Origin of the sequence: Streptomyces sp. NRRL S-340 (genome assembly GCF_000720185.1) — a bacterium.
Classification (GTDB): Bacteria; Actinomycetota; Actinomycetes; order Streptomycetales; family Streptomycetaceae; genus Streptomyces.
In genome coordinates this window covers 1-55,875 of sequence record NZ_JOIY01000040.1, presented here as the reverse complement: position 1 = coordinate 55,875, position 55,875 = coordinate 1, and the positions used below count along the sequence as shown (strand labels likewise).

54 protein-coding genes and 1 pseudogene (1 of these 55 only partly in view) are annotated in these 55,875 nt (G+C 73.1%); 33 read left to right on the top strand and 22 right to left on the bottom strand.

What is annotated here, in order from left to right; genetic code table 11:
• The 3 genes from IG64_RS28510 to hutH all read left to right on the top strand — a co-directional run.
• On the top strand, positions 1-359 hold the end of the coding sequence (locus IG64_RS28510; RefSeq protein WP_037861377.1) for an enoyl-CoA hydratase/isomerase family protein. 436 nt of this gene lie to the left of the window's left edge; the window shows 359 of its 795 coding nt (coding positions 437-795); its start codon lies beyond the left edge, outside the window; its stop codon occupies positions 357-359.
• A 205-nt stretch (positions 360-564) separates the two neighbouring features.
• Complete coding sequence (locus tag IG64_RS28505; RefSeq protein ID WP_037861374.1) at positions 565-1,716, top strand: GGDEF domain-containing protein; 1,152 nt, start codon at positions 565-567, stop codon at positions 1,714-1,716.
• A gap of 99 nt (positions 1,717-1,815) precedes the next feature.
• Positions 1,816-3,354 carry a histidine ammonia-lyase gene (gene hutH, locus IG64_RS28500; RefSeq protein ID WP_037861373.1) on the top strand — a complete coding sequence of 513 codons (1,539 nt, stop codon included), beginning with the start codon at positions 1,816-1,818 and terminating at the stop codon, positions 3,352-3,354.
• A 51-nt stretch (positions 3,355-3,405) separates the two neighbouring features.
• Here the strand turns inward: hutH and IG64_RS28495 are convergent, their stop codons facing one another.
• Positions 3,406-3,816, bottom strand: a complete 411-nt coding sequence (locus tag IG64_RS28495) for an LAETG motif-containing sortase-dependent surface protein (protein WP_037861371.1) — start codon at positions 3,814-3,816, stop codon at positions 3,406-3,408.
• 520 nt (positions 3,817-4,336) lie between these two features.
• On the opposite strand from IG64_RS28495, the gene IG64_RS28490 reads away from it, so the two are divergent.
• Positions 4,337-5,599 carry a L,D-transpeptidase gene (locus IG64_RS28490; RefSeq protein ID WP_199811668.1) on the top strand — a complete coding sequence of 421 codons (1,263 nt, stop codon included), beginning with the start codon at positions 4,337-4,339 and terminating at the stop codon, positions 5,597-5,599.
• Between the two features lie 153 nt (positions 5,600-5,752).
• Here IG64_RS28490 and IG64_RS28485 read toward each other — a convergent pair whose 3' ends face one another.
• Positions 5,753-6,760, bottom strand: coding sequence for a helix-turn-helix domain-containing protein (locus tag IG64_RS28485; protein ID WP_037861370.1), 1,008 nt, complete (start codon positions 6,758-6,760; stop codon positions 5,753-5,755).
• A 169-nt stretch (positions 6,761-6,929) separates the two neighbouring features.
• On the opposite strand from IG64_RS28485, the gene IG64_RS28480 reads away from it, so the two are divergent.
• Positions 6,930-7,970, top strand: a complete 1,041-nt coding sequence (locus IG64_RS28480; protein ID WP_037861369.1) for an NAD(P)-dependent alcohol dehydrogenase — start codon at positions 6,930-6,932, stop codon at positions 7,968-7,970.
• A 53-nt stretch (positions 7,971-8,023) separates the two neighbouring features.
• Here the strand turns inward: IG64_RS28480 and IG64_RS28475 are convergent, their stop codons facing one another.
• On the bottom strand, positions 8,024-9,142 hold the full coding sequence (locus IG64_RS28475; RefSeq protein WP_037861368.1) for a hypothetical protein: 1,119 nt from the start codon (positions 9,140-9,142) through the stop codon (positions 8,024-8,026).
• 124 nt (positions 9,143-9,266) lie between these two features.
• Here IG64_RS28475 and IG64_RS28470 point away from each other — a divergent pair, with 124 nt between their 5' ends.
• On the top strand, positions 9,267-10,421 hold the full coding sequence (locus tag IG64_RS28470; RefSeq protein ID WP_037861366.1) for a cystathionine gamma-synthase: 1,155 nt from the start codon (positions 9,267-9,269) through the stop codon (positions 10,419-10,421).
• A gap of 106 nt (positions 10,422-10,527) precedes the next feature.
• Here IG64_RS28470 and IG64_RS28465 read toward each other — a convergent pair whose 3' ends face one another.
• The 3 genes from IG64_RS28465 to IG64_RS28455 form a co-directional block, all read right to left on the bottom strand.
• Positions 10,528-10,776: a hypothetical protein gene (locus IG64_RS28465; RefSeq protein WP_037861406.1), complete on the bottom strand. Its 249-nt coding sequence runs from the start codon at positions 10,774-10,776 to the stop codon at positions 10,528-10,530.
• Between the two features lie 111 nt (positions 10,777-10,887).
• The gene (locus IG64_RS28460) at positions 10,888-11,391 is read right to left on the bottom strand and encodes a sigma factor-like helix-turn-helix DNA-binding protein (protein ID WP_037861364.1); all 504 of its coding nucleotides are present in this window, start codon (positions 11,389-11,391) and stop codon (positions 10,888-10,890) included.
• Positions 11,392-11,588: 197 nt separating this feature from the next.
• Positions 11,589-12,089 carry a MarR family winged helix-turn-helix transcriptional regulator gene (locus IG64_RS28455; RefSeq protein WP_037861405.1) on the bottom strand — a complete coding sequence of 167 codons (501 nt, stop codon included), beginning with the start codon at positions 12,087-12,089 and terminating at the stop codon, positions 11,589-11,591.
• Positions 12,090-12,257: 168 nt separating this feature from the next.
• Between IG64_RS28455 and ilvA the strand changes: the two genes are divergently transcribed.
• Positions 12,258-13,505 (top strand): threonine ammonia-lyase, encoded by a 1,248-nt coding sequence (gene ilvA, locus IG64_RS28450; protein ID WP_037861362.1) that lies wholly within the window; start codon positions 12,258-12,260, stop codon positions 13,503-13,505.
• A 136-nt stretch (positions 13,506-13,641) separates the two neighbouring features.
• Here the strand turns inward: ilvA and greA are convergent, their stop codons facing one another.
• Positions 13,642-14,142: a transcription elongation factor GreA gene (greA, locus tag IG64_RS28445; protein WP_037861361.1), complete on the bottom strand. Its 501-nt coding sequence runs from the start codon at positions 14,140-14,142 to the stop codon at positions 13,642-13,644.
• A gap of 195 nt (positions 14,143-14,337) precedes the next feature.
• Positions 14,338-14,736 carry a DUF4307 domain-containing protein gene (locus tag IG64_RS28440; protein ID WP_037861360.1) on the bottom strand — a complete coding sequence of 133 codons (399 nt, stop codon included), beginning with the start codon at positions 14,734-14,736 and terminating at the stop codon, positions 14,338-14,340.
• A 223-nt stretch (positions 14,737-14,959) separates the two neighbouring features.
• Here IG64_RS28440 and mca point away from each other — a divergent pair, with 223 nt between their 5' ends.
• Entirely contained in the window at positions 14,960-15,817 is an 858-nt protein-coding gene (mca, locus tag IG64_RS28435) for a mycothiol conjugate amidase Mca (protein WP_037861359.1), read from the top strand.
• Positions 15,818-15,823: 6 nt separating this feature from the next.
• Positions 15,824-16,069 carry a hypothetical protein gene (locus tag IG64_RS28430; protein WP_037861358.1) on the top strand — a complete coding sequence of 82 codons (246 nt, stop codon included), beginning with the start codon at positions 15,824-15,826 and terminating at the stop codon, positions 16,067-16,069.
• A gap of 88 nt (positions 16,070-16,157) precedes the next feature.
• On the opposite strand, the gene IG64_RS28425 is transcribed toward IG64_RS28430, so the two are convergent.
• Complete coding sequence (locus tag IG64_RS28425) at positions 16,158-19,361, bottom strand: tetratricopeptide repeat protein (RefSeq protein ID WP_037861356.1); 3,204 nt, start codon at positions 19,359-19,361, stop codon at positions 16,158-16,160.
• Between the two features lie 196 nt (positions 19,362-19,557).
• Between IG64_RS28425 and IG64_RS28420 the strand changes: the two genes are divergently transcribed.
• Positions 19,558-21,591, top strand: a complete 2,034-nt coding sequence (locus tag IG64_RS28420) for a thioredoxin domain-containing protein (protein ID WP_037861354.1) — start codon at positions 19,558-19,560, stop codon at positions 21,589-21,591.
• 9 nt (positions 21,592-21,600) lie between these two features.
• On the opposite strand, the gene IG64_RS28415 is transcribed toward IG64_RS28420, so the two are convergent.
• The 4 genes from IG64_RS28415 to trhA form a co-directional block, all read right to left on the bottom strand.
• Positions 21,601-21,945 carry a hypothetical protein gene (locus IG64_RS28415; RefSeq protein WP_158771658.1) on the bottom strand — a complete coding sequence of 115 codons (345 nt, stop codon included), beginning with the start codon at positions 21,943-21,945 and terminating at the stop codon, positions 21,601-21,603.
• Between the two features lie 47 nt (positions 21,946-21,992).
• A complete protein-coding gene (locus IG64_RS28410; protein WP_037861350.1) occupies positions 21,993-22,724 on the bottom strand; it encodes a Mut7-C RNAse domain-containing protein in 732 nt (243 codons plus the stop codon).
• Positions 22,725-22,757: 33 nt separating this feature from the next.
• Entirely contained in the window at positions 22,758-23,411 is a 654-nt protein-coding gene (locus tag IG64_RS28405) for a TetR/AcrR family transcriptional regulator (RefSeq protein WP_037861348.1), read from the bottom strand.
• Positions 23,412-23,505: 94 nt separating this feature from the next.
• The gene (gene trhA, locus IG64_RS28400; RefSeq protein WP_037861403.1) at positions 23,506-24,219 is read right to left on the bottom strand and encodes a PAQR family membrane homeostasis protein TrhA; all 714 of its coding nucleotides are present in this window, start codon (positions 24,217-24,219) and stop codon (positions 23,506-23,508) included.
• A gap of 300 nt (positions 24,220-24,519) precedes the next feature.
• On the opposite strand from trhA, the gene IG64_RS28395 reads away from it, so the two are divergent.
• Positions 24,520-26,352: a phosphoenolpyruvate carboxykinase (GTP) gene (locus tag IG64_RS28395; protein ID WP_037861346.1), complete on the top strand. Its 1,833-nt coding sequence runs from the start codon at positions 24,520-24,522 to the stop codon at positions 26,350-26,352.
• Positions 26,353-26,573: 221 nt separating this feature from the next.
• Positions 26,574-26,750 carry a membrane protein gene (locus IG64_RS40705; RefSeq protein WP_037861344.1) on the top strand — a complete coding sequence of 59 codons (177 nt, stop codon included), beginning with the start codon at positions 26,574-26,576 and terminating at the stop codon, positions 26,748-26,750.
• 101 nt (positions 26,751-26,851) lie between these two features.
• Here the strand turns inward: IG64_RS40705 and IG64_RS28385 are convergent, their stop codons facing one another.
• The 3 genes from IG64_RS28385 to IG64_RS28375 form a co-directional block, all read right to left on the bottom strand.
• Positions 26,852-27,379 carry a GNAT family N-acetyltransferase gene (locus IG64_RS28385; RefSeq protein WP_078884272.1) on the bottom strand — a complete coding sequence of 176 codons (528 nt, stop codon included), beginning with the start codon at positions 27,377-27,379 and terminating at the stop codon, positions 26,852-26,854.
• Between the two features lie 147 nt (positions 27,380-27,526).
• Positions 27,527-27,988, bottom strand: coding sequence for a hypothetical protein (locus tag IG64_RS28380; protein ID WP_037861343.1), 462 nt, complete (start codon positions 27,986-27,988; stop codon positions 27,527-27,529).
• A gap of 102 nt (positions 27,989-28,090) precedes the next feature.
• Positions 28,091-29,302, bottom strand: a complete 1,212-nt coding sequence (locus IG64_RS28375; RefSeq protein WP_037861341.1) for a pyridoxal phosphate-dependent aminotransferase — start codon at positions 29,300-29,302, stop codon at positions 28,091-28,093.
• Positions 29,303-29,519: 217 nt separating this feature from the next.
• Here IG64_RS28375 and IG64_RS28370 point away from each other — a divergent pair, with 217 nt between their 5' ends.
• A complete protein-coding gene (locus tag IG64_RS28370) occupies positions 29,520-30,398 on the top strand; it encodes a S1 family peptidase (RefSeq protein ID WP_037861339.1) in 879 nt (292 codons plus the stop codon).
• A gap of 21 nt (positions 30,399-30,419) precedes the next feature.
• On the opposite strand, the gene IG64_RS28365 is transcribed toward IG64_RS28370, so the two are convergent.
• Positions 30,420-32,069 (bottom strand): N-acyl-D-amino-acid deacylase family protein, encoded by a 1,650-nt coding sequence (locus tag IG64_RS28365; RefSeq protein ID WP_037861338.1) that lies wholly within the window; start codon positions 32,067-32,069, stop codon positions 30,420-30,422.
• 107 nt (positions 32,070-32,176) lie between these two features.
• Positions 32,177-33,448: an amino acid deaminase gene (locus IG64_RS28360; RefSeq protein ID WP_037861336.1), complete on the bottom strand. Its 1,272-nt coding sequence runs from the start codon at positions 33,446-33,448 to the stop codon at positions 32,177-32,179.
• Between the two features lie 139 nt (positions 33,449-33,587).
• On the opposite strand from IG64_RS28360, the gene IG64_RS28355 reads away from it, so the two are divergent.
• The 5 genes from IG64_RS28355 to IG64_RS28335 all read left to right on the top strand — a co-directional run bounded on the left by IG64_RS28355 (position 33,588) and on the right by IG64_RS28335 (position 38,227).
• Positions 33,588-34,634 (top strand): sugar kinase, encoded by a 1,047-nt coding sequence (locus tag IG64_RS28355; protein ID WP_037861335.1) that lies wholly within the window; start codon positions 33,588-33,590, stop codon positions 34,632-34,634.
• Entirely contained in the window at positions 34,631-35,416 is a 786-nt protein-coding gene (locus tag IG64_RS28350; protein WP_037861334.1) for an IclR family transcriptional regulator, read from the top strand. The genes IG64_RS28355 and IG64_RS28350 overlap by 4 nt, the downstream gene beginning before the upstream one ends.
• Positions 35,413-35,823 (top strand): RidA family protein, encoded by a 411-nt coding sequence (locus tag IG64_RS28345; protein WP_037861333.1) that lies wholly within the window; start codon positions 35,413-35,415, stop codon positions 35,821-35,823. Before IG64_RS28350 ends, IG64_RS28345 begins: the two co-directional genes overlap by 4 nt.
• A gap of 117 nt (positions 35,824-35,940) precedes the next feature.
• Positions 35,941-37,416 carry a GntP family permease gene (locus IG64_RS28340; RefSeq protein ID WP_037861332.1) on the top strand — a complete coding sequence of 492 codons (1,476 nt, stop codon included), beginning with the start codon at positions 35,941-35,943 and terminating at the stop codon, positions 37,414-37,416.
• A gap of 205 nt (positions 37,417-37,621) precedes the next feature.
• Complete coding sequence (locus IG64_RS28335; RefSeq protein ID WP_037861331.1) at positions 37,622-38,227, top strand: hypothetical protein; 606 nt, start codon at positions 37,622-37,624, stop codon at positions 38,225-38,227.
• Between the two features lie 72 nt (positions 38,228-38,299).
• On the opposite strand, the gene IG64_RS28330 is transcribed toward IG64_RS28335, so the two are convergent.
• The 3 genes from IG64_RS28330 to IG64_RS28320 form a co-directional block, all read right to left on the bottom strand.
• Positions 38,300-39,556, bottom strand: coding sequence for a hypothetical protein (locus tag IG64_RS28330; protein WP_037861329.1), 1,257 nt, complete (start codon positions 39,554-39,556; stop codon positions 38,300-38,302).
• A gap of 164 nt (positions 39,557-39,720) precedes the next feature.
• Positions 39,721-40,251, bottom strand: coding sequence for a SigE family RNA polymerase sigma factor (locus IG64_RS28325; RefSeq protein ID WP_037861327.1), 531 nt, complete (start codon positions 40,249-40,251; stop codon positions 39,721-39,723).
• 180 nt (positions 40,252-40,431) lie between these two features.
• A complete protein-coding gene (locus tag IG64_RS28320; RefSeq protein WP_037861325.1) occupies positions 40,432-42,150 on the bottom strand; it encodes a chitinase in 1,719 nt (572 codons plus the stop codon).
• A gap of 481 nt (positions 42,151-42,631) precedes the next feature.
• Between IG64_RS28320 and IG64_RS28315 the strand changes: the two genes are divergently transcribed.
• The 14 genes from IG64_RS28315 to IG64_RS28250 all read left to right on the top strand — a co-directional run bounded on the left by IG64_RS28315 (position 42,632) and on the right by IG64_RS28250 (position 54,942).
• Positions 42,632-43,516, top strand: coding sequence for a hypothetical protein (locus IG64_RS28315; protein ID WP_234438633.1), 885 nt, complete (start codon positions 42,632-42,634; stop codon positions 43,514-43,516).
• 72 nt (positions 43,517-43,588) lie between these two features.
• Positions 43,589-44,296 (top strand): Flp pilus assembly protein CpaB, encoded by a 708-nt coding sequence (gene cpaB / locus IG64_RS28310; protein ID WP_037861322.1) that lies wholly within the window; start codon positions 43,589-43,591, stop codon positions 44,294-44,296.
• Positions 44,297-44,309: 13 nt separating this feature from the next.
• Positions 44,310-45,575, top strand: coding sequence for an AAA family ATPase (locus IG64_RS28305; RefSeq protein WP_037861320.1), 1,266 nt, complete (start codon positions 44,310-44,312; stop codon positions 45,573-45,575).
• A gap of 148 nt (positions 45,576-45,723) precedes the next feature.
• Positions 45,724-46,053 carry a hypothetical protein gene (locus tag IG64_RS28300; protein WP_051813412.1) on the top strand — a complete coding sequence of 110 codons (330 nt, stop codon included), beginning with the start codon at positions 45,724-45,726 and terminating at the stop codon, positions 46,051-46,053.
• Between the two features lie 133 nt (positions 46,054-46,186).
• Positions 46,187-46,594: a TadE family protein gene (locus IG64_RS28295; RefSeq protein WP_037861398.1), complete on the top strand. Its 408-nt coding sequence runs from the start codon at positions 46,187-46,189 to the stop codon at positions 46,592-46,594.
• Positions 46,591-47,928, top strand: a complete 1,338-nt coding sequence (locus IG64_RS28290) for a CpaF family protein (protein WP_037861318.1) — start codon at positions 46,591-46,593, stop codon at positions 47,926-47,928. Before IG64_RS28295 ends, IG64_RS28290 begins: the two co-directional genes overlap by 4 nt.
• 8 nt (positions 47,929-47,936) lie before the next feature.
• The gene (locus IG64_RS28285) at positions 47,937-48,878 is read left to right on the top strand and encodes a type II secretion system F family protein (RefSeq protein WP_037861317.1); all 942 of its coding nucleotides are present in this window, start codon (positions 47,937-47,939) and stop codon (positions 48,876-48,878) included.
• Positions 48,879-48,915: 37 nt separating this feature from the next.
• Positions 48,916-49,803: a DUF5936 domain-containing protein gene (locus IG64_RS28280; protein ID WP_037861315.1), complete on the top strand. Its 888-nt coding sequence runs from the start codon at positions 48,916-48,918 to the stop codon at positions 49,801-49,803.
• A 728-nt stretch (positions 49,804-50,531) separates the two neighbouring features.
• Positions 50,532-51,779, top strand: a complete 1,248-nt coding sequence (locus IG64_RS28275; protein WP_037861314.1) for a histidine kinase — start codon at positions 50,532-50,534, stop codon at positions 51,777-51,779.
• Positions 51,780-51,867: 88 nt separating this feature from the next.
• The gene (locus tag IG64_RS28270; protein WP_037861312.1) at positions 51,868-52,719 is read left to right on the top strand and encodes a response regulator transcription factor; all 852 of its coding nucleotides are present in this window, start codon (positions 51,868-51,870) and stop codon (positions 52,717-52,719) included.
• 124 nt (positions 52,720-52,843) lie between these two features.
• Positions 52,844-53,077, top strand: coding sequence for a hypothetical protein (locus IG64_RS28265; protein WP_037861311.1), 234 nt, complete (start codon positions 52,844-52,846; stop codon positions 53,075-53,077).
• A complete protein-coding gene (locus IG64_RS28260) occupies positions 53,074-53,676 on the top strand; it encodes a pilus assembly protein TadG-related protein (protein WP_037861308.1) in 603 nt (200 codons plus the stop codon). The genes IG64_RS28265 and IG64_RS28260 overlap by 4 nt, the downstream gene beginning before the upstream one ends.
• A 35-nt stretch (positions 53,677-53,711) precedes the next feature.
• Positions 53,712-54,296 carry a hypothetical protein gene (locus IG64_RS28255; RefSeq protein ID WP_037861307.1) on the top strand — a complete coding sequence of 195 codons (585 nt, stop codon included), beginning with the start codon at positions 53,712-53,714 and terminating at the stop codon, positions 54,294-54,296.
• Between the two features lie 10 nt (positions 54,297-54,306).
• Positions 54,307-54,942 carry an OmpA family protein gene (locus tag IG64_RS28250; protein WP_037861305.1) on the top strand — a complete coding sequence of 212 codons (636 nt, stop codon included), beginning with the start codon at positions 54,307-54,309 and terminating at the stop codon, positions 54,940-54,942.
• A gap of 73 nt (positions 54,943-55,015) precedes the next feature.
• Here IG64_RS28250 and IG64_RS28245 read toward each other — a convergent pair whose 3' ends face one another.
• Entirely contained in the window at positions 55,016-55,456 is a 441-nt protein-coding gene (locus IG64_RS28245) for a DUF192 domain-containing protein (RefSeq protein WP_037861303.1), read from the bottom strand.
• Positions 55,457-55,642: 186 nt separating this feature from the next.
• On the opposite strand from IG64_RS28245, the pseudogene IG64_RS28240 reads away from it, so the two are divergent.
• Positions 55,643-55,875, top strand: a pseudogene (locus IG64_RS28240) (prepilin peptidase); the annotation flags it as partial.

Genomic DNA, 55,875 nt, shown 5'->3' with positions numbered 1-55,875 from the left:
GCGGCGGCGGCACGCAGTTGCTGCCCCGGCGGGTCGGCGCGGCGCGTGCCGCGGAGCTGATCTTCACCGCGCGGCGGCTGGAGGCGGCCGAGGCGCGGGATCTGGGGCTGGTGGACCTGCTGGTGGAGGAGGGCCGGGACCGCGAGGAGGCGCTGGAGCTGGGCGCCCGGATGGCGGCGAACTCCCCCGTGGGACTGCGCGCGGCCAAGCGGGCGCTGCGGCTGGGGCAGGGGCTGGACCTGCGGGCCGGTCTGGAGGTCGAGGACGCGGCGTGGCGTTCGGCGGCCTTCTCGGCGGACCGTGCGGAGGGCGTCACGGCCTTCAACGAGAAGCGGGCCCCGCGCTGGCCGGGCGAGTGAGTCCTTCCCCGCGGGTTCTTCCTTCCGGGCCCGTCCCGTCCGGGCGGTCCCGGTGGGCCGGTCCCTTCCGCATCCGTCCGTGCCGGGCGGTTCCGCGGGTTCTTGCGCCGGGATCACCGCACCGGTTCCGTCCGTGGTCGTGATCACGGCCTCTGTCAGCCCCACCAATGTCCCGAATCAGGTGAAACCTCCCTAGCCTGGGGTGATGGGCGAGAACAGGCGACTGGCCGCCGTCGTGGCGTTGGCGCAGGGGATGGCCGCGGCGCACACGCCGCGGGAGTCGTGGCGGGCGGCGGCGCTCGGGGCGTGCCGGGCGCTGGAGGGCAGCTTCGCCGCGCTGTCGGTGTGGGAGCGCGAGCGCGGGCGGCTGCGGGTGCTGGTGAACGTGGGGGACCGGGCGCCCGAGGAGGAGGAGTTCCCGGAGGGGGAGGCGTACCCGGTGCACCAGTTCCCGGAGATCGCCGAGTTCCTGCACGAGCGGTGGGCCTCCGGCGGCGAGCCGGACGCGTGGGTGGAGACCGCCGAGGGCCCGGCGGCGGGGCAGCCCGGGTACTGCCACCAGCGCGTCGCGGCACTGCGCCGGCGCGGCCGCGGCTGCTGCGTGGTCGCGCCGATCGTGCAGCACGGCCGGGCCTGGGGTGAGCTGTATGTCGCCCGGCCGGCCGGCCGGTCCGTCTTCGACCGGTCCGACGCCGACTTCGCCACGGTCCTCGCCGCCGTGGTGGCGGCGGGCCTCGCGCAGACGGAACGGCTGGAGGAGGCCCGCAGGCTGGCGTTCACGGACCCGCTCACCGGGCTCGCCAACCGCCGCGCCGTGGACGTACGGCTGGAGGAGGCGATCGAGCGGCACCGTGAGGACGGGGTGGTCGTCAGCCTCGTCGTCTGTGACCTCAACGGGCTCAAGCGGGTCAACGACACCCTCGGGCACGCGGTCGGCGACCGGCTGCTGGAACGATTCGGCTCGGTGCTGTCGCTGTGCGGGGCGACGGTGCCCGGCGCCCTCGTGGCACGGCTCGGCGGCGACGAGTTCTGTCTGCTCGCGGTCGGCCCGGCCGCCGACGAGGTGGTCAAGGCGGCCGACGAGCTGTGCCGGCGGGCGGCCGAGCTGGAGCTGGGGGAGGGCGTCGCATGCGGAGTGGCGTCGACCGAGGACGCGATCGGCCCGGTGCCCTCGGCCCGCCGGCTGTTCCGGCTCGCCGACGCGGCGCAGTACCGGGCCAAGGCGCTGCGGGCGGACCGTCCGGTCGTCGCCGGCCGGGAAGGCCCCGCGGACCCGGTGGTCCGCCTGGCCGACGAGCCTCCGGCCGCCCCCGACGCACCGGCCGAGCGGCGCCGCTTCCGGGGGCGCCGGCCCTGACCTGCCCGGGTGGGGCGGACCGACGGTCGTGGTAAGGGTCACCCCCCGGTCCCACTAGTGACATCTCCGCATTCACTGCGTACGCTCCTGAATATGGATATGCACACTGTGGTGGTGGGGACGTCGGGGGTCACCGCGTCCGACGTCCTCGCCGTGGCGCGCGACGGCGCGCGCGTCGAACTGTCCGGGGAGGCGGTGGCGGCCCTGGCGGCGGCCCGCGAGATCGTGGACGCGCTGGCCGCCAAGCCCGACCCCGTCTACGGCGTCAGCACTGGCTTCGGCGCCCTCGCGACCCGGCACATCAGCCCCGAACTCCGCGCCCAGCTGCAGCGCAACATCGTCCGCTCGCACGCCGCCGGCATGGGCCCGCGGGTCGAGCGCGAGGTCGTACGCGCCCTGATGTTCCTGCGCCTGAAGACCGTCTGCTCCGGGCACACCGGCGTCCGCCCCGAGGTCGCGCAGACCATGGCCGACGTCCTCAACGCGGGCATCACCCCGGTCGTGCACGAGTACGGTTCCCTCGGCTGCTCCGGCGACCTCGCGCCCCTGTCGCACTGCGCCCTCACCCTCATGGGCGAAGGCGACGCGGAGGGCCCCGACGGCACCGTGCGCCCGGCCGGCGAACTGCTCGCCGAGCACGGCATCCGGCCCGTCGAACTGCGCGAGAAGGAGGGGCTCGCCCTCCTCAACGGCACCGACGGCATGCTCGGCATGCTGGTCATGGCCCTCGCCGACCTCGACACCCTCTACAAGTCCGCCGACATCACCGCGGCACTCTCGCTGGAGGCGCTGCTCGGCACGGACAAGGTCCTCGCCCCCGAACTGCACGCCATCCGCCCGCACCCGGGCCAGGGCGCCTCCGCCGCCAACATGCTCGCCGTGCTCACGGGCTCCCAGCTCACCGGACACCACCAGGACGACGCGCCCCGCGTGCAGGACGCGTACTCGGTGCGCTGCGCCCCGCAGGTCGCCGGCGCCGGGCGGGACACCCTCGCGCACGCCCGCCTGGTCGCCGAGCGGGAGCTGGCCTCCGCCGTCGACAACCCGGTCGTGCTGCCCGACGGGCGGGTGGAGTCCAACGGCAACTTCCACGGTGCCCCGGTCGCCTACGTGCTGGACTTCCTCGCCATCGCCGCCGCCGACCTCGGTTCCATCGCCGAGCGCCGCACCGACCGGCTGCTCGACAAGAACCGCAGCCACGGTCTGCCGCCCTTCCTCGCCGACGACGCGGGCGTCGACTCGGGTCTGATGATCGCCCAGTACACGCAGGCCGCGCTGGTCAGCGAGATGAAGCGGCTCGCCGTGCCCGCCTCCGCCGACTCGATCCCGTCCTCCGCCATGCAGGAGGACCACGTCTCCATGGGCTGGTCGGCGGCGCGCAAGCTGCGCACGGCCGTCGGCAACCTGACCCGGATCATCGCGATCGAGCTGTACGCCGCCGCGCGCGCCGTCGAGCTGCGCGAGGGGCTGGCCCCGGCCCCGGCCAGCCGCGCGGTCATCGACGCCGCGCGGGAGGCGGGCGTGGGCGGTCCCGGCCCCGACCGCTTCCTGGCGCCGGACCTGGCCGCCGCCGACGCCTTCGTGCGCGAGGGCCGCCTGGTCGCCGCGGCCGAGACGGTGACCGGCCCGCTGCGGTGAGCCCGGCCCGGCCCGCTCCGCCGGCCGGAGCGGGCCGGAGCCCCGGCAGGATCAGAAGCCGAGGCGTTCCCGGCGTACCGAATAGACGACGAAGCCGGCGCCCGCCGCGAGGAAGAGCGACCCCCCGACGACGTAGGGAGTGGTGTCGACGCTTCCGGTGTCGGCCAGTTCGGTGCCGCCGCTGCCGGCCGCCCCGCCGGCGCCGGCCGTGCCCTCGGCGGTGGCGGTGTCCCCGGAGCCGGAGCCGGAGCCCGTGGCCGTCGCCGTCGTCCCGTCCGCGGCCCGGTCCGCCGTCGTACCCGCCGCGCGTCCCCGCTCCGTGGCGTGGGCCGTCGGCACCGCGTCGGCCACCGCTCTCGCCGGTGTGTCCCCCGACGCGCTCGCGGAGGGGACGAACCACAGGGCGCCCAGCAGGGTGCCCGCGGCGGCGGCGGTCAGAAGCGTACGGCGAGCGGTTGACACGGAATATCGATCCCCTTGTGGCACTGGCGAATTGGCCGTGTGGGGCGATGTTAGTGAAAGCCACGGGTCACGGGAAAGTCACGGGAGGTTTGACATGGGACCGGCCCGAGCGCGCCACCCGATCAGTAGCGCTTTGCGCCGATTCGCGCGTGCCGTGTGGGTGCGGCGCCCACTTGTGACCGACGACACTGCCCCCGCACCGAGGGGCGCGCGGTCCGGCGCGTGCGGTCCGGCGGGGCGCCGGGCGGCAGCCGCCGGGGCCCGCGGCCGGCCCCGCGACCCCGCCGTGCGCGACCCCGCCCCCACCGGGCGTGACCCCGCCTTTCCGGGCCGGGGACCCGGCGAGGATGATGGCAGGCACCTCCCGCGAACCCGCCCGCGCGGCGCCCCCGCGCCCGCCCCGCGGCCCGGCCGACGTGGCGAGGCACACACCGGGGCGGCCTGGGGAACGGGACGAAACGGTCGTAGCGTTGATGATTCGCGACGGGGGATTCGAGGGGTCCCGGGGAATACGGCAACGATGGAGAAGCGTGTGATGACGAACAGCAAGCGGCGCAGGGCCATGATGGCCTCGTCCGCTCTGCTCGGCGGTGTTCTGGTGCTCTCGGCCTGCTCCGGCAGCAGCAACGCGGCCGGCGGGAACAGCGACGACAGCTCGCAGGCCACGGCGGACAAGGCCGCGGCCCAGCAGACGTCGGAGGCCCAGATCAAGATCACACCGGCGGACGGCTCCGACAACGCGTCCATCAACAACTCGGCCGCGGTCGCCGTGACCAAGGGCACGCTGACGGACGTCACCATGACGACCGCCGACGGCAAGGCCGTCGAGGGCCGGATATCGGCGGACAAGACCAGCTGGAAGCCGAGCGGCCCGCTCGCCCGCTCCACCACCTACAAGGTCGCCGCCACCGCCACGGACGCCAAGGGCCGCGCCGCCCACGAGAACGCCTCGTTCACCACCGTCGCCCCGGCGCACAGCTTCATCGGCACCTTCACGCCGGACAACGGCACCACCGTCGGCGTGGGCATGCCCGTCTCGATCAACTTCGACAAGTCCATCACCGACAAGGCGGCGGTGCAGAAGCACATCACCGTCTCCTCCTCCAGCGGCCAGGAGGTCGTCGGCCACTGGTTCGGCGCCAACCGCCTCGACTTCCGCCCCGAGCAGTACTGGAAGGAGGGCTCCACCGTCACGCTGAAGCTCGACCTCGACGGTGTGCAGGGCGCCCAGGGCGTCTACGGCGTCCAGCAGAAGACGGTCACCTTCCACATCGGCCGCAACCAGGTCTCCTACGTCGACGCGAAGACCAAGCAGATGAAGGTCAAGCAGGACGGCAAGACCGTCAAGACCATCCCGATCTCCGCCGGCTCCCCCGAGCACACCACCTACGAGGGCGCGATGGTGATCTCGGAGAAGTTCACCCAGACCCGGATGAACGGCGCGTCGGTCGGCTTCACGGACTCCGACGGCAAGGGCGAGTACGACATCAAGGACGTACCGCACGCCATGCGCCTGACCACCTCCGGCACCTTCATCCACGGCGCCTACTGGAACGCGCCGTCCGTCTTCGGCAACGCCAACACCAGCCACGGCTGTGTCGGCCTGCAGGACACGAAGGGCGCCAAGGACACGAAGACGCCGGCCGCGTGGTTCTACAACCACTCCCTGATCGGTGACGTCGTGGTGGTCCAGCACACCGGCGACAAGACGGTCGCCCCGGACAACGGCCTCAACGGCTGGAACATGAGCTGGTCCCAGTGGAAGGCCGGCTCGGCCGCCTGACCCACCCTCAGTTGCCCCACCGGTGCCGCCCCGCGAGGGCGGCACCGGTGTTTTCGCGGCCGGAGGAAGCCGGGGCGGGGCCGGGCCGGTCTCCGTCCCGGCCGTCCGCCCGATCCGCCCGTCCGCCGGCCCGCCCGGTCCATCCGCCCGGCGTCACGCCGAGGGCGCCGGGCTCCCGCTCCCCGACCGGGTCGCGTCCGCACCCCAACTGGCCAGCAGGCGCAGCGACTCCGCGGACGGGGAGCCGGGCTCGGCGTGGTAGGCCACCAGCGACTGCTCGGCGTCGTCGGCCAGTTTGAAGGTCTCGTAGCGCAGCGCCAGCTCACCGACCAGGGGGTGGCGCAGGCGCTTGACGCCGTGGCTCTTCTCCTTGACGTCGTGGGTGGCCCACAGACGGCGGAAGTCCTCGCTCTTGACGGACAGTTCACCGACGAGGGCCGACAGCCGCGGGTCGTCCGGATAGCAGCCGGCCTCCATGTGCAGCGCGCACACGATGTCGATCGCCTTCTGCTCCCAGTCGACGTAGAGGTCCCGGGTGTGCGGGTCCAGGAAGACCATGCGGGCCCAGTTCCGCTCGGTGGCGGGCAGCTGGGACCAGTCGCCGAAGACGGCCGCCGCCATCGGGTTCCAGGCCAGCAGCTCCGAGCGCCGCCCCACCACGTACGCCGGGACGGTGTCCATCGTGTCGAGCAGCTGCCGCAGCGAGGAGCGCACCTGCTGCGTCGGCGCCGTCTGCTTCTTCTTGTGCTTGGGCTTGGCCAGATGGGTCAGGTGGGCGTGCTCGGCATCGGTCAGGCGCAGCGCGCGGGCGATGGAGTCCAGCACCTCCGCGGAGACGTTGCGGCCGTTGCCCTGTTCCAGGCGGGTGTAGTACGCCACCGAGACGCCGGCCAGCTGGGCCAGCTCCTCGCGGCGCAGACCGGGCACCCGGCGGTGGCGCCCGTAGTGCGGCAGGCCCACGTCCTCCGGCTGGAGCCGGGCCCGGCGCGTGCGCAGGAACTCGCTCAGCTCGGCACGCCGCTCCAGCCCCGCACCGGCCCCGGCGTGCGCCCCGGTCTCCGCGCCGGCCCCGGCGTGCGCCCCGGTCTCCACGCCGGCTCCGGCGCGCGCGCCGGTCCGCGCACCGCCTTCCGTCGCGGCCGTTTCGGGCTTTTCGTCCATACGTCCAGTATCCCTGGTCCTACGCACCGCATCCTGCCCCCGCCAGTGGTAGGCACAGCGGACGTACGCAGAACCGTGGTCTGGGCGGACGGCCCGCCAGCAGGCACGCTGTACGACGTGCCCGGCCGGAAGGCAGCCGGGCACGCCAACCGCTAGGAGACCCCTCGGCATGACCACTGTCGCCGCATACGCCGCCCCCGCAGCGAAGGCGCCGCTGGAGCGCACCACCATCGAACGCCGGGCAGTCGGCGAGTTCGATGTGCTGATCGACATCAAGTTCGCCGGCATCTGCCACTCGGACATCCACCAGGCCCGCGAAGGCTGGGGCCAGGCGATCTTCCCGATGGTCCCCGGCCACGAGATCGCGGGCGTCGTCTCCGAGGTCGGTCCCGGCGTCACCCGGTACGCGGTCGGCGACCGCGTGGGCGTCGGCTGCATGGTCGACTCCTGCCGCGAGTGCGACAACTGCGCCGCAGGCCTGGAGCAGTACTGCGTCCGCCGCCCGACCTGGACGTACAACGCCGTGGGCAAGGACGGCGAGCCGACCTACGGCGGCTACTCCGAGAAGATCGTGGTCGACGAGAACTACGTCGTCCGCATCCCCGACGGCCTGGCCCTGGACGTGGCCGCGCCGCTGCTGTGCGCCGGCATCACCACGTACTCCCCGCTGAAGCACTGGAACACCGGCCCCGGCAAGAAGGTCGCCGTGGTGGGCTTCGGCGGTCTCGGTCACATGGGCGTCAAGATCGCCCACGCGCTCGGCGCGGAGGTGACCGTCCTTTCCCAGTCCCTGCGCAAGCAGGACGACGGCCTGCGCATGGGCGCCGACCACTACTACGCCACCAGTGACCCGGCGACGTTCGAGCAGCTCCAGGGCTCCTTCGACCTGATCCTGAACACGGTCTCGGCGCCGCTCGACTTCCCCGCCTTCCTGTCCCTGCTGCGCACGGACGGCGCGCTGGTGAACGTCGGCCTGCCCGAGGAGCCCGTGCAGATCCCGCTCTCCGCCGTCGCCGGCGGCCGGCGCAGCCTGAGCAGCTCCAGCATCGGCGGCATCGCCGAGACCCAGGAGATGCTGGACTTCTGCGCCGCGCACGGCCTGGGCGCCGAGATCGAACTGATCGGGGCGCAGGAGATCAACGAGGCGTACGAGCGGGTGCTGGCCAGCGACGTGCGCTACCGCTTCGTGATCGACACGGCGACGATCTGAGACACCCGGCGCCGCCCGGCCCCACGCGCACGCGGGGACCGGGCGGGCGCGCGTCAGTGCGGCAGGGTCGCCGGGTTGCCGCCGTTGGCCTCGTAGCCGGCCACCGCCAGGGCGCGGTAGACGGCGAACTCCGCCGCCGGGTCCTCGGACAGGGTCCAGGGCAGGGCGCCGACGTGGCCGTCGACGTGTACGAGCTGGTGCATGGCCTCCGCCCAGCGTTCGGAGCGGACCAGGAAGAAGATGAGCAGGTGGCGCACGTGCGCTGCCATCGGGTCGCCGGGGCGGGCCGAGTGGATGGCGTGCAGGGCGCCGTGGACCGCCTTGGTGACGACCTCGCTCTGGTAGAAGCCGCGGACCAGGTTCACCTCGGGGAGGTGCTCGAAGACCGCGAACAGCGGCATGGCGGCGAGCAGCGAGCCGCGCGGCGCGCGGGCCGCGGCGGCCTGGGCGAACTCCATCGCCAGCTGCCGCGAGCCGTGCCACTTCTCGCACCAGTAGTGCAGCGCGGCCAGGTGGGCGCCCATGTGGGCCGGGGCGCGGTCGAGGATCTTCAGCCAGAGCTGCTCGAACTCCGGCCGGGAGTAGGAGAGTCCGCGCGCCACCGACAGCTCGATGATGTAGGGGACCGGATCGCCCGGGGCCAGCAGCGCGGCCTCGCCGCACGAGACGCGGGCCTCCTCCATGATGATCCGGAACTCGTCCGTCCCCGGCGTCGACGTCCGCCACGCCTGCTGCACCAGGAACTCGGCGTGCACCGCCGCGCCGCCCGCGTCCTTGGGGGACTCCGCCCGCCACACCCGCAGCCACTGCCCGCCGGGCGTCTCGCTGACGCCGCCCGGGCGCTGCTGGAGTTCCAGCGCCGCGGCACCGGCGAAGGCCTGGACGCGCTGCCAGCGCAGCTCGCCCTCCGCCTCGGTGCCCGCCAGCAGCTGGGAGGCGGCGTGGTGGTCCTGGGTGCGCTGCACCAGGTCCAGCACGTCCAGCAGGTCCTGGTCGGGACCGGGCATGCGGACGTCCAGCTCCTCCTGCGGTGCGAACCCGTAGTCCGCCGGGTCCGCCGCGTCCGGGTGCCCCGGCGGGACCTGCTCGATGACGCCCCGCCTGCGCCGCAGGAACGGGAGCAGCACGAAGCTCAGCAGGACCAGCGCCGTCAGCACCCAGAGAATCTCCATGCCTCAAGCGAACCAGACCGCGCCGTCAATTGGCCAACCTGCGCCCCGGCCTGTGGAAAACCCCGCGGCGCCCGCCGTGCCCGGCGCCCCGCGCCGGGGCCCCGGGAGCACTACCCTCGGGCCCATGAGCGACGAGCACATCAGTCAGCACTTCGAGACCCTCGCGATCCACGCGGGCAACACCGCCGATCCCCTCACCGGCGCGGTCGTCCCGCCGATCTACCAGGTCTCGACCTACAAGCAGGACGGCGTGGGCGGTCTGCGCGGCGGTTACGAGTACAGCCGCAGCGCCAACCCGACCAGGACCGCCCTCGAGGAGAACCTCGCCGCCCTGGAGGGCGGCCGCCGGGGCCTCGCGTTCGCGTCCGGACTGGCGGCCGAGGACTGCCTGCTGCGGACGCTGCTCGCCCCCGGCGACCACGTGGTGATCCCGAACGACGCCTACGGCGGCACGTTCCGCCTGTTCGCCAAGGTCGTCTCCCGCTGGGGCGTGGAGTGGTCGGTGGCCGACACCAGCGACCCGGCCGCCGTACGGGCCGCGATCACCGAGCGGACCAAGGCGGTGTGGGTGGAGACCCCCTCCAACCCGCTGCTCGGCGTCACCGACATCGCCGCCCTCGCCCAGGTCGCCCGGGACGCCGGTGCGAAGCTCGTCGTGGACAACACCTTCGCGACGCCGTACCTGCAGCAGCCGCTCGCGCTGGGCGCCGACGTGGTCGTGCACTCGCTGACCAAGTACATGGGCGGCCACTCGGACGTCGTCGGCGGCGCGCTGATCGTGAGCGACGCCGGACTCGGTGACGAACTGGCGTACCACCAGAACGCCATGGGCGCCGTCGCCGGCCCCTTCGACTCCTGGCTGGTGCTGCGCGGCACCAAGACCCTCGCGGTGCGCATGGACCGGCACAGCGAGAACGCCACCAAGGTCGCCGACATGCTGTCCCGGCACCGGCGCGTGACGCGCGTCCTGTACCCGGGGCTGCCCGACCACCCCGGTCACGAGGTCGCCGCGAAGCAGATGAAGGCGTTCGGCGGCATGGTCTCCTTCCGGGTCGACGGCGGGGAGGAGGCGGCCGTGGAGGTCTGCAACCGGGCCAAGGTGTTCACCCTCGGTGAGTCCCTCGGCGGCGTCGAGTCCCTGATCGAGCACCCGGGGCGCATGACCCACGCGTCCGCCGCGGGCTCCGCCCTGGAGGTCCCCGCGGACCTGGTCCGCCTCTCCGTCGGCATCGAGAACGTCGACGACCTGCTGGAGGACCTGCAGCAGGCCCTCGGCTAGTACACCGGGCCGCTGTTCGCCGGCCACCGGCCACCGGCCGGGCGGCCGGCGCGAACAGGAGTCCCGGGGTCCGGTCGCCGGAAGCCCGGTGGCCCGGTGGCCCGTTTCACCAGTCCGTCACCGGCGGGGTCGTCTGCGAAGGCGGCTCCGCCCAGGGGCGTACCGTCAGCGCCCACACGGTGAAGGCGACGGCCGCGGCGCACAGCAGCAGCCACAGGGCGCGGCGGGCGAGCGTACGGCGGCGCAGCATGCGGGCGCCGCGGCGTACGGCGGCGTCGTACAGCCCGGCGGGCACCTGGGGCGGTGTCTGCTCCAGGATCCGCCGTACGGCCGCCTCACGCTCCACTCTGTTCACCACGCCCCCCGTCGTCCTCCGGTGCTGGTCACGGCTCGCCTGCGCTCGCGCACGTGTTCGCTCTCGGTGTCCCGTCCCGTGCGCCCGGCGGGGACGGGCGGACCGCCCCGGCTACGACGGGGCCACCTTCGGGCCGCGTACGGCGGGAGCGGCGCGCGCGGGCGCGTGCGTGAGCGCGGCGATCGCCCGGTCGCAGATCACGCGGACCCGTTCGGTGGGCAGGCCGAGCAGAGCGGCGGCCTGCTCCTCGGCGACGCCCTCGTACAGCCGCAGGACGATGACCAGGCGTTCCTGGGCGGAGAGGGCGGCCAGGGCGCCGGGCGGCGCGGAACGGCCGCGGCCCCGCACGCCGTGCCGGTGCCAGGCCTCCCGGGCGAACCGCGTCGCCAGCGACTGCCGGGCACGCTCGTAGGGGTCCTCGCCGCGCAGCCGGTCCCAGCACGCGTACGTGTGCGCGAGGGACAGGGTCAGCAGGCGCCGCGCGCGCGGGTTGTCCCGCGGTGCCTCCGCGGTGAGCAGGGTGGCGGCGTGCAGCAGCCGCCCGGCGGCGCCCGCGACGAACGCCTCGAACTCCCGGGCCCGGCGCGCGCCGGGGGACGCCTGCCGCTCTCGCACCGCGCCTCCTGCCGACGGCCGTCGTGGGAAGGGGGACCACGGCCGTGACGGGACGCGAGAAACCGGTGCGACCGAACCCCCCGGGTCTCATATCAGGCCAGGGGCGGCCCGTCGGTCAAGAGCCGTGCGGACGGCATGTGGCGCCGGGGCGGCCCCGCACGAGCGTGCCCGGGCCCCGGCGCGCACCCGGGCGGCGGTCAGGACGCCGGTCCCGCCTCCCGCGCCGCGCCGCCCTGCGGCGACTGGCGGCCGGAGAGCGCGTGGTTGAACCGCGTCAGCAGGGAGCAGAAGGCCGCGCGCTCCTCGGGCGTCCAGTCCTCGGTCAGCTCGGCCATCAGCCGGCGCCTGGAGGTGCGGACCTCCTCCAGCCGCGTCAGCCCGCGCGGGGAGAGCTGGAGCACCACCGCCCGCCCGTCCTCGGGGTGCGAGGTCCGCTTCACGAGCCCGGTGTCCACCAGCGGCGCCACCTGGCGGGTGACCGTGGAGGAGTCGATGCCCATGCTCGCGGCGAGCGCCTTGACGCCCATCGGGCCTTCCTTGTCGAGGCGGTTGAGCAGCAGGTAGGCGGCGCGGTCCATGGAGTTGCGGACCTGCCCCACCCCGCCGAGCCGGGTCTGTTCCGCACGGCGGGCGAACAGCGCCACCTCGTGCTGGAGGGTTTCGAGGAGACCGGTGTCACCGACGCTCGTCATGTCCATCGACATTTCAGGTGTTGTGGGCATGGCCGGAGGCTCACTTCTGACGGGCTGCTGGGTTGGGGGACAGGGTACGCGGCCGGACGGCGGGGCGTACCGGCGCTGCGCGAACCGGTCTCGCGGGTTGGTCACGGGCGACCCGCCGCGGCCGTGAACTGCGAGACTTCCATCATGAGCTACGGCACGGCTGAGTCCTTCCCGCCCGTCACGCTGGACGATGTGCGCGGCGCCCAGAAGATGCTCTCGGGCGTGGCGCGGGTGACCGCCATGGAGAGCAGCAGGCACCTGTCCGAACTCGCGGGCGCGCCGGTCCTCCTCAAGTGCGAGAACCTCCAGCGCACGGGCTCCTTCAAGCTGCGCGGCGCCTACGTGCGGATCGCCGGCCTGCTGCCGGAGGAGCGCGCCGCGGGAGTGGTGGCCGCGAGCGCGGGCAACCACGCGCAGGGCGTCGCCCTGGCCTCGCAGCTGCTCGGGGTGCACGCCACGGTGTTCATGCCCAAGGGCGCCCCGCTGCCGAAGATCAGCGCCACCCGGGGCTACGGCGCCGAGGTGCGCCTGCACGGCCAGGTGGTCGACGAGACGCTGGCCGCCGCGCAGGAGTACGCCGCCGAGACCGGCGCGGTCTTCATCCACCCCTTCGACCACCCGGACGTCATCGCGGGGCAGGGCACCGTCGGGCTGGAGATCCTGGAGCAGTGCCCGCAGGTGCGCACGATCGTCGTCGGTGTCGGCGGCGGCGGGCTCGCGGCCGGGATCGCGGTCGCGGTGAAGGCGCTGCGGCCGGACGTGCGGATCATCGGGGTGCAGGCGGCGGGCTCGGCGGCTTACCCGCCCTCGCTGGCGGCGGGACGGCCGGTGGCGATCGGCAGCCCGGCGACGATGGCCGACGGCATCAGGGTCGGGCGGCCGGGCGACGTGCCGTTCGGCATCGTCTCCGAACTGGTGGACGAGGTGCGCACGGTCGGCGAGGACCAGCTGTCCGCGGCCCTGCTGCTCCTGCTGGAGCGGGCCAAGCTGGTGGTGGAGCCGGCCGGGGCCAGCCCGGTGGCGGCGCTGCTCTGCGCCGAGGGGGGCGAGGGCGCCGAGGAGGCCTTCGAGGGGCCGGTCGTGGCGGTGCTCTCCGGCGGCAACGTCGATCCCGTGCTGCTCCAGCGGGTCCTGCGGCACGGGATGGCGGCGCAGGGCCGCTACCTGGCCGTCACGCTGCGGCTGACGGACCGGCCCGGCGCCCTGGCCACCCTGCTCGGGGTGCTGTCGGCGGTCGACGCCAACGTCCTGGACGTCAGTCACGTACGGACCGACCCGCGGCTCGGGCTCACGGAGGCCGAGGTGGAGCTGCACCTGGAGACCAAGGGCCAGGCGCACTGCGCCGAGGTCGGCCAGGCCCTGCGCGAGGCCGGCTACACGGTCATCGTCTGAACCGCGGCCCTCCCGCGGCCCGCGCCGGGTGCTGCGCCGCCCCGCGCCGGGTACGACGAAGCCCCCCGTGCCCGGCGGGGCGTACGGGGGGCCCGGTCTCCGGGACGGGTGCGCGTCTCCGGTACCGCGTGCGCGGTCAGCCGTTGTACGGCTCGGCCTTGAGGATCTTCACCGAGGCCTTCTTGCCGTTCGGCAGCTCGTACTCCGCGTCCTCGCCGACCTTGTGGCCCATCACGCCGGAGCCGAGCGGCGACTGGGGCGAGTAGGTCTCGATGTCGGCGCTCGCGTACTCGCGCGAGGCCAGCAGGAAGGTCAGCGTGTCGTCCTCGTCACCGTCGAAGGCGATCGTGACGACCATGCCGGGCGCGACCGCGCCGTCCGCGGAGGCCGGGGCCTCGCCCACCTGGGCGTTCTCGAGGAGCTGGGTCAGCTGGCGCACACGGAGCTCCTGCTTGCCCTGCTCCTCCTTGGCCGCGTGGTACCCACCGTTCTCGCGCAGGTCGCCCTCCTCGCGCGCGGCCGCGATCTTGGCTGCGATCTCGGTGCGCGCGGGACCAGTAAGGTACTCAAGCTCGTCCTTGAGCTTGTTGTACGCCTCCTGGGTCAGCCAGGTGACGTTCTCGCTGGTCTGGGTCACAGGTGCTCCTCGTCGGTACTGGGAATACAAAGCATCGCCCTACCCAGAAGAATGGTCCCTCATGGATGGGCGAAACCACGAGCCTAACAATTCAGTGGCGAAAGGGGGAGGACATAAGCCATCTAAATTGCGTCAACGCAGGTCAGCGACCGCGTATTCCGGAAGAAGCGCGGGTGTCGCCCCGCCCGGACCGCGTCAGTCGGCGTGGCAGCCCAGCAGCTCGCCGGTCGTCCCCCGGGCCGTGGTGCGCAGGGTGAGGACCTTGTCGACCTGCTTGGCGCGCTGGTCGAAGCGGAAATCGGCCCGGCCCACCTCGGTGCCGTCGGCCGCCTGCGAGCGCAGCGTGCAGTAACCGCGCGCTCCGGCGTCCTTGTGCACCTCCAGGTGGATCTGCACCGAGTCGTCCGACGCCTGGAACGAGACGACCTGGGCGCTGATCTTGTTCTGCCCCACGTAGTGGTAGGCGAAGTAGCCGATCAGGGCGAGCAGCAGGGCCCCGAGGACGGCACCGGCGATCTTGAGTTTGCGGTCGGCGCGTTCGTCCGGGGAGCGGCCGTAGCGGCCCTCGGGCAGCCGGGTGCTCGCCGTACTCATGATCGTCCTCTCGGCAGGGGCGGGACGGTCGTCCCGCGAGGGGCCCCGGAGCCCCGCTCCGGAATTATTCGCCCCCCGATTCGGTCACTATAGAAGCCCCGGACCGCCGCTCGACCGCCACCCCGCACCGGCGGGGCACCGACGCGGCGGCCGTGCAGCGCCCGACGACGCCGGGCACCGACTTGACCTTGAGGAATGAGCCTTGACTGACCAGCTGCGACTGATGGCCGTGCACGCGCATCCCGACGACGAGTCGAGCAAGGGCGCGGCCACCATGGCGAAGTACGTGTCCGAGGGGGTGGACGTGCTGGTGGTGACCTGCACGGGCGGAGAGCGCGGCTCCATCCTCAACCCCAAGCTCCAGGGCGACACGTACATCGAGGAGCACATCCACGAAGTGCGCAAGAAGGAGATGGACGAGGCGCGCGAGATCCTCGGCATCAGGCAGGAGTGGCTCGGCTTCGTCGACTCCGGCCTGCCCGAGGGCGACCCGCTGCCGCCGCTGCCCGAGGGCTGCTTCGCCCTGGAGGACGTCGACAAGGCCGCCGGCGAGCTGGTGCGCCAGATCCGCTCCTTCCGCCCGCAGGTGATCACCACCTACGACGAGAACGGCGGCTACCCGCACCCCGACCACATCATGACCCACAAGATCTCGATGGTGGCGTTCGAGGGCGCGGCGGACACCGCGAAGTACCCGGAGGACGAGTACGGCCCGGCCCACCAGCCGCTGAAGCTGTACTACAACCAGGGCTTCAACCGCGCGCGCACCGAGGCGCTGCACAAGGCCCTGCTCGACCGCGGCCTGGAGTCCCCCTACGGCGAGTGGCTGGAGCGCTGGGAGAAGTCCGGCCACAAGGACCGCACGCTGACCACGCACGTCCCCTGCGCGGACTTCTTCGAGATCCGCGACAAGGCGCTGATCGCCCACGCCACGCAGATCGACCCCGACGGCGGCTGGTTCCGGGTGCCGATGGACGTCCAGAAGGAGGTCTGGCCGACCGAGGAGTACGAGCTGGCGAAGTCGCTCGTGGACACCTCGCTGCCCGAGGACGACCTCTTTGCGGGCGTCCGGCAGCACTGAGGGAGAATGCCTGACATGAGCGCAAGCGCGAGCCTGGCAACGACGCATCTGGTCACCCTGGCCGAGTTCGACAAGAACAAGGTCACCCCCGGCGTCCTCGGTTTCATCGTCTTCGCGGTGATGGCCCTGGCGGTGTGGTTCCTGATGAAGTCCATGAACCGCCACATGGGCAAGGTGGACTTCAAGGAGGCCCAGGAGGCCGACCCCTCGGGCAAGGGCGGCCCCGGCCGCGCCCACCCCTCCAAGGGCTGACCTGCCGCCCAGCGGGTGATTCCGCCCACCGCACCCGGTGCGCGGAGTCACCCTCCGTCATGCCCGCACGCCCGCTCGCGCCGCTGCCTCACCCCCGCGCCGGTGCCGCCTGCACACCCATCACCTCACGGGCGTGCCGGTCCGGGACCATGCCCAGGCGCCAGGCCTGCCAGCCGCCCTCCAGGCTCACACCGCGCTCCAGGACGAGCTGGTACGCCTCGATGCAGCCCTCCAGCTTCCGGTCCCGCAGCGGGTGGCCGGCGCGGGCCAGCGCCGCCAGGTCCTCCTGGGCGACGGCCGTACCGACCTCCACGCCGCCGGGCGCCGCGAACGGCAGCAGCGTGCAGCGCACGAAGCGCGCCCAGTCCTCGCCGCGCCGGTCGCCGTAGGAGGCGAACAGCGCCAGCGCCTCGTCACACAGGGCGAGCGCCTGCGGGATGCGGGCGTTGCCCGCGTCGACCACGGCCAGCTCCAGGCACGTCCAGGCCTCGCCGTGCGCCACCCCGATGCGCTGGAAGTCGGCGCGCGCGTCCACCAGGAGCTGACGGGCGAAACCGGAGTTGCGCAGCGAGCCGGTCTGCGCCGCCCGCTGGTCGCGGGTGACCCGGGCCGAATGGTGACGGGCGCAGGCCAGACCGTAGACGTCCCGCATCCGGGAGAACATCGTGCGGGCCCGTTCCAGCTCGCGCACCGCCTGGTCCAGACCGCCGGTCTCCTCCAGCGCCTGGCCCAGGTAGTACAGCGTCCACGCCTCACCGCGGGCGTCCTCGTTGTCACGGTGCCGGGCGGCCGCCCCGCGCAGCGCCTCCACCGCCTCCGCGGTCTCCCCGGCCAGCAGCCGGGCGCGCGCCAGCTGCGTCAGCGCCCAGGCCTCGCCGCGGGCGTCGCGGGTGCGGCCGTAACGCTCCAGGGCCTCGCCCAGGTGCGCCTCCGCCTCCTCCACGTCGCCCTGGCGCAGCGCGAGCTGGCCCAGCTGGAAGTGCGCCCACGCCTCGCCGTGCACGGAGCCGCCCTCGCGGTGCAGCACCAGGGAACGCGTCAGCAGGTCCAGCGCCTCGGCCAGGTTGCCCCGGTCACGCTCCACGGCCGCCAGCGCGTGCATCGTCCACGCCCGGTCGGTGGCCAGCTCCGGCACGTCCTGCAACGCCATGGCCTCGCGCAGCCGGGCCGCGGCCTCGGTCAGGCTGCCCTGGTGGTGCAGGGTGATGCCGAGCGAGTTCAGCGCGCGGGCCGCGCCCGCCTCGTGGTGCGCCTCGCGGTACAGGTCCACGACGGAGGCCAGCGTGGCGCGCGCCTTGTCCAGCTCGCCCAGCTGCCGGGCCGCGATGCCGGTGCGCCACTGCACCGAGCGGACCAGCAGCCCCTGGTCTACGGCCTGGGTCAGCTCGCTGATCTCACCCAGCCGGTACAGGTCGCCGCGCAGCAGGCAGTAGTCGCACAGCGCGCCCAGCAGGTTGAGGACGGCCGCCTGGTCCACGTCCTCCGCGTGCCGCAGGGCCGCCGTGATGAAGCTGGACTCGTCGTCCAGCCAGCGCAGCGCCTCGTCGAGGGAGGTGAAACCGTGCGGGCTGAAGCGGTCCGAGCGGGTCGAGTTGTTGCCGTCGACCAGGCGCAGCACCGAGTCGGCCAGCTCGGCGTAGTTCCCGATCAGCCGTTCCTGCGCGGCCGTCCGCTCGGCGGGGTCCTCCTCGTCCAGCAGCCGGGCGTGGGCGAAGGACCGCACCAGGTCGTGCAGCCGGTAGCGGCTGCCGCGCACGTGGTCGATCAGACCGGCGCGGGCCAGGGCCGTCAGGTGCCGGGTCGCCTCTGCCTCGTCCGTGGCGAGCAGCGCGGCCGCCGCCGCGGCGCCCAGCGAGGCGCGGCCCGCCAGGGCGAGCCGCCGCAGCAGCCGGCGGGCCGGTTCCGCCTGGTCGGTGTAGCGCAGCCACAGGGCCCGCTCGACGGGATCCACCGGGCCGTACGCCGCGAGGTCCGTGGCCAGCCGGCGCGGCGAGCGCGGGCCGAGGGCGGAGCCCGCGATCCGCAGCGCCAGCGGCAGCCCGCCGCACAGCGCGCGGATCCGCTCGGCGGACTCCGCGTCGTAGGGACCGGCGGTGTCCTCGGCGGCGGCGGCCAGCAGCTCCTCTGCGCCGGCCTCGTCCAGGGCCTCCACCGGGAGCTGGTACACCCAGGCCGGCAGGCCGGCGGACAGCTCCAGCGGGGTGCGGGCGGTGACCAGGACCAGGCCGTCGGAGCGCTCGGGCACCAGGGCGGCCACCTGAGCGGCGTCCGAGGCGTCGTCCAGCACGATCGTCACCGGCAGCCCCGTCAGATGCTGGTCGTACAGTTCGCCCAGCCGCTTGACCTGCTGGTCGGGCGAGGAGCGGTCGCGGAACAGGAGCTGCTCGCGGGGTGCGCCCAGCCGGTTCAGCAGGTGCAGCAGCGCGTCACGGGTGGTCAGCGGCGGCTCCTCGGCGCTGTCTCCGCGCAGGTCGACGACGACCGCGCCGCGGAACTGGTCGCGCAGCTCGTGCGCCGCGCGGACGGCGAGGGTGGAGCGGCCGGAGCCGGGCGCGCCGTGCAGGACGACGACCGTCGGCCGGGTCTCGGTGTGGGCGCGGGCCGCCTGCACCCACTGCCGGATCCGCGCCACCTCCTGCCGCCGCCCGGCGAAGACGCCGTCCGGCTCGGGCAGTTGCCCGAAGGACTGCTCCAGCACGCTGCGCCTGCGAGCCGCCGCGCTCTTGTCCGCGCCGCGCAGCCGGGGCGCCGCCTTCTTCGGCGCGGCGGAGGCGGTGAGCACGCGCTGCTGGTCCAGGAACGGCCGGATGCCGCGCACCTCCAGGGCGGTGAGCCACTGCAGCCGCAGCTGCTCGGGACCGCCGGGCTGGCCGGCCGCGCCCGCCCGGTGGTGGGCCGCGGGCAGATGGGCGGCGCCCACCTTGACGACGGTGGCGGCGGCGCCCGCCACGGCGACGACGGCACCCGCGCCGAGCGCGGTGCCCGCCCCGGTGCCGAGCGCCACGTCGCCCACGGCGGCGGCGAGCGCGGCGACCACCGCGACCATCAGGGGAGTTCCGGCGCCCTCGCGCGCGTAGCGCTGCGCGAACGTCAGCTGCCCGGCCGCCGCCTCGTCCAGCGCCCGGGTGTACGCCTCGTACTCCTCCTGGGCCGGCCGGGCGAGGGAGTCCAGCGCGGCCTTGGCGCGCGACAGCAGCACACCGCCGTCCACCCGCCCGCCCGACCGGCGCACCTCCTCCTCCACGGCCCGGGCGAGCAGCCGTTCGGCCTCCGCCCGATGAGCGTCCCGCATGTCCCGTCCCCCTCCGGCGGCAACTCCTGTGCCTACGAGTGTCCTTCGAGCGGGGCGCGAGCGCGAGGGGGTGGCGATCAACGGCCACCAAGGAATGACGGCCGGTCGCGCGGAGTGACATGCCGCCCACCCCGGGGGTCCGGGGCCGCCGGTCACGTTCCGTGCCCGGCCGGTGCGGGTGAGGCAGGATGGGGGTATGCCGAACCGACTGGCCCATGAGACGTCCCCGTACCTGCTCCAGCACGCCGACAACCCGGTCGACTGGTGGCCCTGGTCGGGGGAGGCCTTCGCGGCGGCGCGCGAGCGGGGCGTGCCGGTGCTGCTGAGCGTCGGCTACAGCAGCTGCCACTGGTGTCACGTGATGGCGCACGAGTCCTTCGAGGACCGGGCCACCGCCGACTACCTCAACGAGCACTTCGTCAGCGTCAAGGTCGACCGGGAGGAGCGGCCCGACGTCGACGCCGTCTACATGGAGGCCGTGCAGGCGGCCACCGGGCAGGGCGGCTGGCCGATGACCGTGTTCCTGACGCCCGATGCCGAACCGTTCTACTTCGGCACCTACTTCCCGCCCGTGCCCCGGCAGGGGATGCCGTCCTTCCGGCAGGTGCTGCAAGGCGTGCAGCAGGCCTGGGAGACCCGCCGGGACGAGGTCACCGACGTCGCCGGGAAGATCGTCCGCGACCTCGCCCAGCGCGAGATCGACTACGGCGGTACGCGGACGCCGGGGGGCGAGGAGCTGGGGCAGGCGCTGCTCGGGCTGACCCGCGAGTACGACCCGCAGCGCGGCGGGTTCGGCGGCGCGCCGAAGTTCCCGCCGTCCATGGTGATCGAGTTCCTGCTGCGCCACCACGCCCGCACCGGCTCCGAGGGCGCCTTGCAGATGGCCCGGGACACCTGCGAGCGGATGGCCCGCGGCGGCCTGTACGACCAGCTCGGCGGCGGCTTCGCCCGCTACTCCGTGGACCGCGACTGGGTCGTGCCGCACTTCGAGAAGATGCTGTACGACAACGCGCTGCTCTGCCGGGTCTACGCCCACCTGTGGCGCACCACCGGCTCGGAACTGGCCCGCCGCGTGGCCCTGGAGACCGCCGACTTCATGGTCCGCGAACTGCGCACGGAGCAGGGCGGTTTCGCCTCCGCGCTCGACGCCGACAGCGACGACGGGCAGGGACGGCACGTGGAGGGCGCCTACTACGTGTGGACGCCGGAGCAGTTGCGCGAGGTCCTCGGTGACGAGGACGCCGAACTCGCCGCCCAGTACTTCGGCGTCACCGAGGAGGGCACCTTCGAGCACGGCGCCTCCGTCCTCCAGCTCCCCGTCCGCGAGGGCGTCCACGACGCCGCGCGCATCGAGGCGATCCGCCGCCGTCTGTCCGCGGCGCGCGCCCGGCGGCCCGCGCCCGGCCGGGACGACAAGGTCGTCGCCGCCTGGAACGGCCTCGCGGTCGCCGCCCTCGCCGAGACCGGCGCCTACTTCGACCGCCCCGACCTGGTGGGGGCCGCGCTCGGCGCCGCCGACCTGCTCGTACGGCTGCACATGGACGAGCGCGCCGGGCTGACCCGCACCAGCCGGGACGGGCACGCCGGGGAGAACGCCGGGGTGCTGGAGGACTACGCGGACGTCGCCGAGGGCTTCCTGGCGCTCGCCTCGGTGACCGGCGAAGGGGTCTGGCTCGACTTCGCGGGCCTGCTCCTCGACCACGTCCTGACCCGGTTCACCGACCCGGAGTCCGGTTCCCTGTACGACACCGCCACCGACGCCGAGAAGCTGATCCGGCGCCCCCAGGACCCCACCGACAACGCGACTCCGTCGGGCTGGACGGCCGCCGCGGGTGCCCTGCTCGGTTACGCGGCGCACACCGGTTCGCAGCCGCACCGCGCCGCCGCCGAACGGGCACTGGGGGTCGTCCAGGCGCTCGGCCCGCGCGTCCCGCGCTTCGTCGGCTGGGGTCTGGCCGTCGCCGAGGCCGCGCTCGACGGGCCGCGCGAGGTGGCGGTCGTCGGCCCGTCCCCGGCCGACGAGCGGGCCCGGGCCCTGCACCGTACGGCGCTGCTGGCGCCCGCGCCCGGCGCCGTCGTCGCCTACGGCACCGAAGGCAGCGACGAGTTCCCGCTGCTCGCCGGCCGCCCGCTGCTGGGCGGCGAGCCCGCCGCGTACGTCTGCCGCAACTTCACCTGCGACGCCCCGACCAGCGACCCGGAGGGGCTGCGCGCGGCGCTGGGCGGGTGAGGCCCGTGCTCAGGAGTTGAAGGCGAGGATGAGGACGGCCAGCAGCGCCTGGGCGGCCCACTGGAGGACGGCGGCCCCGGTGCGGGCCGACGCCCGCCGGCGGGGGAGCACCAGCGCGGTCACGCCGGCGGCGGCGGAGGCGAAGAACAAGCCGTAGAGGACGCCTCCCCCGCCCTGGTGGCAGCCCTGGGTGGAGTCGCCGTACATCAGGCACTGCGTGCCGTGCTCGGTGGAGAGGGCCAGCAGCCAGCAGCCGACGACCATGGGCACGAGCAGGCCGAGTCCCACGGCGGCCCACACCGTGCTGTTGTTCCCGGGCTGCCCGGCTGCCGCGTTCCGTGTCGTCGCTGTCATGGCTCCAGCCAACCGGAGCGGGCCGCCGCGCTGATCGGTGCGCGTACTCAACTCCCCTGCGCACGCGTACTCATCGCCTGTTCCACGATCGCCTCCAGCTGGTCGTGGTGGGCGCCCTTCCAGTACGCGCGCCCGCAGGCGCGGCACTGCGCGAAGACGTCGTAGGTGCGCTGGGTGCCGTGTGCGAGCTGGTCGGCCACCTCGTCCTTGGTGGCCTGTCTCAGCAGGCCGTTGCAGGCGGTGCAGCGGGTCCAGGGCCTCAGCCGGGGGTGGAAGCGGTCGAGGACGTCGCGGAGCTGGTCGTCGGGGCGGGTGCTGTAGACGAAGGCGCCCGCCCACAGTTCGCGGCGGCGCAGCAGGCCGCGGTCGCGGCTGAGCAGGACGCGTTTCTCGGCCGCCGAGCGGGCGGCGAGGGCCGGGTCGCCGATGTCCGTCGACTCGTACGCGGCGTCGACGCCGAGGAGGCGCAGGCGGCGGGCGAGGGTGCCGAGGTGTACGTCGAGGAGGAACCGCAGGGGGGCGCCGGGGACTCGCTGGGGGCGTTCGACGGCGCGGACCCGGACGGACTCGCCGGCCCGCGGGACGTGCGCCGCGGGCACCTCGCGGCCGTCGACCACCAGCGCGCCGACCTCGGTGAGGGGGACGCCGAGGGACTCGACGACGTGGCCGAGCGAGGAGGCTCCGTCGGTGACGACCGCGGTGGCGCCCCGGCGGCGGGTGTGCGGGACGAACACGTGCAGGCCGGGGGCGAACTCGACGTGGATCTCGGGACCGTTCACCTGGTCAGGATGGCACGGAGGGCTGCCGGTGCCTCAGCGGTTTTCCGGGGGCAGGCCGTGTTCGAGGACGGTGAGGGTGCGGTCGACGAGGTCCGCGAGGTCGTCGCGGTGGCCCCTCTCGGCCCAGAACATGGTGGTCTCCATCAGCGCGCCGACCAGGGACGCCGCCCAGGCCCGCACCTCCAGGCTCTCCGGGTCGCGGCCGGTGCGCTCGGCCGCGGCGGTGCGGAGCAGGTGGCCGGTGACCGACATGCTCTCCATCATCCGCGAGCGCACCGCGGGCACCTCGGCCATCAGCCGGGTGCGCAGCCGCGACACCTCGCCGTCGGGGTCGTCCACGCCGCGGCCGATGGCCGTGTGCAGCGCGTGGCGGACGGAGCAGGCCCAGGGCTCGTCGGCGGGCCGGGCGCGCAGTTCCCGCGCCAGCAGCGGGTCCCATGCGTCGGTGAGGACGATGTCCTCCTTGGCGGGGAAGTACCGGCAGACGGTCGACGGTGAGACCTCCGCCCGTTCGGCGATCTGCTCGATCGTCGTGGCGTCGTAGCCCTGCTCCCGGACCAGCGCGTACGTCGCCGCGCGGATCGCCTCACGGGTCCTGATCTTCTTCCGCTCGCGCAGGCCGAGCGGGGGGCGGCCGGCGGGCGGGGCGGGTGCGGCGGGGGAGGCGGGGGAGTGTGCGGCCGTCATGGGGCCATTGTCCGGCACGGGGCCACGTCCCGGCCGCGGCCGACGGCGGCCGGCGCGCGCCCGCCCGGGCGGGCGCCGTGCGCCGGGGCGGTGGCTATCCGTGCTGGTAGGCGACGAGGGAGATCCCCACGTAGTGCACGGCGAAGGCGGCCAGCGTGAAGGAGTGGAAGACCTCGTGGAAGCCGAACCAGCGGGGGGAGGGGTTGGGGCGTTTGAGGCCGTAGACGATGCCGCCCGCGCTGTAGAGCAGGCCGCCGGCGATCACCAGGACCAGGACCGCGATGCCGCCGGTGCGCATGAAGTCGGGCAGGAAGAAGACGGCGGCCCAGCCCATCGCGATGTAGCACGGGGTGTAGAGCCAGCGCGGGGCGCCGACCCAGAAGACGCGGAAGACGATGCCGGCGGCGGCCGCCGCCCAGATGCCCCACAGCAGCCACTGGCCCTTGCCGCCGGGCAGGAGCAGCAGGGTGAGCGGCGTGTAGGTGCCCGCGATGATCAGGAAGATGTTCGCGTGGTCCAGGCGGCGCAGGACGCCGCCGAGACGGGGGCTCCAGTTCCCGCGGTGGTAGAGCGCGCTCACGCCGAAGAGCAGGCAGGCGGTGAGGACGTAGATCCCGCAGGCGATCCGGCCCCGGGTGGAGTCGGCGAGCGCGGTGAGCACCAGGCCCGCTATCAGCACGGCCGGGAACATTCCGAGGTGCAGCCAGCCGCGCAGCTTCGGCTTGACTGGATGCGGAAGGGAGAGCGCGGCCGGACCGCGGCCACCGGCCGGCGTGTCCAGGGGCGCGTCGGAGGCGGACGCAGTCATGCGCCGCATGGTACCCACCTCCCGGTAAGTCAGGCGTCAGAGCACGGGGCGGAGTGCGGCGATCGCGGCGGAACCGGGCGAACGCAAAAAGTCCTTCAGCCGAAGTCAACGCGGACGCAAAGAAGCCCGGAAAACCGTGGGATTCCTCACCCTGCTCACCTGTGCGGCCCTCTGGACAGATGGGCGCGTGCGTCGGATGATCAAATGAGTGCGGTCGGCACCGGATGAGCGGCTACGAAGCGTCCGGGTCGCAGCCCCCACGGGGCGACAAGACAAAAAACCCCTCATTTAGGAGCAATCGTGGCGCGCGACATCGCGGCTCCCCCCGTCCTCCCGACCAACCACAAGGATTTGATCTCGTGGGTCGACGAGATCGCGGAACTCACGCAGCCGGACAGGGTGGTCTGGTGTGACGGATCCGAGGCCGAGTACGAGCGACTGTGCGGGGAGCTCGTCCAGAAGGGCACCTTCCGGAAACTCGACCCGATCAAGCGCCCCAACTCCTACTACGCGGCCTCGGACCCCTCCGACGTGGCCCGCGTCGAGGACCGTACGTTCATCTGCTCCGCGAAGGAGGAGGACGCCGGCCCGACCAACCACTGGAAGGCCCCCGCCGAGATGCGGGAGATCTTCCGGGGCGAGGACGGTGAGGGCGGGATCTTCCGCGGCTCCATGAAGGGCCGGACGATGTACGTCGTCCCGTTCTGCATGGGCCCCCTCGGCTCCCCGCTCTCCGCGATCGGCGTCGAGATCACCGACTCCGCCTACGTCGCCGTGTCCATGCGCACCATGACCCGCATGGGACAGCCGGTCCTCGACGAACTCGGCGACGACGGCTTCTTCGTCAAGGCCGTGCACACCGTCGGCGCCCCGCTGGAGGAGGGCCAGGAGGACGTCCCCTGGCCGTGCAACTCCACCAAGTACATCTCGCACTTCCCCGAGGACCGCGAGATCTGGTCCTACGGCTCCGGCTACGGCGGCAACGCGCTGCTCGGCAAGAAGTGCTACGCCCTGCGCATCGCCTCCGTCATGGCCCGTGACGAGGGCTGGCTCGCCGAGCACATGCTGATCCTCAAGCTCACCCCGCCCACCGGCGAGGCCAAGTACGTCGCCGCCGCCTTCCCCAGCGCCTGCGGCAAGACCAACCTCGCCATGCTGGAGCCGACCGTCTCCGGCTGGACCGTGGAGACCATCGGCGACGACATCGCGTGGATGCGGTTCGGCGAGGACGGCCGCCTGTACGCGATCAACCCGGAGGCCGGCTTCTTCGGCGTCGCGCCCGGCACCGGTGAGCACACCAACGCCAACGCGATGAAGACGCTGTGGGGCAACTCGGTCTTCACCAACGTCGCCCTCACCGACGACGGCGACGTGTGGTGGGAGGGCATGACGGAGGAGACCCCGGCCCACCTGACCGACTGGAAGGGCAACGACTGGACGCCCGGGTCCGGCACCCCGGCCGCGCACCCCAACGCCCGCTTCACCACCCCCGCCGCCCAGTGCCCGATCATCGCGCCGGAGTGGGAGGACCCCAAGGGCGTGCCGATCTCGGCGATCCTCTTCGGCGGCCGCCGGGCCAGCGCCGTGCCGCTGGTGACCGAGTCCTTCGACTGGAACCACGGCGTGTTCCTCGGCGCGAACGTCGCCTCCGAGAAGACCGCCGCCGCCGAGGGCAAGGTCGGCGAGCTGCGCCGCGACCCGTTCGCCATGCTGCCGTTCTGCGGCTACAACATGGGCGACTACATGGGCCACTGGATCGAGGTCGGCAAGGACAAGGACCAGTCCAAGCTGCCGAAGATCTACTACGTGAACTGGTTCCGCAAGGACGACCAGGGCAAGTTCGTCTGGCCGGGCTTCGGCGAGAACAGCCGCGTGCTGAAGTGGATCGTCGAGCGCCTGGAGGGCAGGGCGGAGGGCGTCGAGACCCCCATCGGCATCCTGCCGACCGAGGCGGCGCTGGACACCGACGGCCTGGACCTGTCCGCCTCCGACCTGAAGTTCCTGCTCACCGTCGACAAGGACGTGTGGCGCGAGGAGGCCGCGCTGATCCCCGAGCACCTGAACACCTTCGGTGACCACACGCCCGAGGAGCTGTGGGAGCAGTACCGCGCGCTGGTCGAGCGCCTGGGCTGACCCGCCCGCTGCCCAGAACTCCGCGGCCGACCGCGACCTGCCCTGACCTGCACAGTCGCTCCGGTCGGCCGCGGCAGGAACCGGTCAGGGGCCGGCCCCGCACAACGGCGTGCGGGGCCGGCCCCTTCCGTGTGCCCTCACCCGTTCGGCCCAGCCGGCCGTATGGCCGGGGCGGCCGCGGGTACCCGGGAGTCCTCCCGGTGAAGGAGGGTGATGAGGGCATGGCTGGAGACGGTGACTTCTACAAGCACGACCGTCCCGACAACCCGGACCTGGCCGAGGACCGCCCGCGCGGCGGCGGCCCCGAGGAGCCGCAGGGGCGCGGCAACTGGCCGGTCTGGATGGTCGTCCTGGCGATCCTCGTGCTGTTCGTGCTCTTCGTCGTGATCTTCGGTTGACGGTCCTGGTTCTTGGTTGACGCGAACGCGTCACCGTGGCCGCCGCGCCGGGGTCTCCTCCGAACCGCCGGCGCGCGGTCGGCGCGCCGGCGGCGCGACGGTCACAGTGCGCGCTGCAACAGGAGGGTGTCGAGGCGGCGGCCGTGCTTGTACCCGACGCCGGTGAGCCGGCCCGCCTCGGTGAACCCGAGGCGGCGGTGCAGCGCGGCCGAGGCGTCACCGCCCGGTTCCGCGACGACCGCGATCATGCGCTGCGCCCCGGCGCGGGCGCACCCGTCGATCAGCGCGCCCAGCAGGGCGGCGCCGAGCCCGCGCCCGGTGGCGTCCGGGGCGAGGTACACGGAGTCCTCGACCGTGTGCCGGTACGCCGGCTTGGGGCGGTACGGACCGGCGTACGCGAAGCCGAGGACGCGGCCCGCCTCCTCGGCGACCAGGAACGGCAGCCCGCGCGCGGCCAGATCGGCGCGCTTGGCCTCCCAGTCCTCCAGTGCGCGGGGCGTCTCGTCGAAGGTGGCGACGGTGTGCAGGGCGTAGTGCCCGTAGACGGCGGCGACCGCGGGGAGGTCGGCGGGGCGCACGGGCCGGACGGCGGCGCCGGGAACGGCGGCGTCTTCTCTCTCGCCTGACATGTCTTCTCTCTCCCGCCGGGATGCGGACACGGTGCGGGGCGGCCGGTGCCCCAGGTGCGGAACGGCCGGCGGAGTGCAGGGCACCCGGTCCGCGCGTCGCTGCGGGTGCGCGCGGACCGGGGCCGTCGGTGGAGCCCTCGGCGGGGGCTACTGGGCGGCGCCGCTCAGTTCCTGGCTGTTCCCCCGGGGCTCCCGCCTGGGCGGCTCGCCCGGTGCCGCCGCCTGCGCGGCGGCGTGCGCGTCCATCCGCTCGGCGGCCAGGATGGCCGCCGCCGTGTCCGCCCGGGAGGCGGCGACGACCAGGGCGCGGCCCGCGAGGGCGTGCGCCCGCCGGTGCAGCGGACCCGGATCGGTGACCGCGGCCACCGAGGCGCGGACCGGGGCACGGCCGCCGCGCAGCCGGGTCACCTGGGCGGCGAGCCGTTCGGCCGCCGCGTCCAGGCCGGCCTCCGGGGCCAGGGCGCGCAGCTCGTCCGTGACGGTGAGCAGGGCCGCGAGATGGCCGGCGAGCTGGATGTCCAGCTCCTCCTCGCGGGAGCGGTGGGGGAAGTCGGAGGTGGTGCCGGCCATCGTGCTGTGGACCGACTTGCCGCGGATCGGTTCGTACATGGGACGGCCTCCTGTGCTCTGACAGAAAGCATCCTACCTTAGAACCCGTCTAAAGTTGAGCCGGGTCGCGGAACCGGACCGTAGGCACACCGTGGGTGAGCGTCAGACCTGGCTGTAGCCGTCCAGGAAGGTGCCGATCCGGCTCACCGCGTCGCGCAGGTCACCGGCCGTGGGCAGGGTGACGACGCGGAAGTGGTCGGGCTCGGGCCAGTTGAAGCCCGTACCGTGCACGACCATGATCTTCTCGCGGCGCAGCAGGTCCAGGACCATCCGCCGGTCGTCCCTGATCTTGAAGACCTTGGGGTCCAGGCGCGGGAAGAGGTACAGCGCCCCCTTGGGGCGTACGCAGGTGACGCCCGGGATCTGGGTGAGCAGTTCATGGGCGGTGTCCATCTGCTCCTTGAGCCGTCCGCCGGGCAGGACCAGGTCGTTGATGGTCTGGCGCCCGCTGAGGGCCGCGACCACGCCGTGCTGTCCCGGCATGTTCGCGCACAGGCGCATGTTCGCCAGGATGGTCAGGCCCTCGATGTAGGAGTCGGCGTGGGCGCGCGGGCCGGAGACCGCCATCCAGCCGACCCGGTAGCCCGCCACCCGGTACGCCTTGGACATGCCGTTGAAGGTGAGCGTCAGCAGGTCCGGGGCGACGGAGGCCGTCGGGGTGTGGGTGGCGCCGTCGTAGAGGATCTTGTCGTAGATCTCGTCGGAGCAGACCAGCAGGTTGTGCCGGCGGGCGATGTCGGTCAGTCCCTTGAGCACGGCCGGGTCGTAGACCGCCCCGGTCGGGTTGTTCGGGTTGATGATCACGATCGCCTTGGTGCGGTCGGTGACCTTGCGCTCCACGTCGGCGAGGTCGGGCATCCAGTCGGACTGCTCGTCGCAGCGGTAGTGCACGGCGGTGCCGCCGGACAGCGAGACGGCCGCGGTCCACAGCGGATAGTCCGGCGCCGGGACGAGGACCTCGTCGCCGTCGTCGAGCAGGGCCTGCATGGCCATCACGATCAGCTCGGAGACGCCGTTGCCGATGAAGACGTGTTCGACGTCGGTCTCGATGCCGAGCGTCTGGTTGTGCATGACGACCGCGCGGCGGGCGGCCAGCAGGCCCTTCGCGTCGCCGTAGCCGTGGGCCGTGGAGACGTTGCGGAGGATGTCCTCCAGGATCTCCGGCGGGCATTCGAAGCCGAACGCGGCCGGGTTGCCGGTGTTCAGCTTCAGGATGCGGTGACCGGCCGCCTCCAGCCGCATCGCCTCCTCGAGCACCGGCCCCCGGATCTCGTAACAGACGTTGGCGAGCTTGGTCGACTGGATCACCTGCATGTATGGGAGCTTACGGCCGGGTAACGCCCGGTGGCTCGTGTTTTCCGCCACTTGAGACGCGCGTCGGAATCCGCGGCCGCGGATTCCGACCGAGGGATGACCCCATGACGGCGGGACGGGTTCTTGTCGGGGCCCGCGCACCGCCATCACAATGCGCATGACAAGACAGGCGGCCGGAAGATCTCCGGTCGCTCATGTCCGCAGAGGGGACCCCCACATGAACAAGCCTCTCCTGGCCGCGCTCGCGACCCTGGTGATCACCGGGGCGGGCGTGGCACCCGCGGCGGCGGCGCAGACCACGAGCGCCGCGCCCGCCTCGGCGAAGGCGGCCCAAAGTCACGCGCAGGCGGCGCCCGCCGCCAAGGCCGTCGACTTCGCCGGCACCGTGGCGCTGAGCAACTGCTCCGGCTCGGTCATCCGCTTCCCCGCCTCCGCGGACAGCGACCCGGCGCTCGTGCTCAGCAACGGCCACTGCCTGGAGACCGGCTTCCCGGCGCCCGGCGAGGTCATCGTCGGCCAGTCCTCCAGCCGCTCCTTCGGGCTGCTGAACTCCGCGGGCTCCCAGGTCGCGACGCTGCGCGCGAGCAAGGTCGTCTACTCGACGATGACCGACACCGACGTCACGATCTACCAGCTCACCCGCACCTACGCGCAGATCAGGAGTTCCTACGGGATCAGCCCGCTCACCGTCAGCGACACCCACCCGGTCGCCGGCACCGCCATCAAGGTCGTCTCCGGCTACTGGAAGCGCACCTACAGCTGCAGCATCGACGGATTCGTCTACCGCCTCAAGGAGGGCGGCTGGACCTGGAAGGACTCCGTCCGCTACACCTCCGCCTGCAACACCATCGGCGGCACCTCCGGTTCGCCCGTCATCGACACCGCCACCGGCAAGGTGGTCGCCGTCAACAACACCGGCAACGAGGACGGGGAGCGCTGCACCGAGAACAACCCCTGCGAGGTCGACCAGAGCGGCAACGTCACCGTCCGCCAGGGCATCAACTACGCCGAGGAGACCTACCAGATCCCGGCCTGCTTCACGACCGGCAACCGGCTGGACCTGAACGCGGCCGGCTGCGTCCTGCCCAAGCCGTAGCCCCCCCGCGTGGCCGGGCGGTCACACCGCGGTGCGGCGGACCGTCCGGCCCGCCAGGACGTCCGTGCGCCGCCCGTCCTCGATCACGAACCGGCCGTCGATCAGGACGTGGGGGATCCCCGCCGGCAGCGCGCGCGGCTCCTCGAAGGTCGACCCGGCCGCCACCGTGGCCGGGTCGAACAGCACCAGGTCGGCGCGGTACCCCTCGCGGACGAGCCCGCGGTCCGGCAGGCGCAGCCGGGCCGCCGGGCGCGAGGTGAGGTGCGCGACGCACTCCTCCAGCGACAGCACCCCCAGCTCCCGTACGTACCGGCCGAGGTAGTGCGGGAAGGTGCCGTAGGCGCGCGGGTGCGGCTTGGTGCCCTGGAGGATGCCGTCGGAACCGCCGGTGTGCACGCGGTGGCGCATGATCGCGCGTACGTTCTCCTCGTGTCCGACGTGCTGGAGGATCGTCGTGCCGAGCCGGTCCGCCACCAGGAGGCGGCGGGCGACGCTCCAGCAGCTCTCGCCGCGCCGGGCCGCCGACTGCGCCACCGTGAGCCCGACGTGCCCGGCGAGCGCGGGGTCGCTCACCCCGGAGATCTCGATCGTCTCCCACTCCACCGGCACCCCGTGGCAGCCGTCCGAGCCGGTGACCTCCAGGTGGTGGCGGATCCGCTCGGCGGTCGCCTCGTCGGCGAGCCGGCCGAGGATCTTCTCCGGGCCGCCCTCGCTCGCCCAGCTCGGCAGCAGCGCGACCAGGGTGGTGCAGCCCGGCGTGTAGGGGTAGGTGTCGAGGGAGATGTCGGCGCCCGCCGCGAGCGCGTCGTCGAGCAGCGCCAGCAGTTCGGGCGCCCGGCCCTTGTTCGGGCCGAAGTTCATGGTGGCGTGCGCCAGGTGCAGCGGGCAGCCGGCCGCCCGGGTCAGGGCCACCATCTCCGCGTACGCCTCCAGCGCGCCCGCGCCGTAACTGCGGTGGTGCGGGCAGTAGTAGCCGCCGTGGCGCGCCACCACCCGGCACAGTTCGGTCAGTTCGGCGTCCTCGGCGTACATGCCGGGCGTGTAGGTGAGCCCGGAGGACATGCCGACCGCGCCCTGCTCCAGGCCCTCGGCGACCAGCTGCCGCATCCGGTCCAGCTCCCGCGGGGTGGCCGGGCGGCCCTCCCAGCCGACCGCCAGGGCGCGCACGGTGCCCTGCGGGATCAGGTAGGCCGCGTTGACGGCGATGCCCCGGCCGTCGAAGCCGTGGTCGAGCCGGTCCAGGTACTCGCCCACCGAGCGCCAGGAGAAGTCGATGTCGTCGCCGTGCCCGTTCCACCCGGTGATCGCCCGGCGGACCTCGGCGAGCGTCCGGTCGTCGACCGGGGCGTACGACAGGCCGTCCTGCCCGATCACCTCCAGGGTGACGCCCTGGGCGGCCTTCGCGCTGTGGCCGGGATCGCGCAGCAGCGCCAGGTCGCTGTGGGCGTGCATGTCGATGAAGCCGGGGGAGAGGACCAGCCCCTCGGCGTCCAGCTCGCGCCGGGCCCGGGGCCGCGCGCAGCCGGCCGCCGCGGCCTCCTTGACGATCGACACGATCCGGCCGCCCCTGATCGCCACGTCGGCGCGGTAGGAGGGTGCGCCGGTGCCGTCCACGACGTCCGCGTCCCGGATGACGAGGTCGGTGAGGTCGGCGAGTTCGACCGGATCCATGGGTGGCTCCCTTTCCTGACTCCTCGGAGTCCTGGCCTGGCCTCCAGACCCTGTCGTCGCATTCCCGTCCGCCCCGCGGGCGGACGACGGGAAGGTGACGGCAGCGCCTAGAAGAACGTACGGATGTAGTCGACGACCGTGCCGTCCGCCTCGGCCACCGGGATCAGCTGCCACTTGTCGAAGGACGTGCACGGGTGGGACAGGCCCAGGCCGATCCAGTCGCCGACCGCGAGGTCCGCCTCCGGGTCCGTGCCCAGCCAGGTGTGCTGGTCGGACAGGCCGGTCACGGTGATGCCGGCCGCCGGGCGCTCGGCGCCCTCGCGCCGGACCACCTGGGCGAGCGGCAGGTCCAGGTCGTGGGCCGCGTCCCGCTTGCCCGCGTTGGCGAAGGCCTGCCCGCCGTCGGGCCGGGAGACGACCTGCGCCCACAGGCGGAAGGCGGGCTCCAGGGCGCCCTCCTGCGGGACCCGGTTGAACGGGGTGATCTCGCGGTAGTGGCCGTCGTCGTGCGAGACGTAGGCGCCCGAGCGCAGCAGCTTCAGCACCGGCCGGGACAGCCCGGGGATCTCGGCGAACACATCGGCGACCGCGTCGAACCAGGCGCTGCCGCCCGCGCTCACCACGATCTCCTCCGTCCCCGCGAAGCGGCCCGCCTCGTCGAACTCCACGGCGAGGCCGACGAGCCGGCGCAGCCACGCCCGCACCCGCTCCGGGTCGGCGCGCGGCACCTCGCCCTCGTATCCGGCGACCCCGGCCAGGCGCAGGGTGTCCGTGGCGGCGACCGCGTCGGCGACCGCCGCGCACTCCGCCGCGGTACGCGCCCCGGTGCGCGCGCCCTCGCCCGCGCCCAGCTCGACCACCACGTCGAGCGGACGCCCGGCGCCGGCCTCGCGCAGCACCGCGTCCATCAGCTCGACCCCGCGCACGGAGTCGACGTAGCAGACGAGGCGGAAGGACGGGTCGGCGGCGAGTTCGGCGGCACTCCAGCGCAGCGCGGCCGGGTCCACCAGCTCGTTGGCCAGGAAGATCCGCCGGAACCCGAAGGCGCGGGCCACCCGCACCTGGTGCGGTACGGCGAGGGTGACGCCCCACGCGCCGTGCTCGAGCTGCCGCTGGAAGAGCCGCGGCGCCATGGACGTCTTGCCGTGCGGGGCGAAGGCGAGGCCGTGCCGGGCCGCGTAGGTCTCCATCAGCTTCAGGTTGTGCTCCAGGCGCTCGGCGGACAGCGCGAGCACGGGCGTGGTGAAGCCGCCGGTGAACAGGTTGCGGCGCTCGGCCGTCAGCTCGCCGACGGTCAGGCCGTCCGCGTCCGGCGGGAGCCCCTTGAACCGGTGGTCGACCCGTTCCTCGGCCAGGCGTGCGAGCGCCTCGGTGTCCATGGACCCTCCTGATCAGATGCGTTGCAAAATATGCAACGTGCATTGCACGGACCGCTTGATGCTGTCTAACATCTCGGCCACGCGAGGTCAACGAAACGCCCCGCGCCCCGCACCCCCGCACCGAGGAGCTACGAGCATCGTGACCGCCACCGGACCCCGCAATGGCACCGACGACGTGGACGTCGTCGCGCTCGGCGAGTCCATGGTCACCTTCCTGCCCTCCCGCCCCGGCCGCCTCGCCGACGTCCCCTCCTTCACCCGCGCCATCGGCGGCGCCGAGTCCAACGTGGTCTGCATGCTCGCCGCCGCCGGACACTCCGCCCGCTGGGTGAGCCGGGTCGGCGCCGACGGCTTCGGGGACCACCTGGTCGAGACGATCGGGGCGTACGGCGTCGACGTGACCTCGGTGGCACGCGACCCCGACCGCCCCACCGGGATCTACTTCCGCACCGCGGGCGACCGGGCCACCGACGCCCACGAGGTGGCCTACTACCGGGCCGGCTCGGCGGCCTCCGCGATGGCCGCCGGCACCGTGGAGACGGCGGCCCTGCGCGCCTGCCGCGTCCTGCACCTGTCCGGCATCACGGCCGCCCTGTCCGCCGACTGCCTCGGCCTGCTGCGCGAGCTGACCGCCCCCCGCCCCGGCCGCCCCCTGGTCTCCTTCGACGTCAACTTCCGGCCCGGCCTGTGGCGGGACGCGCAGGGGCCGCGCGTGCTGCTGGACCTGGCCCGCGGCGCCGACCTCGTCTTCGTCGGCGAGGACGAGGCCGAGGCCGCCTGGGGCACCACCGGCGGGCCCGGCGCCATCCGCTCCCTGCTGCCCGAACCGGCGGTCCTCGTCGTCAAACAGGGCGCCGAAGGGGCCACCGTCTTCCACCCCGGCGGCAGCACCTCCGTCCCCGCCCTGCGCGTCGACGTCGTCGCGCCCGTCGGCGCCGGGGACGCCTTCGCCGCCGGATTCCTCTCCGCCACCCTGCGCGGCCTGCCCGTGCGCGACCGCCTCCGGCACGGCCACCTCATGGCCGCCGCCGCCCTCACCGTCCCCGGCGACCTCGCCGTCCCCGCCGCCCGCGACCACGCCGACCGGCTGGCCGCCCTGGACGAGGCCGCGTGGGGGAGACTTCGACTCGGCCCCGGCTGGACGCGCACCGCTGAAGGGGCCGAGAAGGAGGTACGTACGCCATGAGCCAGACCGTCGACCGCGCACTGAGCATCCTGCCGCTGCTCGCCGAGGGCCCCGCCGACCTGGGACAGGTCGCCGACCGCCTCGGCGTCCACAAGTCCACCGCGCTCAGGCTGCTGCGCACCCTGCACGAACACGGCCTGGTCTACCGCCAGTCCGACCAGCGCTACCGGCTCGGCGCGCGCCTGTTCGCCCTCGCGCAGGAGGCGGTGGAGAACCTCGACATCCGCGAGATCGCCCACCCCCACCTGCTGCGCCTCAACGAGACCTGCGGCCACACCGTGCACCTCGCCGTCTACGAGGAGAACGAGGTGCTGTACATCGACAAGGTCGACAGCCGCTACCCGGTGCGCATGTACTCCCGGATCGGCAAGCCCGTCGCGATCACCGTCGCCGCGGTGGCCAAACTCCTGCTGGCCGACCTGCCCGAGCCCGAACGGCGCGCGATCGCCGACAAGCTCGACTACCCCCTGTACACGGCCCGTTCCACCCCCAGCGCCGCCGCCTTCCTGAAGGAGCTGGCGACGGTGCGCGAACAGGGCTGGGCCACCGACCTCGGCGGCCACGAGGAATCCATCAACTGCGTCGCCGCCCCCATCCGCGGCGCCGACGGCCGGGTGGTCGCCGCGATGTCGGTCTCCGCGCCGAACGTCGTCGTCACCGCCGACGAACTCCTCACCCTGCTCCCGCTGGTGCGCCGCACCGCGGACGCCATCAGCGGCGAGTACTCCGGGAGAACTCCCGTACCCACCCCCGCAACCACACCGGACAGGGACACCGCATGACCGAGAAGACCGCGCTCACCCCGAAGACCCACACCGTGCCGCCCGCCAAGTTCTCCCACGGTGTGAGGAAGGGCAACATCCTCCAGGTCGCCGGCCAGGTCGGCTTCCTGCCCCACGAGGAGGGCAAGGCCCCCACGCCCGCCGGTCCCACCCTGCGCGAGCAGACCCTGCAGACCCTCGCCAACGTCAAGGCGATCCTGGAAGAGGGCGGCGCGAGCTGGGACGACGTGATGATGATCCGCGTCTACCTCACCGACGTGGACCACTTCGCCGAGATGAACGAGATCTACAACGCCTACTTCGAGGAGCAGGGCCTCACCCAGCCGCCCGCCGCCCGCACCACGGTCTACGTCGGTCTGCCCGCGGGACTCCTCATCGAGATCGACGCGCTCGCCGTCCTCGGCTGACGCCTCCCCCCTCGCACCACCGCACGTCCCCGCACGGCGCGGCGCCCGTCCCTTCGGGTGCCGCGCCGCGCTCCTCCCTGCCCGAAAGCTGTATGTACTTACGCAGAGGACCCCCGTATGTCCCACCCGCTCGCCGCGGCAGCCCCGCAGACACCCCCGCACACCGGCGGCCTGCTCCTCCTCGTCGACGGCACCACCGGCCTGCTGCTGGTGGCCGGGATCGGCATCGCGCTGCTGCTGTTCCTGATCATCAAGGCGCGGCTCCAGCCGTTCGTCGCGCTGCTGGCCGTCTCCATAGCCGTCGGCCTGCTGGCCGGCCTGTCGGTCACCGAACTCTTCGGCACCGTCCAGCGCTCGGACGCCGTCTCCACCATCGAGTCCGGGATGGGCGGCATCCTCGGCCACGTCGCCGTCATCATCGGCCTGGGCACCATGCTCGGCGCGATCCTGGAGGTCAGCGGCGGAGCCGAAGTCCTCGCCTCGCGCCTGCTGGGACTCTTCGGCGAAAGACGCGCCCCCCTCGCCATGGGCCTGACCGGCCTGATCTTCGGCATCCCCGTCTTCTTCGACGTCGGCATCTTCGTCCTCGCGCCGCTCGTCTACGCCGCCGCCAAGCGGGGCGGCAAGTCGGTCGTCCTGTACTGCATGCCGCTGCTGGCGGGCCTGTCCATGACCCACGCCTTCCTGCCGCCGCACCCCGGCCCGGTGGCCGCCGCCGGACTGCTGCACGTGCAGCTCGGCTGGATCATCCTCATGGGCGTCGTCTGCGGCATCCCGGCGGTGCTGGCCGCCTGGGCGTACTCCGCGTGGATCGGCAAGCGCGTCTTCGTGGAGGTGCCGCAGGACATGGTCGAGGCGGCCGAGGAGGCCAAGCGGGCCGTCCTGGCCGAGCAGCGGGCCTCCGGGGTGGAGCCGCGGGAGACACCGGCCCCGCTCGGCGCGGTCCTCGGCATCATCGGCACCCCGCTGGTCCTGATCCTCGCGGCCACCTTCTCCTCCATCGCCCTCGACCCGTCCACCGGACGGTCGGTGATCGAGTTCTTCGGTCACCCGTTCGTGGCGCTCACCATCGCCCTGGTGCTGGCCTACTACCTGCTGGGCATCCGCCGGGGCTGGTCGCGCAAGTCGCTGGAGACCGTCTCGACCGCCTCGCTGAAGCCGGTCGGCAACATCCTGCTGGTCGTCGGCGCGGGCGGGGTCTTCGGCGCCGTCCTCAAGGCCAGCGGGGTCGCCCAGGCGCTCTCGGACACGTTCAACGGCGTGGGCCTGCCGGTGATCGTGCTGGCGTACCTGATCTCGGTGGTGCTGCGGGTCGCGCAGGGCTCGGCGACGGTGGCCATCGTGACCACGGCGGGCATCGTCGCCCCGCTGCTGGCCGAGGGGCACCACTCCCAGGCCTTCGTGGCGCTGGTCATCATGGCGATCTCCGCCGGTTCGATCTTCGCCTCGCACGTCAACGACGGCGGCTTCTGGATGGTGGCGAAGTACTTCGGCATCAGCGAACGGGACACGCTGAAGACCTGGACGGTCCTGGAGAGCGTGCTGTCGCTCGCGGGCTTCGCGGTGGCGGCGGTGGTGAGCCTGTTCGTGTGAGCGGCGCCCGGGCGGTGCCCGGGGACTGAGCGGCGCCCGTGCGTCCGGGTGGTGCCGGTGCGTGCGGGCGGTGCCTGTCCGGGTGAGCGGGCGCCGGACGGGCGTACGGCCGTCCGTCCCGCCGCGGACCGCGAGTTGTAGGGGTCTGATAACGAAGTAGGGGCTGGCTGTCCCCGGCACAGGATCGTCGACCATACTGCCCGCTGTGGAGCAGCGCATAGGTTCGAGCAGCCAGCCCCTGAAGAGCGAGCCCGTGAAGGGCGCCGGATTCGACCCGGCGTTCGTCCCCGGCCTCACCTCGCCCTCGTCCGCCCGGGACGCGGCGGCGGAGGAGCCGGAGCCGACGCCCGTGGCGGACGGGGCCGCCCCGGAGGCCGCGGCGCCGGTCGCGGACGCCGCCGGGGAGGAGCCCGCCGACGGGGCCGAGGCCGACGAGAGGGACGCCGAGGAGGAGGTCCCCGACGGCCCGGTCTTCGAGGCCGCCGACCGCCGTGCCCGCATCGTCGCCGACCACCGGGGCGTGCGCCTGGCCCTGGACGACCAGGAGTGCGAGTTCCGCTGGGACGAGATCGGTGCCGTGGAGACGGCGACCGCGCGTTTCGGCAAGCGGTTCACCGTCGTCGTCCACACCCCCGACCGCCGCTGGTACCCCATCGAGATCGAGGCCCCGGCCCGGTCCCGCTTCAGCGTGTGGGAGACGGAACTGGACGCGGTGCTGGACGCGTACTTCGAGGACGGCGAGGCGGAGAAGGCCGGGGCGGCGGACTCCCGGGACGGCTCCGAGGCAGCCGGCCCGGCGGACGAGGACTGACGGCCGGCTGAGCGGCGGGCGGTTCCCGGCAGACCGCCGGGGGCCCGCCCGCAGCGCGGCCTCGGCGCCGCCTCAGCCGAGCGTCAGCCACTTCGGGTCGGTGGCGATGCGCTCCAGCTGCTTCAGGGTGAGCGCCGGCGCCTCCCGGGTGGCCGGCGTGTTCTGCGTCCCGGCGTTGAAGGCGCTGATCACCACGCGGCGGCCGTCCGGACGGATCGTGTCCACGGTCCACATGACGATCCCGTCGATGCCCTTCTCCCCGGGCCGCCGGTGCACGGCGACCTTGGTGCCGTCGGGCAGGGTCCGGGCGTCCGGGCCGAACAACTGGTCCTCGACGTCGCGCATGTCGGGCTGCACGTTGACCTGGACCATGCTCCGGCCCCGGCCGTCGTCGACGACCACGTACCCGAAGCCCGGGTCCGCCGACCCCTTCGCGACGACCTTCAGGCCGGGCGGCACCATGCGGGCGAGCGTCGCCGAGACCGAGCCGGCGCGGGCGGGCGGCGCGGCGTTCGTCCGGGGATCGACGGGCACGGAAGCGGCGAGGGTGAGCCACTCGCGCGCGCTGACCAGCTTCGTCAACGCCTCACTGCCGAGCGGTGGTTCCTCACGGGTGACCGGCGCGTCCTTCTCCGCGGCGGCGTTCCACTCCTGCACGCCGACGTGCACGCCCTGGGGCGTGACGAGGTCGGCGGTCCACAGCTTGGTGCCACCGCGACGGTTCGGGTACTCGTACCCCTTGAGGACCACGAGCGAGGAGCCGTCGGCCTGCTTCGTGGCGGAGCAGGCGTCGTAGGCGATGAACACCCGGTCGGGGCACCGGGCGTCCTGGCGGGCCTCCTCGGTCCCGGGCTTCAGCCGGGTCAGCGAGACGGAGACGGCGGCCTTGCCCCGCCCGTCGTCGTAGACGACCTGGGCGTAGGGGGCCACGCTGTTCCCGGCGACCGGGGTGTCGGTGCCGCGCCCCTGCTCGCCGCTGAACCGGCCGGCGGGGAGCAGCTTCTTCAGGGTGCGGACGAAGTCGTCGGCGGACACGGAGGCGGCGGAGGTGTCCGTGTGGGTGCGGGCGGAGGGGTGGGTGGCCGCCGCCTCCCGCTGCCGCGGGCCGTCCCCGAGGCCGCCCGGCAGGAGCAGGGCACCGCCCAGCCCGACGAGGGCGACCCCGGCGACCCCGCCCGCGACGGCGGCCCGGCGCCGCGACCTGAGCCGCCGCCCGCGCGTCTCGCCCCGTGCGGCGAGCGACTCCCGGTCGGTCTCGAACCTTGCGCCCGTGTCCCGCAGGACGTCGGCGAGCTGCCCTTCGAAGGGGTCGTGATCGGGGACGGACATGGCGAACCACCGCTTCCTGCACCGTGATGGACGTGAAGTGACGTGTCGTGAAGTGACGTGACGTGAGGTGATGTGTCGCGAAGTGAAGTGACGTGAAGTGAAGTGACGCGCATCGACGTGATGGGGCGTGAGACGGCGGGCCGGGTCACGGGGCGGGGCGCCGGTCAGCGGCCCGCGTGCTCGCTGAGGGAGTCGCCGAGCAGCACGCGCAGCCGGGCCAGCGCGCGCACGCAGCGGGTGCGCACGGCGGCGGAGCTGGTCTCCATCACCGTGGCCGTCTCCTCGACGCTGCGGTCCTCCCAGTAGCGCAGGACGACCACGGCCCGGTCCTTGGCGGAGAGCTGCCCGAGGGCCTCCAGCAGGGTCAGCCGCAGCGGCGCGTCACCGCCCGGGTCCGGCCCGGCGGTCTCGGGGAGCACGTCGGTGGCGCGTTCCCTGCGGCTGCTGTGCCGCCGCTGGTGGGCGAGGAAGACCCGGGTGAGCACGGTCTGCACGTACCCGGCCGGATTGCCCACGCGGGAGACGCGCTTCCAGCGCACGAACACCCGGCCCAGCGCCTCCTGGACGAGGTCCTCGGCGAGGTGGGTGTCGCCCCCGGTGAGCAGGCAGGCCGACCGGTACAGATGCCCGGCCCGCGCCGCCGCGAACTCCGGGTACCCCTCGTCCCCGGCCTCGTCGTCGCCGCCCCACCGCATACGCCCCCCTGTGGCTCCCGCGCCCTGCTGCGGCGCCCTCACCCCATTGATGCGGTGAGCCACCCGGAATGTTTCATGCGGCGGCGCGAGGGGCCACGGGAGCCGGACACGAGAAGGGGAACACGAAAGAGTGCGGCGCCGTCGGTGACGGCGCCGCACTGAGAGGGGATCAGGTCACGGTCACGGCATCGCGTGCACGTGCGCGCCCACCGAGTTGGACCAGGCGTTGCCCGCCGCCGCGTCCCAGTTGGTGGACCAGGTCATCGCGCCGCGCACGTCGGGGTAGGCCTTCGAGGGCTTGAAGGAGCCGCAGTTGGTGAGCTTCGCCAGGCAGTCCAGGGCGTTGTCGACCACCGTCGGTGAGACGTAGCCGCCGCCGGCGCCGCTCGGGGAGGCGGGCAGGCCGAGGCCGACCTGGGAGGGCGCGAGGCCGCCTTCGAGCTGGATGCAGGCGAGGGCGGTGAGGAAGTCGACCGTGCCCTGCGAGTAGACCTTGCCGTCGCAGCCCAGCATGGCGCCGCTGTTGTAGTACTGGGTGTTGACGACCGTGAGGATGTCCTTGATGTTCAGGGCCGTCTTGAAGTAGCCGGCGGACGTCGACTGCATGTCGATGGTCTGCGGGGCCATGGTGATGACCAGGTCCGGGCCGGCCTTCGCGGACAGCGCGCGCAGCGCCTGCGTCATGTAGGTCGGGTTGAGGCCGTTCTCCAGGTCGATGTCGACGCCGTCGAAGCCGTACGTCTGCATCAGGGAGTAGACCGAGTTCGCGAAGTTCGCCGCCGACGCCGAGTCGCCGACCGACACCGTGCCCTTCTCGCCGCCGATGGAGATGACGACCTTCTTGCCGGCCGCCTGCTTGGCCCTGATGTCTGCCTTGAACTGGTCGGCCGTGTAACCGTTCAGGCCCGCCGAGTCGAGGTTGAAGGTCACCGCGCCGGGTGTCGTCGTGGCGTCGGCGAAGGCGACCGCGATGATGTCGTAGGCGGCGGGGACATCGGAGATCTTCTGGACGGTCGCGCCGTTGTTGAAGTTCTGCCAGTAGCCCGTCACCGCGTGCTTGGGCAGACCGGTGCCGCCGCCACCGCCGCCGGTCCCCGCCGTCGTGGCGGTCACGGCCGCGGACTTCGCCGACTCGCCCGCCACGTTGGTCGCGGTGACCTGGAAGGAGTACGCGGTCGAGGCCGTCAGACCCGTCACCGTCGCGGAGGTGCCGGCCACCGACGCGACCTTGGTGCCGTCGCGGTAGACGTTGTAGCCGGTGGCGTTCGTGACGGTGTTCCAGGACAGGGAGACCGAGGACGAGGTCGTGGCGCCCGCCGTGAGGCCGGCCGGGGCCGCCGGGACCGTCGGCGCCGGGTCACCGCCGCCGCCCCCGTCGGGCCCGGAGACCGACACGTCGTCCGCGTAGTAGGCCGCCTGGCCGTACCAGCCGTGCAGGTAGACCGTCACCGAGGTGGTCGAGGAGCCGGTGGTGAAGGTGGTGGAGAGCTGCTTCCAGGCCGTCGTGTCGGGCGTCCACGTCGAGACGTCGGTGGTGCCCGTGCCGGTGGCGCCCAGGTAGGTGTACCCGCCCTGGACCCAGGCGCTCAGCGTGTACGTCGAGTTGGGTCTGACCGCCACCGTCTGGGTGCACCGGGCGTTGTCCTGCCCGGCCGGGGCGGCCTTCAGCGCGGCCGTACCGGCGTGCACGGGCGAGGAGACGGCCGTGCCGCTGCCGGCCGAACAGGTCCAGTTGCTCAGACCCGCCTCGAAGCCGGCGTTCTTGGCGTTGTTGACGTCGGCCGCCGATGCCTGGCCGGTGCCCGCGAGGGAGAGGGCGAGGGCTGCGGTGACGGCTCCGGACCAGATGCCGAGCGGCCGAAGCCGTCGGGTGCCGGGCGTGCCTGGGGCGCGGTCCACTGGGGCCTCCGGGGAGAGGAGAGGGAAAGGGGAAAGGGGAAAGGGGGAGGGGGGGAGACGGGGAGGGAAGCGGGGAAGGGATCGGGCGGGGAGTCCGGGGAGTCCGGGGAGTCCGGGGGAGAGACATGAACTGCTGTGCCGCCGTTGGTCGTACAAGTTGGTCCAGACCAATTGCGTTGTCAAGAGGTCCAGACCAAAATCGCGTCCCCCGCTCCGGCCGGTCCGGGTCAACGGACCGGCGGGCCGCCACGCTTTCGGGCTCGATCGCAAGGGACAACCTGCCCCGTTTTGACGTGACTTGTGCGACCGCAGTTGCCACGGAGCTGACGAATCGCTGTTCTCCGGTCACAGGGGCGTGGTTACAGTGCTCAAGTAGTCACGCAGTGAAGTCAACTCGGTGCGCCGGAGGAACGACGGCGGGCCGACAGGCGGCAGACGGGGAGCTGGCGTGTCAACTGCGATCGCTGTGACCGGCGCGGACATGGCACTGCCCGCGCAGGACGAACGGACCGTGCCCGCCGCCGTCCTGCCGGACCTGGACCGTGAACCGCTCGAACGGACGCTCGACGGCGTGCGGGCCCTGCTCGACCAGCACAGCCACCTGATCGTCGTCTGCTCCCGCGCCCTGCCCGCGGCCGCGGAGCGCCGGCTGCACACGGTCCGCTCGCTGCTGGAGAGCGACCGCATCGCGCTCTTCCGCCCCGAGCTGCCGCCGCTCGCCGTCGCCGTCCTGGCCCGTCAGTTACGGCAGCTGGCCTCCTGCGACCTCAGCCCCGGCGTGCTCGCCTCCGCGGGCCGCCTGCTCACCCACTACGTCCACTGCGGAGCGGTCCTCAACTCCGTCACCCGCCTCGACCGCGTCCCCGTCGATCTCAAGGCGCACGCCCGGTCCTGGGTTCCGGGCAGCCAGTTCGGCGTCGTCGCCCACCCGGTGCCGCACCTGGTGCGCATCGGTCCCGGAGCCACCCTGCCGGGACCGGACTTCGGCACCTGGATGCTCGTCGCCAAGGGGCAGCTCCAGTCCGACTGGATCGGCACGCACCTCGCCCCGGCCTGGAAGGTGCTCGGCCTGCGCGAGGCCGCGCCGCCGGCCGAGTCCGCTGCCTGGTGGGGCACCGGAAAACTGATCGAGTTCTGCAGTTACCTGCCCGACCTGCCGGTCCTCTACCAGCTGGTCACCTCGGTGCGGCAGAGCGTGTGCCACTGGTGCGGCGTCGATGTCATCGGGGACCGCTGCGTCTTCTGCTCGGCCGTCCCGCCCGATCCCGGCGGCGGCCAGGAGGACGGGCGGCGGGGCGAGCACGCAAGCCCCGGGACGTACGCGCCGTACGGGACCGCCCACGTGAGCCGCGCACCCGCAGGGTGAGCCCGCACCGCCGCCAGCCTCCGACATCCGCCGAGTCCGCCCGGACCCACCCCCAGCGAGGTCGTACGGTTCATGAACTCCCGTCAGCGCCGCGGCGTGATACTCCTGATCCTGTCCGTCGTCTGCGCCCTCGGCGCGTTCGCGGGCGTGCTCTCCGTCATCGGCGACGTCAAGTCGAAGGTCGGCCCCGAGGTCACGGCGTACCAGCTGAAGGCCGACGTGAAGCCGTACACCCCGCTGACCGCGAGCCAGTTCGAGAAGATCCGGATGCCCGAGCGGTGGCTGTCGCCGAACGCCGTCACCGACCTGGGCCAGGTGCGGGGCAAGATCGCGGTCACCACCCTGCGCCAGGGCTCACTGCTGCAGAGCGACATGATCGTGAACCAGCCCGCGCTGCGGCCGGGGCAGCAGGAGGTCGCCATCATGATCGACGCGGCCACCGGTGTGGCGGGCAAGATCACACCGGGCTCCACGGTCAACGTGTACGCCACCTTCCCCGGGCAGCGGCAGGGCGACCCCGCCCAGTCCAAGATCATCGTGACCGACGCCAGGGTCCTCGACGTCGGCCGGATCACCGCCCTCGACCCGAGCGCCGACAACCGCGACCGGCAGCCCACCGAGGCCGTCCCCATCACCTTCGCGCTCTCCACCATCGACGCCCAGCGCATCACCTACGCCGAGTCCTTCGCGCAGCGGGTCCGGCTCGCGCTGGTCGCGCCCGGCGGCGGCGCCGACGTCCCGGCCAAGGACCGGACCTACGAACTCGCGAACGACAAGTGAGAGGCCCGCAGCCATGCCCACCAGGATCCTCCCGGCCGTCGGCGACGCGGACGCGGTCCGGTCCCTCACGACACTGCTCAGCCAGCTCCCCGACGCGGAGCCGGTGACTCCCGTCGCCGACTCCACGCAGCTCGTCGACACCCTCGCGCGCCTGGCCGCCGAATCCGTCGACGAACTGCCCGAGATCGTGGTCGTGCACGAGCGCGTCGGCCCCGTCCCGGCGCTCGAACTGATCCGCGAGGTGGCCCTGCGCTTCCCGGCGGTCGGCGTCATCCTCATCACCTCCGACGCGAGCCCCGGCCTGTTCTCCGCCGCCATGGACTGCGGCGCGCGCGGACTGGTGTCCCTGCCGCTGAGCTACGAGGAACTGGCCAGCCGCGTCCAGGCCGTCGCCCAGTGGTCGGTGGGCGTACGGCGTCACCTCGGCCACGGCGGCGACGTGTTCCCCGGCGTCGGCGGGCGCCTGGTGACGGTGAGCGGGGCCAAGGGCGGCGTCGGGGCCACGCTGACCGCCGTCCAGCTCGCCCTCGCCGCCCAGGCCTCCGGGCAGAGCACGGCCCTGGTCGACATGGACCTGCAGACCGGCGACATCGCCTCCTACCTGGACGTCCAGTTCCGCCGCTCGGTCGTCGACCTGGCCGCCATCAGCGACATCTCCCCGCGCGTCCTGGCCGACGCCGTCTTCCGGCACGACACCGGCGTCGCCCTGCTGCTCGCCCCCGGCGAGGGCGAACGCGGCGAGGAGGTCACCGACCGGGCCGCCCGCCAGATCGTCAGCGCCCTGCGCTCCCGCTACGAGGTCGTCGTCCTGGACTGCGGCGCACAGCTCGGCGGAGCGGGCGCGGCGGCCGTCGAGATGGCCGACACCGCCCTGCTCGTCACCACCCCGGACGTCGTGGCGGTGCGGGCGGCCAAGCGGACCGTGCGGATGTGGGACCGGCTGCAGGTCCGCAAGGCCGAGGAGACGACCGTCGTCGTCAACCGCCACACCCGCGCCACGGAGATCCAGCCCGCGCTCATCGGCAAGATCACCGGCACGGCGGTGGCCGGCACGGCGGTCCCCGCGAACTTCAAGGAGCTCCAGGCCGTGGTCGACGCCGGCCGCCTCCACGAGCTGGACGCCCGCAGCACGGTGAAGCAGGCCCTGTGGGGTCTGGCCGGTGAACTCGGCCTGGTCAAGAGCCCGGCGGGCACCCACAAGGGCCACGGCCGGATGCGGGGCGACCGGGGCGGCGGCGTCCGGTGCGTGCGATCGCAAGGCGCCGGAAGGCCCTTGTAGCGGAGCTACCAGGGCCTTCCGGCAACGCCGCGAGCGTGCGTGCCGGGCGTCGGGTGCCGGGCGCCCCTTTTGTTCGCAGCTCTTATGCGGGGGTGCCCGGTCAGGCCCGCGGTCCGACAGCGGGCAGGTCGCCGTCGAGTTCCTGGGCATGGCGCCGACGATCATCATCACGCTGGTGCTGATGTGGCAGTGCGTGCTGCTCGGATACACCTTCACCCTGGCCGGGAACGCGGCGGACGAGGCCGTACGGGCGGGGACGGCGGCCACCGGGGACATGCAGGGGGCCTGTGAACGCGCGGGACTGGAGGACCTGCCGAGCGCGTGGCGGGACGGTGCCCGGATCGAGTGCGGCGGCCGGGGCACCGGCTTCGTCACGGCGACCGTGCACCTGGACGTCCCCGTCCTGCTGCCGGGCCTGATCGGCTTCCCGGTCCCGGTGACCGGTCACGCCGGTGCCGTGGAGGAGGTGAAGGACTGAGATGCCCCACGCCCGGCGTACCGACGTGCCTCACGAACTGCCCCGACGACGGCGTACCGACGTGCTCCGCGGGCTGTCCCAGGAGCGACGTGCCGACGTGCTCCACGGGCGGGGGCGCGAGCGACGTGCCGACGTGCTCCGCGGGCGGGGGCGCCGGCCTCGCGATCACGGTCAGGTCGCCATCGAGTACCTGGGGTTCCTCCCGGTCCTGCTGCTGGTCGCGATGGCGGTCGTCCAGTTCGGCCTCGTCGCGTACGCCGCCCAGCAGGCCGGTACCGCGGCACGGGCGGGGGCGCGCGCGGCCTCGCTCGGGCACGACGCGCAGGCGGCGTGCGCGGCGGCGGTCAGCGGCGGACTCTCCGGACGCACCACCTGCGATCCCGAGCCCGGAGGCGACACGGTCACCGTCACGGCCACCGTGCGCATCCCCTCCGTCATCCCGCTGTGGGACCCGGTGGGCACCGTCCGCAAGGCCGCCACCATGCCGCTCGACGACTCCCGCTCGACCACTGACGAAGGACGAGGAGCCCCGCCCCCATGAGTCTGCGCGCACGCATCAACTCCCCCGAGGAGAAGGGCAGCCGGGGCGAGGACGCCCACCTGGTCGCCTCCTACCGGACCAAGCTCCTGGAGGAGATCGACCTCGCGGAGATGAGCGCGCTCGCCCCGGCCGAGCGCCGGGTACGGCTGGAGCGGGTGCTCGGGCACATCATCAGCCGCGAGGGCCCGGTCCTGTCGACGGCCGAACGCTCCCAGCTGATCCGCCGGGTGGTCGACGAGGCCCTCGGCCTCGGCATACTCGAACCCCTGCTCGAAGACGCCTCCATCACCGAGATCATGGTCAACGGGCCCGACTCGATCTTCGTCGAGCGCGGCGGCCGGGTCGAACAGCTCCCGCTCCGCTTCGCCTCCCACGACCAGCTGATGCAGACCATCGAACGCATCGTCTCCACCGTCAACCGCCGCGTCGACGAGACGAACCCGATGGTCGACGCCCGGCTGCCGTCCGGCGAACGCGTCAACGTGATCATCCCGCCGCTCGCGCTGACCGGCCCCACCCTCACCATCCGCCGCTTCCCGCGCTCCTTCACCCTCCAGGAGCTGATCGGCTTCGGCTCGCTCGACGAACCCATGCTCTACCTGCTCGCCGCGCTGGTGCAGGCCAGGTTCAACATCATCGTCTCCGGTGCCACCGGCACCGGCAAGACCACCCTCCTCAACGCCCTCTCCGGACTGATCCCCGAGAGCGACCGCATCATCACCATCGAGGACTCCGCCGAACTCCAGCTCCAGCAGGCCCACGTCGTACGCCTCGAAGCGCGCCCGCCCAACGTGGAGGGCCGGGGCCGCATCAGCATCCGCGACCTGGTGCGCAACTCGCTGCGCATGCGCCCCGACCGCATCGTCGTCGGCGAGGTCCGCGGCGGCGAGTCGCTGGACATGCTGCAGGCGATGTCCACCGGCCACGACGGCTCGCTGGCCACCGTGCACGCCAACAGCGCCGAGGACGCGCTGATGCGCCTGCAGACCCTCGCCTCCATGTCCGACGTGGAGATCCCCTTCCCCGCCCTGCACGACCAGATCAACAGCGCCGTCGACGTCATCGTCCAGCTCACCCGCTTCGCCGACGGGGCCCGCCGCGTCACCGAGATCGCCCTGCTCGACAGCCACGGCGGCGAGCCGTACCGGCTGGCGACCGTGGCCCGCTTCGCCGCGCGCCCCATGTCCGCCGACGGCCGCATCCACGGCGCCTACGAGCACCACCCGCTGCCCCGCCGCGCCGCCGACCGCCTCTACATGGCGAGCCAGCCCGTCCCGCAGGCCTTCGGCATCGCCCAGTCCGCAGACCAACTGGCCACCCGGGAAGCCAGGTAGGAGCCCCCATGGACCTGAGCACCCTCGTCACCCTCACCACCGGCGCCGCCCTGCTGACCTGCGTCCTGGCCGTCCTCGGGCTGCACGCCTGCACCACGGGCCGGGCCCAGCGGGCGGAACTCGTCGACCGGCTCGCCCTGACCAGCGGCGCTCCACAGGGCCGCAGGCGCCGCTTCCGCTCCCTCGACCGCCGCCTGCGGCGCACCGCCCTCGGCCGGAAACTCGAACTGAGGCTGGCCGCCACCGGCCTCGACGTCACCCCCGGCGAGTTCACCGCCTGCATGCTCGCCGTCGTCGCCGCCCTCTGGCTGCTCGGCCAGGCGGCCCTGGCCCCCTTCTTCGGCCCGCTCGCCGGACTCCTCGGCATCTGGGCGGCGGTGCAGTTCCTCAACTGGCAGCGCGCCAGGCGCATCGAGAAGTTCATCAACCAGCTTCCCGAACTGGCCCGCATCCTGGCCAACGCCACCCAGGCGGGCCTCGCCCTGCGCACCGCCATCGGCATGGCCGCCGAGGAACTGGAGGCCCCCGCGGGCGAGGAACTGGGCAAGGTGGCCCACCAGCTGGCCCTGGGCGCGTCCATGGACGACGCCCTCGGTGAGCTGGCAGACCGGCTGCCCTCGCGCGAACTCGTCGTCCTGGTCACCACCCTGGTTCTCTCCAACCGGGCCGGCGGCCAGGTGGTGAGCGCCCTGCGCAACCTCACCGAGACCCTGGAGGAGCGCAAGGAGACCCGCCGCGAGGTCCGCACCCAGCTCTCCCAGGTCAACATGACCTCGTACGCGGTGCCGGTGCTCGGCGTCGGCGCGCTCTTCCTGATGAACGGCGTCAAGGCGGGCGCCCTGGACCGTATGACGGGCTCACCGCTCGGCCAGGCCGCGGTGATCATCGCCTTCGCGCTGTACGCCGTCGGATTCTTCCTCATCCGCCGGATGTCCCGCATCGACGTCTGACCGGTCGACGGCAGCGCAGGAAAGGAGAGGACCGACGATGGCATGGCTGCTCGCACTCGGGATGGGCCTCGGTGTCTGGGGCGCCTTCGCCGGCATCCGCATGTACCGCGCGGACGCCCGGCTCCCCAGCGACCTCGCGCTCGCGCTGGAGGTCGGCTCCACCCGCACCGGCGCGGTGGGCTCGCTCATCGACCGCATGGGCATGCGTTACGCCCCCGCCGTACTGCGCCTGATGGGCCCCAGGCTGGTCGCGCGCTACCGCCGCAAGATCGACCTGGCCGGCAACCCCGGCGGCCTGACCATCGACCGGTACGCGGCCCGCCGTGCGGTGTACGGCTTCCTGGGCGGCTTCGGAGGCCTGCTCTGCCTGCTGCGCGGCCAGTTCGTCGTCGCCCTGCTCCTCTTCGCGTTCGGCGCGTTCTGGACCGAGGTGGGCATCTGGTCGGCGATCCGGGTCCGCCGGGACGTGATCGAACGGACGCTGCCCGACTTCCTCGACGTCCTCGCCGTCGTCGTCAGCGCGGGCCTCGGCTTCCGGCAGGCACTGGACCGGGTGGCCTCCCGCTACGAGGGCCCGTGGGCGGACGAACTGCGCATCACCCTGCGCCAGATGGACCTCGGCATGAGCCGCCGCGAGGCTTTCGCCGAACTGCGCCGCAGGAACGACTCCGAACAGGTCGCGATGTTCGTCACCGCCCTCCAGCAGGGCGAGGAACTGGGTGCGCCGATCGTCGACACACTCGTCTCCCTGGCCAAGGACATGCGCCGCACCGACGCGCAGAACGCCCGCCGCAAGGCCGCCCGCGCGGTCCCCAAGGCCACCATGATGATCACCACCTTCATGGTCCCGGCCACCCTCATCCTCCTCGGCGCGGGCCTGCTCCTGGGCTCCGGCGTGGACTTCGGCTCCGTCACGGGGAAGTAGGAAGCCAGGTGGCCACGGACATGCCGTCCACGGAGGAACACGTCCGCCGGTACGGCCCACACCCCGCCGCGAAGGCGACACCGGAGCCCCTGCCGGCCGTACCGGGGCCCTCGGAGCCATGGGAGCGGCCGGGGCCACGGGAACAGCCGGGTCCGCCGGAACAGCCGGGGGCATGGGGAAAGCCCGGGTCATGGGCGCAGCTTGGGTCACGGGAAACGACGGGACTACGGGAATCGCCGGGGGCATGGGAGCAGTCGGGGCCGCCGGAAGAGCCGGGGGCACGAGAGCAACCGGGGTCACAGGAACAGCCAGGGTCGCGGGAGCAACCGGGTTCACCGGAACATCCGGGGCCACGGGGACAGTCGGGTCGGCGGTCACAAGACTCCGCTGGCCCTGTCCCGCGGATGCCCGCTGGCCCGGACCCGCGGGGGGCCGTCGGTCCGGACCTGCGGATGCCCGCCAGCCCTGTCCCGCTGATGCCCGATGGGCCGGTCCCGCGGATGCCCGTCGGCCCGGACGCGCAGCAACTCGCCCCCCTGGACCCGCAGGGCCTCGCCGCCCCGCTCCCGCAGGGCCTTTCCGCTTCTGCCGATCCGGGCCTCCCTCCCCCGGCCCCGGCCCGCCGGAGCGGAGCCGCAGGAACTCGCCCCCCTGGACCGAACCCCGCCGCACCCGCCCCGCAGGGCCTCGCCGCCCCGGAGAGGCTTCAGATCAGTGCCCTCCAGGCGATGTGCCGGCACGTCTTCGCCTTCCGGCTGGCGATGATCGCCCTCTCCGCCCCGGCCGCCCTCGTCCACGCCGCCCCCGGCCTGGCCGTGCGCCTCGTCGGTGCCGCGGTGGTCCTCACCTTCATGGGCTCCTACGTCCTCTTCCGGGACTGGGAACGCTTCGGCCCGCTGCTCCTGCGCCACCCCACCCTGCTGGCCCTGGACACCCTCTTCGGCGCGCTCCTGCTCGTCGCGGCCGGCCCGGACAGCACCCTGGCCTACGTCAGCGTCTGCACACCCCTGCTCGCCGGCCTCGTCTACAGCTGGCGCGGCGCCGCGATCTTCGCCTCGCTCCAGTCCCTCATCCTGTTCCTCGTCTACGCCGCGACCAGGGAACTGCACGCCAACCTCGCCCAGTCCGCCCTCTTCCCCGGTCTGTGCGTCGTCGTGGGCGCGGCCGGCGCCACCCAGCGCACGCTGCTCCTCCGCTTCGGCGAGGCCAGCCGGACACTGACCGCGGTCCAGGCCCGCCTCGCCGTCAGCGAGGCCGTGAGCGCCGAGCGGGCCCGCCTCGCCCGGGAGATGCACGACTCCGTGGCGAAGACCCTGCACGGCGTGGCGCTGGCCGCCGACGGCCTGGCCCGCTCGGCCGGCGCGGACCGTCCCGACCCCGCCCTGATCCGGCGGCAGGCGGACCTCGTCGCCCGCTCGGCCCGCCGTGCCGCGGCCGAGTCACGCGCCCTGCTGACGGACCTGCGGTGCGTACACGACCCGAACCCGGATCCGAACCCGGATCCGAACCCGGACGGTGGAAGGGACCTGCTCACCGAACTCGACGCGGAGGTACGCGACTTCAGCGCCCGTACCGGCCTGCCCGCCACCTGTCTCCCGTCCGGGGGCGCCACGGCGGGAGGAACACCCCCGCCCCTGCCGCCCGCAGTGACGCGCCAGCTCCGCTCCATCGCCGCGGAGGCGATGGAGAACGCCCACCGCCACGGCGCGCCGAGCCGCGTCGAGGTGCGGGTGGGCCGCGACGGCGACCTGCTCCGCCTCAGCGTCCTCGACGACGGCCGGGGCCTGCCCCCGGGCACCACCATCGGACAACTGCGCCGCACCGGCCACTTCGGCCTGGTCGGCATGGTGGAGAGGGCAGCGGCGATCGGCGCCCGCCTGACCATCGGCCCGGGCCGCCACGCGAAGGGCACGGCGGTGTCCCTCGAACTACCGCTGGACGCCCTGCCGTCCCGACCCCCGCCTCCATCCCCTTGACCCCCGCTCCCGCCCGGCGGACCCCCGGCCCCACAGCGAACCGGCCCCGCCTCACCCACCACTCGCGTCAAGCCCGAGAGGAGGCCCTGTGCCGCACGAGACACCGCCGCGCCCGCCCTCGCCCCAGGACCCGGATGCCCGCCGTCGCGCGCCCCTGCGGGTCGTCGTCGCGGACGACAACCCGGTGGTCCGGGCCGGTCTCACCGCCCTGCTCTCCGGCCGCGAGGACATCACGGTCGTGGCGGAGGCCGCGGACGGCCGTGAGGCCTGGGAAGCCACGTACCACCACCGCCCGGACGTCGTCCTCCTCGACGTCCGCATGCCCGGCGTCGACGGCATCTCCGCCCTGCCCCACCTGGTGCCGGTCGCCCCGGTGCTGATGCTCACCTACAGCGGCGAGGCGGAGATCGTGCGGGAGGCCCTGCGCAGGGGCGCGGCCGGTTACCTCGTCCACGGCGAGTTCACGGCCGGCCAACTGATCGACGCGGTGCGGGACATCAGCCAGGGACACGCCCGCTTCACGTCGACGGCGACGGGAGCGCTGCTGGCCCAACTGCGCCGTGGCCCGGCGCCGGCCGGCGGTTCCCTGCCGGACGGCCTGGGCGAGATGGATGCGAATGCACACGTCAAAGATCCCTCAACTGCCAATAATCTGCGTGTCTCTGCAGAAACCCTTTCGCAGGTGCAATCATCTATGAGACAGTCGTCCCCGGTCGACAGGTCGAGGTTCCGACTCAGCGCGAGGGAGGCGGAGATCATGGACCTCATCGCGTCCGGCATGACGAACCAGCAGATCGCCGCCGTGTGCTTCATCAGCGAGAAGACCGTCAAGAACCACATCAACCGCATCTTCGCCAAGCTCCACAGCACCAGCCGCGCCGAGGCCGCCGCGAAGTGGCTGGGCACGGCCCCCGACTCCACGTCACGGGAAGCGAGGTGACCTGGGATGCCGGTACGGATCTGGGCCCGGAATTGGGCCCACGGACCCTCGGCCGCCCCGCCCGCCCGGCCGTACGGTGCCCCTGCCGCAACCGGCACCGCGCCCGAACCCGGAGGGGAACACCATGAGCGACCTGATGCTGAAGACCGTGGTGGCGACCAAGGTCCGCGTGAACGGCTGGAAGAACACCACCACCCGAGCGATGCAACGCCGCGCCGGCGACAAGGGGCAGACGGCGGTGGAGTACCTGGGCATCCTCGCCGTCGTCGTGGCCATCGTCCTGGTCATCAATGGCACGAGCATCGGGCAGACGATTCTGAACAAGATCACAGGACTGATCGGCAAGGTCGGCAATTGACGCACCTCCGCCGGTGCGGTGACGCAGGACAGGCCTTCCCCATCTACATCACGGTGGTGGCGGGCCTGCTCTTTCTCGGATTGGCGTATTTCGCGGTCGGCCAGGCGACGGTGAACCGAAGCGGTGCACAGACGGCTGCCGACGCTGCAGCGCTCGCTGCTGCGCAGGACACGCGGGATCAGCTCGCCGCTGAGTGGTTGAAGGACGTAGCAGATCCGGACGAGTGGCAGAGGATCTTCGACGGCAACGGTGACGGGCTCGAACCGTCGTGCTGGCGCGCTTACGAACTCGCCCAGCGGAACGACGCCCAGGTGAATGACTGCGTGCAGAGCGGTCCGCTCAGCTACACAGTCGATGTGGAGACGAACAAGGCGATGGGCAAGTCGGTCGTCCCCATCACCGAGAGCAAGCACTCGAAGGCGCACGCCACTGCGGTGATCGAGCGGCTCTGTACGTTCGATCCCCTGCCCGCGGGCACGGACCGTTCTGCGCTGCCGCGCCTCGTCTGCAAGAACAACCGGTACTGGGACCTGGACCCCAAGGACGTCACCGACGTCCCCCGACCTCAGGACCTGTTCGACGTCCACCTGGCCGACTGACTCCCGAAACACTGAGCGACGAAGGAAGCAGAGCGATGAGCATGCGGTTCACTGTGAGGGCCCCCAGGGGGCTACTCGCGTTGACCATGGCGGCCGGTCTGGCCGTCGGTGCGGTCGGCTGCGGCAGCGGCGGCGAGGACGACAAGCCCCAGGCGCCCACCGCCTCGGCCTCCAAAGGCGGCGGCGGTTCGGTTGCGAGTGCTCAGGAGGGGCAGTCGCAAGCTCCACTGGCAGAGCTTCGGGGGCCGGACGGTCTGCTTTTCGACGTCGCTTCTGCCCAGCGGGACTCCGGCGGCTTCGTCACCGTGAACGGCAGCATCAAGAACGACGGGGCCAAGTCAGCCGTCCTCCCGTCCCAGATGAGTGGGGACGAGACCGAGATCATCAAGCATGGTCAGTCGCTCGGTGGAGCCACCCTGGTGGATTCCAACGGAAAGAAGCGCTACTACGTGCTCCGGGACACAGACGGGCGCCCACTGACGACGGTTGGTCTGACGACCATCGAGTCAGGCCAGACCATCCCCGTCTTCATGCAATTCCCCGCCCCCCCGGCCGACACCACCGACGTGACCCTGCAACTCCCCACCTTCTCCAGCGGCACCGTCAAGATCTCCGGGTGAGGCGGCCACCATGACCCACACCCCACCCCGGCTCTCCCTCGCCCTGGGCGCCGTCGCCCTCCTGCTCGCCGCCGACCTCTGCGGAGCCGCCGCGGCCCGTGCCGACGGCACCGCCCCGAGTGTCCCGCCGGGCACCGAGTCCTCCGCCGCGCCCCCCGTGAAGGTCGACCCGAACGACCCGGACCTCAAGCTCCCGGAGGGGGCGACCCTCGCCGCGCCCAAGGTGCTGGACATCAAGTCGGTGGTCGAGGACCAGGGCGGCGAGGAACGCCGTGAGGACACCAACACGGACGTGACGTTCGCACTGCAGGCCGAGGTGCTGTTCGCCAAGGACAGCGCGAAACTCAGCGACCAGGCCAGGTCCCGCATCGACGCCATCGCCCAGGAGATCAAGAAGCAGAACGCCTCCCAGGTCCGGGTCTTCGGCTTCACCGACAACCTCGGCACCCACGAACACGGCGTCGTCCTGTCCAAGCAGCGCGCCAACGCCGTCCAGGACGTCCTCTCCCAGGAGCTGAACGATCCGGCCATCACCTTCGACGTACGCGGCTACGCCGAGGACTACCCCATCGCGGACAACGCCACGGAGGACGGCCGCAAGAAGAACCGCCGAGTGGAGGTCACCTTCCCGCGCACCCAGAGCTGACCGCACCCGGACCTGACTCCCGGTCCGACGCCGGGACACGCGTGGCCTGCACGGTGCGCTCCGCGACGGGTGCTCAGTCCGGCTGACGGGCCCCCGGGGATCCAGCAGGGAAATCCGCCTCCACCGACACCCGTACCCCCGCCCGCACCCCCCACCGCGCCATCGCCCCCGCCGCCGCCTCCAGGACGTGCCGGGAGCGGAGGCGGGGGCGGCCCAGGCGGCCCGGCCGCATCGTGACGACGGCGAGGACCCGCAGGCCGCGGTCGAGGTAGGCGACGTCGATGGGGATACGCATGCCGAAGGTGTGGATGCTGCCCGCGGGGGAGAGGAGGAGGGCGCCGTCGACGGCGTCGCGGCCGAGCAGCCCGCGCGTGCGGGCCCGGTAGGACGCCGCCAGTTCGAGAGGCACCGTCACCGCCGCCGCACCCGCCTCCCCGTCGCCCCCTCCGTCTCCGTCGCCCGCACCCCCGGGCACGATCAGCCGGCCCCGTCCGTCCCGCCAGCGTCCTGCCATGCCGGGCCGCCTTCCCGCTCCGCCGCGAAGTGTCCGGCCGACGGTATCCCCCAGCCGGAAGCCCCGCCACGGGCGCGTCAGGGGCACGCCATGGGTACGCCGCCGGCCCGCCCTGGGCCCGTGAGCCCGGCCCCTTGGGTCCACGGGCCCATGCCGTACCGCCCGGTCCCCCGCTAGGGTCCCGGCGTGCGCGTACTCCTGATCGTCGTCGCCGTCCTGTGGGGCGCGGGCGCCGGGCTGCTGGTGCCCCGGGCCGCGCACCGCCTGTCGGTGGCCGCGGGTGAGCCGTGGCGGGCGGAGTGTCCCGGCGGGCACGCGATCACCGGGGTGTTCGGCGGCTGGCTGGGCCCGGCCCGCTGCACCTCCACCGCCCCCCACACCAACCCAGCCCCGCCCGCAAGCCACAGCAACCCAGCCCC

Bases quoted from the DNA above. Each gene is read 5' to 3' on its own strand.
- IG64_RS28505 (WP_037861374.1), top strand. From the start codon at position 565: ATGGGCGAGAACAGGCGACTGGCCGCCGTCGTGGCGTTGGCGCAGGGG.
- hutH (WP_037861373.1), top strand. From the start codon at position 1,816: ATGCACACTGTGGTGGTGGGGACGTCGGGGGTCACCGCGTCCGACGTC.
- IG64_RS28490 (WP_199811668.1), top strand. From the start codon at position 4,337: ATGGAGAAGCGTGTGATGACGAACAGCAAGCGGCGCAGGGCCATGATG.
- IG64_RS28485 (WP_037861370.1), bottom strand. From the start codon at position 6,760: ATGGACGAAAAGCCCGAAACGGCCGCGACGGAAGGCGGTGCGCGGACC.
- IG64_RS28480 (WP_037861369.1), top strand. From the start codon at position 6,930: ATGACCACTGTCGCCGCATACGCCGCCCCCGCAGCGAAGGCGCCGCTG.
- IG64_RS28475 (WP_037861368.1), bottom strand. From the start codon at position 9,142: ATGGAGATTCTCTGGGTGCTGACGGCGCTGGTCCTGCTGAGCTTCGTG.
- IG64_RS28470 (WP_037861366.1), top strand. From the start codon at position 9,267: ATGAGCGACGAGCACATCAGTCAGCACTTCGAGACCCTCGCGATCCAC.
- IG64_RS28455 (WP_037861405.1), bottom strand. From the start codon at position 12,089: ATGGACATGACGAGCGTCGGTGACACCGGTCTCCTCGAAACCCTCCAG.
- ilvA (WP_037861362.1), top strand. From the start codon at position 12,258: ATGAGCTACGGCACGGCTGAGTCCTTCCCGCCCGTCACGCTGGACGAT.
- IG64_RS28440 (WP_037861360.1), bottom strand. From the start codon at position 14,736: ATGAGTACGGCGAGCACCCGGCTGCCCGAGGGCCGCTACGGCCGCTCC.
- mca (WP_037861359.1), top strand. From the start codon at position 14,960: ATGGCCGTGCACGCGCATCCCGACGACGAGTCGAGCAAGGGCGCGGCC.
- IG64_RS28430 (WP_037861358.1), top strand. From the start codon at position 15,824: ATGCCTGACATGAGCGCAAGCGCGAGCCTGGCAACGACGCATCTGGTC.
- IG64_RS28425 (WP_037861356.1), bottom strand. From the start codon at position 19,361: ATGCGGGACGCTCATCGGGCGGAGGCCGAACGGCTGCTCGCCCGGGCC.
- IG64_RS28420 (WP_037861354.1), top strand. From the start codon at position 19,558: ATGCCGAACCGACTGGCCCATGAGACGTCCCCGTACCTGCTCCAGCAC.
- IG64_RS28415 (WP_158771658.1), bottom strand. From the start codon at position 21,945: ATGACAGCGACGACACGGAACGCGGCAGCCGGGCAGCCCGGGAACAAC.
- IG64_RS28405 (WP_037861348.1), bottom strand. From the start codon at position 23,411: ATGACGGCCGCACACTCCCCCGCCTCCCCCGCCGCACCCGCCCCGCCC.
- trhA (WP_037861403.1), bottom strand. From the start codon at position 24,219: ATGACTGCGTCCGCCTCCGACGCGCCCCTGGACACGCCGGCCGGTGGC.
- IG64_RS40705 (WP_037861344.1), top strand. From the start codon at position 26,574: ATGGCTGGAGACGGTGACTTCTACAAGCACGACCGTCCCGACAACCCG.
- IG64_RS28385 (WP_078884272.1), bottom strand. From the start codon at position 27,379: ATGTCAGGCGAGAGAGAAGACGCCGCCGTTCCCGGCGCCGCCGTCCGG.
- IG64_RS28380 (WP_037861343.1), bottom strand. From the start codon at position 27,988: ATGTACGAACCGATCCGCGGCAAGTCGGTCCACAGCACGATGGCCGGC.
- IG64_RS28375 (WP_037861341.1), bottom strand. From the start codon at position 29,302: ATGCAGGTGATCCAGTCGACCAAGCTCGCCAACGTCTGTTACGAGATC.
- IG64_RS28370 (WP_037861339.1), top strand. From the start codon at position 29,520: ATGAACAAGCCTCTCCTGGCCGCGCTCGCGACCCTGGTGATCACCGGG.
- IG64_RS28365 (WP_037861338.1), bottom strand. From the start codon at position 32,069: ATGGATCCGGTCGAACTCGCCGACCTCACCGACCTCGTCATCCGGGAC.
- IG64_RS28360 (WP_037861336.1), bottom strand. From the start codon at position 33,448: ATGGACACCGAGGCGCTCGCACGCCTGGCCGAGGAACGGGTCGACCAC.
- IG64_RS28350 (WP_037861334.1), top strand. From the start codon at position 34,631: ATGAGCCAGACCGTCGACCGCGCACTGAGCATCCTGCCGCTGCTCGCC.
- IG64_RS28345 (WP_037861333.1), top strand. From the start codon at position 35,413: ATGACCGAGAAGACCGCGCTCACCCCGAAGACCCACACCGTGCCGCCC.
- IG64_RS28340 (WP_037861332.1), top strand. From the start codon at position 35,941: ATGTCCCACCCGCTCGCCGCGGCAGCCCCGCAGACACCCCCGCACACC.
- IG64_RS28330 (WP_037861329.1), bottom strand. From the start codon at position 39,556: ATGTCCGTCCCCGATCACGACCCCTTCGAAGGGCAGCTCGCCGACGTC.
- IG64_RS28325 (WP_037861327.1), bottom strand. From the start codon at position 40,251: ATGCGGTGGGGCGGCGACGACGAGGCCGGGGACGAGGGGTACCCGGAG.
- IG64_RS28315 (WP_234438633.1), top strand. From the start codon at position 42,632: ATGGCACTGCCCGCGCAGGACGAACGGACCGTGCCCGCCGCCGTCCTG.
- cpaB (WP_037861322.1), top strand. From the start codon at position 43,589: ATGAACTCCCGTCAGCGCCGCGGCGTGATACTCCTGATCCTGTCCGTC.
- IG64_RS28305 (WP_037861320.1), top strand. From the start codon at position 44,310: ATGCCCACCAGGATCCTCCCGGCCGTCGGCGACGCGGACGCGGTCCGG.
- IG64_RS28300 (WP_051813412.1), top strand. From the start codon at position 45,724: ATGGCGCCGACGATCATCATCACGCTGGTGCTGATGTGGCAGTGCGTG.
- IG64_RS28290 (WP_037861318.1), top strand. From the start codon at position 46,591: ATGAGTCTGCGCGCACGCATCAACTCCCCCGAGGAGAAGGGCAGCCGG.
- IG64_RS28285 (WP_037861317.1), top strand. From the start codon at position 47,937: ATGGACCTGAGCACCCTCGTCACCCTCACCACCGGCGCCGCCCTGCTG.
- IG64_RS28280 (WP_037861315.1), top strand. From the start codon at position 48,916: ATGGCATGGCTGCTCGCACTCGGGATGGGCCTCGGTGTCTGGGGCGCC.
- IG64_RS28275 (WP_037861314.1), top strand. From the start codon at position 50,532: ATGTGCCGGCACGTCTTCGCCTTCCGGCTGGCGATGATCGCCCTCTCC.
- IG64_RS28265 (WP_037861311.1), top strand. From the start codon at position 52,844: ATGAGCGACCTGATGCTGAAGACCGTGGTGGCGACCAAGGTCCGCGTG.
- IG64_RS28255 (WP_037861307.1), top strand. From the start codon at position 53,712: ATGAGCATGCGGTTCACTGTGAGGGCCCCCAGGGGGCTACTCGCGTTG.
- IG64_RS28250 (WP_037861305.1), top strand. From the start codon at position 54,307: ATGACCCACACCCCACCCCGGCTCTCCCTCGCCCTGGGCGCCGTCGCC.
- IG64_RS28245 (WP_037861303.1), bottom strand. From the start codon at position 55,456: ATGGCAGGACGCTGGCGGGACGGACGGGGCCGGCTGATCGTGCCCGGG.